Source organism: Ruegeria sp. CDSA246 (assembly GCF_059611225.1).
Genome location: NZ_JBXWPD010000019.1, coordinates 1 through 54,128, shown reverse-complemented (window position 1 = coordinate 54,128; position 54,128 = coordinate 1). Strand labels below are relative to the sequence as shown.

The 54,128-nt window shown below is 57.0% G+C and carries 66 protein-coding genes and 1 tRNA gene (1 of these 67 running past the window's edge); 46 read left to right on the top strand and 21 right to left on the bottom strand.

Annotated features, from left to right (window positions below; translation table 11 throughout):
- The 16 genes from rplP to rpmD all read left to right on the top strand — a co-directional run.
- Positions 1-238, top strand: partial view of a 50S ribosomal protein L16 gene (rplP, locus tag AC2FI9_RS20295; protein WP_058272368.1) — the 3' portion only. It extends 176 nt beyond the left edge of the window; only the last 238 of its 414 coding nucleotides appear in the window; the start codon falls outside the window, past its left edge; its stop codon occupies positions 236-238.
- Positions 239-401: 163 nt separating this feature from the next.
- Positions 402-950 carry an amino acid synthesis family protein gene (locus AC2FI9_RS20290; RefSeq protein ID WP_282120538.1) on the top strand — a complete coding sequence of 183 codons (549 nt, stop codon included), beginning with the start codon at positions 402-404 and terminating at the stop codon, positions 948-950.
- Between the two features lie 49 nt (positions 951-999).
- Positions 1,000-1,620 (top strand): 2OG-Fe(II) oxygenase family protein, encoded by a 621-nt coding sequence (locus AC2FI9_RS20285; protein WP_496770197.1) that lies wholly within the window; start codon positions 1,000-1,002, stop codon positions 1,618-1,620.
- Positions 1,621-1,877: 257 nt separating this feature from the next.
- A complete protein-coding gene (locus tag AC2FI9_RS20280) occupies positions 1,878-2,084 on the top strand; it encodes a cold-shock protein (RefSeq protein ID WP_010437077.1) in 207 nt (68 codons plus the stop codon).
- Positions 2,085-2,283: 199 nt separating this feature from the next.
- Positions 2,284-2,709 carry an ester cyclase gene (locus AC2FI9_RS20275; RefSeq protein ID WP_298937828.1) on the top strand — a complete coding sequence of 142 codons (426 nt, stop codon included), beginning with the start codon at positions 2,284-2,286 and terminating at the stop codon, positions 2,707-2,709.
- Positions 2,710-2,905: 196 nt separating this feature from the next.
- The gene (gene rpmC, locus AC2FI9_RS20270; RefSeq protein ID WP_037311745.1) at positions 2,906-3,112 is read left to right on the top strand and encodes a 50S ribosomal protein L29; all 207 of its coding nucleotides are present in this window, start codon (positions 2,906-2,908) and stop codon (positions 3,110-3,112) included.
- Positions 3,113-3,116: 4 nt separating this feature from the next.
- Complete coding sequence (gene rpsQ / locus AC2FI9_RS20265; protein ID WP_058272371.1) at positions 3,117-3,347, top strand: 30S ribosomal protein S17; 231 nt, start codon at positions 3,117-3,119, stop codon at positions 3,345-3,347.
- 76 nt (positions 3,348-3,423) lie between these two features.
- Positions 3,424-3,792: a 50S ribosomal protein L14 gene (gene rplN / locus AC2FI9_RS20260; RefSeq protein ID WP_008757934.1), complete on the top strand. Its 369-nt coding sequence runs from the start codon at positions 3,424-3,426 to the stop codon at positions 3,790-3,792.
- A 2-nt stretch (positions 3,793-3,794) separates the two neighbouring features.
- Positions 3,795-4,106: a 50S ribosomal protein L24 gene (rplX, locus tag AC2FI9_RS20255; RefSeq protein ID WP_170440482.1), complete on the top strand. Its 312-nt coding sequence runs from the start codon at positions 3,795-3,797 to the stop codon at positions 4,104-4,106.
- Positions 4,099-4,659: a 50S ribosomal protein L5 gene (gene rplE / locus AC2FI9_RS20250; RefSeq protein ID WP_058272373.1), complete on the top strand. Its 561-nt coding sequence runs from the start codon at positions 4,099-4,101 to the stop codon at positions 4,657-4,659. Before rplX ends, rplE begins: the two co-directional genes overlap by 8 nt.
- A gap of 19 nt (positions 4,660-4,678) precedes the next feature.
- Positions 4,679-4,984: a 30S ribosomal protein S14 gene (gene rpsN / locus AC2FI9_RS20245; RefSeq protein WP_010437098.1), complete on the top strand. Its 306-nt coding sequence runs from the start codon at positions 4,679-4,681 to the stop codon at positions 4,982-4,984.
- A gap of 13 nt (positions 4,985-4,997) precedes the next feature.
- Positions 4,998-5,390 carry a 30S ribosomal protein S8 gene (gene rpsH / locus AC2FI9_RS20240; RefSeq protein ID WP_008757119.1) on the top strand — a complete coding sequence of 131 codons (393 nt, stop codon included), beginning with the start codon at positions 4,998-5,000 and terminating at the stop codon, positions 5,388-5,390.
- Positions 5,391-5,402: 12 nt separating this feature from the next.
- Positions 5,403-5,936 carry a 50S ribosomal protein L6 gene (gene rplF, locus AC2FI9_RS20235; RefSeq protein WP_058272374.1) on the top strand — a complete coding sequence of 178 codons (534 nt, stop codon included), beginning with the start codon at positions 5,403-5,405 and terminating at the stop codon, positions 5,934-5,936.
- A gap of 11 nt (positions 5,937-5,947) precedes the next feature.
- Positions 5,948-6,307, top strand: coding sequence for a 50S ribosomal protein L18 (rplR, locus tag AC2FI9_RS20230; RefSeq protein ID WP_010437103.1), 360 nt, complete (start codon positions 5,948-5,950; stop codon positions 6,305-6,307).
- 114 nt (positions 6,308-6,421) lie between these two features.
- Positions 6,422-6,991, top strand: a complete 570-nt coding sequence (gene rpsE / locus AC2FI9_RS20225; RefSeq protein ID WP_058272455.1) for a 30S ribosomal protein S5 — start codon at positions 6,422-6,424, stop codon at positions 6,989-6,991.
- Positions 6,992-7,003: 12 nt separating this feature from the next.
- Positions 7,004-7,192: a 50S ribosomal protein L30 gene (rpmD, locus tag AC2FI9_RS20220; protein ID WP_008757946.1), complete on the top strand. Its 189-nt coding sequence runs from the start codon at positions 7,004-7,006 to the stop codon at positions 7,190-7,192.
- A 101-nt stretch (positions 7,193-7,293) separates the two neighbouring features.
- Here rpmD and AC2FI9_RS20215 read toward each other — a convergent pair whose 3' ends face one another.
- Entirely contained in the window at positions 7,294-7,725 is a 432-nt protein-coding gene (locus AC2FI9_RS20215; RefSeq protein ID WP_496725250.1) for a MarR family winged helix-turn-helix transcriptional regulator, read from the bottom strand.
- Between the two features lie 77 nt (positions 7,726-7,802).
- Here AC2FI9_RS20215 and AC2FI9_RS20210 point away from each other — a divergent pair, with 77 nt between their 5' ends.
- The 21 genes from AC2FI9_RS20210 to AC2FI9_RS20110 all read left to right on the top strand — a co-directional run bounded on the left by AC2FI9_RS20210 (position 7,803) and on the right by AC2FI9_RS20110 (position 26,770).
- On the top strand, positions 7,803-8,171 hold the full coding sequence (locus AC2FI9_RS20210) for an antibiotic biosynthesis monooxygenase family protein (protein WP_496725252.1): 369 nt from the start codon (positions 7,803-7,805) through the stop codon (positions 8,169-8,171).
- A gap of 75 nt (positions 8,172-8,246) precedes the next feature.
- On the top strand, positions 8,247-8,639 hold the full coding sequence (locus tag AC2FI9_RS20205; protein ID WP_496770180.1) for a hypothetical protein: 393 nt from the start codon (positions 8,247-8,249) through the stop codon (positions 8,637-8,639).
- A 213-nt stretch (positions 8,640-8,852) separates the two neighbouring features.
- On the top strand, positions 8,853-9,068 hold the full coding sequence (locus AC2FI9_RS20200; protein WP_496725256.1) for a DUF1127 domain-containing protein: 216 nt from the start codon (positions 8,853-8,855) through the stop codon (positions 9,066-9,068).
- 178 nt (positions 9,069-9,246) lie between these two features.
- Positions 9,247-10,107, top strand: a complete 861-nt coding sequence (locus AC2FI9_RS20195; RefSeq protein ID WP_496770178.1) for a hypothetical protein — start codon at positions 9,247-9,249, stop codon at positions 10,105-10,107.
- Positions 10,108-10,249: 142 nt separating this feature from the next.
- Positions 10,250-10,723: a 50S ribosomal protein L15 gene (gene rplO, locus AC2FI9_RS20190; protein ID WP_496770176.1), complete on the top strand. Its 474-nt coding sequence runs from the start codon at positions 10,250-10,252 to the stop codon at positions 10,721-10,723.
- A gap of 109 nt (positions 10,724-10,832) precedes the next feature.
- On the top strand, positions 10,833-12,197 hold the full coding sequence (gene secY, locus AC2FI9_RS20185; protein ID WP_058276180.1) for a preprotein translocase subunit SecY: 1,365 nt from the start codon (positions 10,833-10,835) through the stop codon (positions 12,195-12,197).
- Positions 12,194-12,862 (top strand): adenylate kinase, encoded by a 669-nt coding sequence (locus tag AC2FI9_RS20180; protein WP_496770172.1) that lies wholly within the window; start codon positions 12,194-12,196, stop codon positions 12,860-12,862. The genes secY and AC2FI9_RS20180 overlap by 4 nt, the downstream gene beginning before the upstream one ends.
- Positions 12,863-13,063: 201 nt before the next feature.
- Positions 13,064-13,432 (top strand): 30S ribosomal protein S13, encoded by a 369-nt coding sequence (gene rpsM, locus AC2FI9_RS20175; RefSeq protein ID WP_058272383.1) that lies wholly within the window; start codon positions 13,064-13,066, stop codon positions 13,430-13,432.
- A 14-nt stretch (positions 13,433-13,446) separates the two neighbouring features.
- Positions 13,447-13,836, top strand: a complete 390-nt coding sequence (rpsK, locus tag AC2FI9_RS20170; RefSeq protein ID WP_037311698.1) for a 30S ribosomal protein S11 — start codon at positions 13,447-13,449, stop codon at positions 13,834-13,836.
- A gap of 114 nt (positions 13,837-13,950) precedes the next feature.
- Positions 13,951-14,967 (top strand): DNA-directed RNA polymerase subunit alpha, encoded by a 1,017-nt coding sequence (locus AC2FI9_RS20165; RefSeq protein WP_113791474.1) that lies wholly within the window; start codon positions 13,951-13,953, stop codon positions 14,965-14,967.
- A gap of 119 nt (positions 14,968-15,086) precedes the next feature.
- Complete coding sequence (gene rplQ / locus AC2FI9_RS20160; protein ID WP_058272384.1) at positions 15,087-15,509, top strand: 50S ribosomal protein L17; 423 nt, start codon at positions 15,087-15,089, stop codon at positions 15,507-15,509.
- 159 nt (positions 15,510-15,668) lie between these two features.
- Positions 15,669-16,724 (top strand): TauD/TfdA family dioxygenase, encoded by a 1,056-nt coding sequence (locus AC2FI9_RS20155; protein WP_496770169.1) that lies wholly within the window; start codon positions 15,669-15,671, stop codon positions 16,722-16,724.
- A 79-nt stretch (positions 16,725-16,803) separates the two neighbouring features.
- The gene (locus AC2FI9_RS20150; RefSeq protein ID WP_496770194.1) at positions 16,804-18,192 is read left to right on the top strand and encodes a trypsin-like peptidase domain-containing protein; all 1,389 of its coding nucleotides are present in this window, start codon (positions 16,804-16,806) and stop codon (positions 18,190-18,192) included.
- A gap of 4 nt (positions 18,193-18,196) precedes the next feature.
- Positions 18,197-19,510: a replication-associated recombination protein A gene (locus AC2FI9_RS20145; protein ID WP_496770166.1), complete on the top strand. Its 1,314-nt coding sequence runs from the start codon at positions 18,197-18,199 to the stop codon at positions 19,508-19,510.
- A 106-nt stretch (positions 19,511-19,616) separates the two neighbouring features.
- Positions 19,617-20,660: an RluA family pseudouridine synthase gene (locus tag AC2FI9_RS20140; protein WP_496770164.1), complete on the top strand. Its 1,044-nt coding sequence runs from the start codon at positions 19,617-19,619 to the stop codon at positions 20,658-20,660.
- Positions 20,657-21,328: an HAD-IA family hydrolase gene (locus tag AC2FI9_RS20135; RefSeq protein ID WP_496770160.1), complete on the top strand. Its 672-nt coding sequence runs from the start codon at positions 20,657-20,659 to the stop codon at positions 21,326-21,328. Before AC2FI9_RS20140 ends, AC2FI9_RS20135 begins: the two co-directional genes overlap by 4 nt.
- A gap of 4 nt (positions 21,329-21,332) precedes the next feature.
- A complete protein-coding gene (locus AC2FI9_RS20130; protein ID WP_496770158.1) occupies positions 21,333-22,040 on the top strand; it encodes an ATP12 family chaperone protein in 708 nt (235 codons plus the stop codon).
- Between the two features lie 208 nt (positions 22,041-22,248).
- Positions 22,249-23,265 carry an amino acid ABC transporter substrate-binding protein gene (locus AC2FI9_RS20125; RefSeq protein ID WP_496770155.1) on the top strand — a complete coding sequence of 339 codons (1,017 nt, stop codon included), beginning with the start codon at positions 22,249-22,251 and terminating at the stop codon, positions 23,263-23,265.
- A 126-nt stretch (positions 23,266-23,391) separates the two neighbouring features.
- The gene (locus tag AC2FI9_RS20120; protein ID WP_282153885.1) at positions 23,392-24,660 is read left to right on the top strand and encodes an amino acid ABC transporter permease; all 1,269 of its coding nucleotides are present in this window, start codon (positions 23,392-23,394) and stop codon (positions 24,658-24,660) included.
- Between the two features lies 1 nt (position 24,661).
- A complete protein-coding gene (locus AC2FI9_RS20115; protein WP_282153886.1) occupies positions 24,662-25,966 on the top strand; it encodes an amino acid ABC transporter permease in 1,305 nt (434 codons plus the stop codon).
- A gap of 12 nt (positions 25,967-25,978) precedes the next feature.
- Positions 25,979-26,770, top strand: coding sequence for an amino acid ABC transporter ATP-binding protein (locus AC2FI9_RS20110; protein ID WP_058272392.1), 792 nt, complete (start codon positions 25,979-25,981; stop codon positions 26,768-26,770).
- A 48-nt stretch (positions 26,771-26,818) separates the two neighbouring features.
- Here AC2FI9_RS20110 and AC2FI9_RS20105 read toward each other — a convergent pair whose 3' ends face one another.
- From AC2FI9_RS20105 to rpmH, 14 genes are all read right to left on the bottom strand, one after another.
- Positions 26,819-27,316 (bottom strand): SixA phosphatase family protein, encoded by a 498-nt coding sequence (locus tag AC2FI9_RS20105; protein WP_496725278.1) that lies wholly within the window; start codon positions 27,314-27,316, stop codon positions 26,819-26,821.
- Positions 27,316-27,999, bottom strand: a complete 684-nt coding sequence (locus AC2FI9_RS20100) for a ferredoxin (RefSeq protein ID WP_496770151.1) — start codon at positions 27,997-27,999, stop codon at positions 27,316-27,318. The genes AC2FI9_RS20105 and AC2FI9_RS20100 overlap by 1 nt, the downstream gene beginning before the upstream one ends.
- Before the next feature lie 18 nt (positions 28,000-28,017).
- Positions 28,018-28,881, bottom strand: a complete 864-nt coding sequence (gene argB / locus AC2FI9_RS20095; protein WP_496770148.1) for an acetylglutamate kinase — start codon at positions 28,879-28,881, stop codon at positions 28,018-28,020.
- A 105-nt stretch (positions 28,882-28,986) separates the two neighbouring features.
- Positions 28,987-30,390, bottom strand: coding sequence for a PepSY-associated TM helix domain-containing protein (locus AC2FI9_RS20090; RefSeq protein WP_496770146.1), 1,404 nt, complete (start codon positions 30,388-30,390; stop codon positions 28,987-28,989).
- Between the two features lie 67 nt (positions 30,391-30,457).
- Positions 30,458-30,826 (bottom strand): DUF2946 domain-containing protein, encoded by a 369-nt coding sequence (locus AC2FI9_RS20085; RefSeq protein WP_496770144.1) that lies wholly within the window; start codon positions 30,824-30,826, stop codon positions 30,458-30,460.
- Positions 30,823-31,476 (bottom strand): ribosome biogenesis GTP-binding protein YihA/YsxC, encoded by a 654-nt coding sequence (yihA, locus tag AC2FI9_RS20080; protein ID WP_496770139.1) that lies wholly within the window; start codon positions 31,474-31,476, stop codon positions 30,823-30,825. The genes AC2FI9_RS20085 and yihA overlap by 4 nt, the downstream gene beginning before the upstream one ends.
- Positions 31,473-32,210, bottom strand: a complete 738-nt coding sequence (locus tag AC2FI9_RS20075) for an MOSC domain-containing protein (RefSeq protein ID WP_496770137.1) — start codon at positions 32,208-32,210, stop codon at positions 31,473-31,475. The genes yihA and AC2FI9_RS20075 overlap by 4 nt, the downstream gene beginning before the upstream one ends.
- Positions 32,207-34,036 (bottom strand): membrane protein insertase YidC, encoded by a 1,830-nt coding sequence (yidC, locus tag AC2FI9_RS20070; protein ID WP_496770135.1) that lies wholly within the window; start codon positions 34,034-34,036, stop codon positions 32,207-32,209. Before yidC ends, AC2FI9_RS20075 begins: the two co-directional genes overlap by 4 nt.
- Positions 34,037-34,159: 123 nt before the next feature.
- Positions 34,160-35,692 (bottom strand): putative bifunctional diguanylate cyclase/phosphodiesterase, encoded by a 1,533-nt coding sequence (locus tag AC2FI9_RS20065; protein ID WP_496770133.1) that lies wholly within the window; start codon positions 35,690-35,692, stop codon positions 34,160-34,162.
- A 71-nt stretch (positions 35,693-35,763) separates the two neighbouring features.
- The gene (gene ttcA / locus AC2FI9_RS20060) at positions 35,764-36,657 is read right to left on the bottom strand and encodes a tRNA 2-thiocytidine(32) synthetase TtcA (RefSeq protein ID WP_496770130.1); all 894 of its coding nucleotides are present in this window, start codon (positions 36,655-36,657) and stop codon (positions 35,764-35,766) included.
- A 44-nt stretch (positions 36,658-36,701) separates the two neighbouring features.
- The gene (locus AC2FI9_RS20055) at positions 36,702-38,318 is read right to left on the bottom strand and encodes an acyl-CoA dehydrogenase family protein (protein ID WP_496770128.1); all 1,617 of its coding nucleotides are present in this window, start codon (positions 38,316-38,318) and stop codon (positions 36,702-36,704) included.
- A 76-nt stretch (positions 38,319-38,394) separates the two neighbouring features.
- Complete coding sequence (yidD, locus tag AC2FI9_RS20050) at positions 38,395-38,634, bottom strand: membrane protein insertion efficiency factor YidD (RefSeq protein ID WP_058272404.1); 240 nt, start codon at positions 38,632-38,634, stop codon at positions 38,395-38,397.
- Positions 38,631-39,056, bottom strand: a complete 426-nt coding sequence (gene rnpA, locus AC2FI9_RS20045) for a ribonuclease P protein component (RefSeq protein ID WP_496770126.1) — start codon at positions 39,054-39,056, stop codon at positions 38,631-38,633. The genes yidD and rnpA overlap by 4 nt, the downstream gene beginning before the upstream one ends.
- 25 nt (positions 39,057-39,081) lie before the next feature.
- The gene (gene rpmH, locus AC2FI9_RS20040; protein WP_005632162.1) at positions 39,082-39,216 is read right to left on the bottom strand and encodes a 50S ribosomal protein L34; all 135 of its coding nucleotides are present in this window, start codon (positions 39,214-39,216) and stop codon (positions 39,082-39,084) included.
- Positions 39,217-39,512: 296 nt separating this feature from the next.
- On the opposite strand from rpmH, the gene AC2FI9_RS20035 reads away from it, so the two are divergent.
- The 9 genes from AC2FI9_RS20035 (at position 39,513) to AC2FI9_RS19995 (ending at position 50,275) form a co-directional block, all read left to right on the top strand.
- Entirely contained in the window at positions 39,513-40,244 is a 732-nt protein-coding gene (locus AC2FI9_RS20035) for a TVP38/TMEM64 family protein (protein WP_496770124.1), read from the top strand.
- A gap of 4 nt (positions 40,245-40,248) precedes the next feature.
- The gene (locus AC2FI9_RS20030; protein WP_496770123.1) at positions 40,249-41,667 is read left to right on the top strand and encodes a dihydrolipoyl dehydrogenase family protein; all 1,419 of its coding nucleotides are present in this window, start codon (positions 40,249-40,251) and stop codon (positions 41,665-41,667) included.
- An 18-nt stretch (positions 41,668-41,685) separates the two neighbouring features.
- The gene (locus tag AC2FI9_RS20025; RefSeq protein WP_496770121.1) at positions 41,686-43,068 is read left to right on the top strand and encodes an ATP-binding protein; all 1,383 of its coding nucleotides are present in this window, start codon (positions 41,686-41,688) and stop codon (positions 43,066-43,068) included.
- 64 nt (positions 43,069-43,132) lie between these two features.
- Positions 43,133-43,209: transfer RNA gene (locus tag AC2FI9_RS20020), tRNA-Arg, on the top strand.
- Between the two features lie 701 nt (positions 43,210-43,910).
- On the top strand, positions 43,911-45,248 hold the full coding sequence (locus tag AC2FI9_RS20015) for a metal-dependent hydrolase family protein (protein WP_496770119.1): 1,338 nt from the start codon (positions 43,911-43,913) through the stop codon (positions 45,246-45,248).
- Between the two features lie 300 nt (positions 45,249-45,548).
- Complete coding sequence (locus AC2FI9_RS20010) at positions 45,549-46,076, top strand: GNAT family N-acetyltransferase (protein WP_496737850.1); 528 nt, start codon at positions 45,549-45,551, stop codon at positions 46,074-46,076.
- A gap of 491 nt (positions 46,077-46,567) precedes the next feature.
- Positions 46,568-46,807, top strand: coding sequence for a hypothetical protein (locus AC2FI9_RS20005; protein ID WP_496770117.1), 240 nt, complete (start codon positions 46,568-46,570; stop codon positions 46,805-46,807).
- Entirely contained in the window at positions 46,804-48,273 is a 1,470-nt protein-coding gene (locus tag AC2FI9_RS20000) for a flavin-containing monooxygenase (RefSeq protein WP_496770115.1), read from the top strand. Before AC2FI9_RS20005 ends, AC2FI9_RS20000 begins: the two co-directional genes overlap by 4 nt.
- A gap of 349 nt (positions 48,274-48,622) precedes the next feature.
- Complete coding sequence (locus AC2FI9_RS19995; RefSeq protein ID WP_496770113.1) at positions 48,623-50,275, top strand: hypothetical protein; 1,653 nt, start codon at positions 48,623-48,625, stop codon at positions 50,273-50,275.
- A gap of 193 nt (positions 50,276-50,468) precedes the next feature.
- Here AC2FI9_RS19995 and AC2FI9_RS19990 read toward each other — a convergent pair whose 3' ends face one another.
- The 6 genes from AC2FI9_RS19990 to AC2FI9_RS19965 all read right to left on the bottom strand — a co-directional run bounded on the left by AC2FI9_RS19990 (position 50,469) and on the right by AC2FI9_RS19965 (position 53,973).
- Entirely contained in the window at positions 50,469-51,128 is a 660-nt protein-coding gene (locus tag AC2FI9_RS19990) for a DUF2461 domain-containing protein (RefSeq protein ID WP_496737851.1), read from the bottom strand.
- Between the two features lie 12 nt (positions 51,129-51,140).
- Positions 51,141-51,479: a TfoX/Sxy family protein gene (locus AC2FI9_RS19985; protein WP_496737852.1), complete on the bottom strand. Its 339-nt coding sequence runs from the start codon at positions 51,477-51,479 to the stop codon at positions 51,141-51,143.
- 5 nt (positions 51,480-51,484) lie between these two features.
- The gene (locus tag AC2FI9_RS19980) at positions 51,485-51,883 is read right to left on the bottom strand and encodes an MAPEG family protein (protein ID WP_496737853.1); all 399 of its coding nucleotides are present in this window, start codon (positions 51,881-51,883) and stop codon (positions 51,485-51,487) included.
- A 24-nt stretch (positions 51,884-51,907) separates the two neighbouring features.
- Positions 51,908-52,294, bottom strand: coding sequence for a VOC family protein (locus AC2FI9_RS19975; RefSeq protein WP_496737854.1), 387 nt, complete (start codon positions 52,292-52,294; stop codon positions 51,908-51,910).
- 68 nt (positions 52,295-52,362) lie between these two features.
- On the bottom strand, positions 52,363-53,598 hold the full coding sequence (locus AC2FI9_RS19970; RefSeq protein WP_496737855.1) for an RNA polymerase sigma factor: 1,236 nt from the start codon (positions 53,596-53,598) through the stop codon (positions 52,363-52,365).
- Positions 53,599-53,601: 3 nt separating this feature from the next.
- The gene (locus AC2FI9_RS19965) at positions 53,602-53,973 is read right to left on the bottom strand and encodes a YciI family protein (RefSeq protein ID WP_496737856.1); all 372 of its coding nucleotides are present in this window, start codon (positions 53,971-53,973) and stop codon (positions 53,602-53,604) included.
- Positions 53,974-54,128: the final 155 nt, after the last annotated feature.

Here is a 54,128-nt window from a genome sequence, read left to right as displayed (position 1 = left end):
GCGTCAGGGCCGTGTCTGGATCCGCATCTTCCCCGACACTCCGGTCACTGCAAAGCCGATCGAAGTTCGTATGGGTAAAGGTAAAGGTTCGGTCGACCGCTGGGCATGCAAAGTCAAGCCTGGCCGCGTGATGTTCGAGATCGACGGCGTCAATGACGACATCGCCCGTGAGGCCCTGCGCCTGGCCGCGATGAAGCTGCCGATCAAGACCCGCGTAGTGATCCGCGAAGACTGGTAAGCGATTGGGCGAAAGCCCTTCGTAACAAGATTAACCCCCGTCGGGACACCGGCGGGGGTTTTCTTTTTCGTCAGCCTATTGTGATCCATCCCATCGTTTCGTGAAAGAAGTCGACGATTGTCCATGGCCCCCATAGGCTGACAATTGTGAATGGGAGGATCATATGTTTCAGCTGCGCAAGAAGGTATTCATCAAAGAGGTCATAACCACCGATCAATTGGGGCAACTATGTGCTCCGGTCTGCCGGGTTGCAGCTTTGGCAGTAATACAGAACCCACTCGCCGGTAAATTTTCGGAAGACTTGTCCGAGCTGTTTGAAATAGGTGGTGCGCTCGGCGCTGACCTCGCGGCCGAGGCTGTTTCTCAACTCGACGGTTCTCCGATTTCGTATGGTAAAGCAGCGATTGTTGGCGCGAATGGCGATCTCGAACAAGGCGGCGCACTGATCCACCCGAAACTTGGCGCTCCTATGCGTGCTACAGCGGGTGGGGGCGAAGCTGTCATTCCGTCTAATGCCAAGCTCGGGGCACCGGGATGTTCAATCGATCTGCCGCTTGGGCACAAGGACAACCCGTGGTCCTTTGACCATTTCGATACCATGACTTTGAATATTCCGGATGCGCCGAAACCGGACGAGATCGTCATGTGTCTGGCCTACGCAGATGGCGGACGCCCGATCCCGCGCTGCGGTTCGGGACCGGTCAAAAACTGAAGGCTGGTCGGGGCTGGTCTTGGGTCAGGGCTTGGGCTATGCCCGGCCCATGGCACAGATTGAATCACTCTTCGTTACTCGTCTTTATCGCGCAGCACTTTCCGAATTCGATCCCAAGATCGATCCCGAGGAAATGGAAAACTCTTGTCTTGTCATCGCCGAGGATGATGAGGCCGGGCAGGAATGGTGCGAAGAAAACGGCTATCCCGGCTACACCAGCTATGCCTCGCTGACCGATCTGCCCTGGCGGTTCCCGATCTTTGCCGATCTGGTCAAGGCGTTGGATCAGCATGTGGCAGCCTTGGCCAAGGATCTGGAGTTCGATCTGGGCGAGGGTGAATTAAAGCTCGAAGACCTGTGGATCAACATTCTCCCTGAAGGCGGAATGCACTCCAGCCACCTGCACCCGCACAGCGTGATTTCCGGCACGACCTATGTGGCGATGCCCGAAGGGGCGAGCGCGCTGAAACTGGAGGACCCCCGCTCGGCCCGCATGATGGCGGCACCGACGCGGCTAAAGGGCGGGCGGCGGGATTTGCAGCCGTTCATCTATATGAAGCCGCAGGTGGGGGATGTCCTGCTGTGGGAAAGCTGGCTGCGCCATGAGGTGCCGATGAATATGGCCGAGGATGAGCGGATCAGTGTCAGCTTTAACTATAAGTGGGAGTGAACCCCGGGTCACGACACAGCAATTGTACTAATGTAGCGATTGCGGGACGAATGGGCGGCGCCCCCGCCAATCACTTTTCACTTCGAGTTGTCGAAAAACCTTGCAATATGTGTCGTCATGAACCATGTGAGGCACGCTTACGTTTTTCTTTTTCGACCACTGTCTCCCGAATCTTCGGCGTTCAGTCTCTCGATCCAGACCTACAACGCCGCGCTGTCGCAATTCCGCGGACAGCAATTTAATAGGAGACTACGGATATGGCCAATGGCACCGTAAAATGGTTCAACACAACTAAAGGTTTTGGCTTCATCGCACCGGAGACCGGTGGCAAAGACGTGTTTGTACACATCTCTGCTGTTGAGCGCTCGGGTCTGACCGGCCTGGCTGACGACCAGAAAGTAACATTCGACATCGAGCCCGGCCGTGACGGTCGCGAGTCGGCTGTGAACATCGCTCTGGCGTAAGTCACTTAGACTTAGACAGTTGAAGACGCGGTCTCGTGCAAACGAGGCCGCGTTTTTCGTTTCAATTTAGACCTAGCTAGATTTTTGACTGAGTTGCCACACACCTTCGATTGGAATGGTCAGTAACACAATCTGAGAAAATCTGGAGCCAGCTCATATAGTATCTTGTATGCTCCTTGGATCATGGGGGGTGTTTGCTGTGAAAGAAGCTGAACGAGTGGTTCGCCAATTCCACGAGAGTTGGGGTATGCGCGATCCTGATCGCGGAGCCGAGGTAATTGCCGAAGATTGCCAGTTTGAGGATGTTGCTCGTGAAGAAAAACAACTTGGCAAGTTAGCATACAAAGAGGACTACGAGCGCTGGCGACTGGCATTCCCAGATGGAGAATGCATCGTTGACAATGTGATCGTCAGCGATTGCGGTGAATGGGCTATCGTCGAGTTCCACAACACCGGCACTCATACAGGTGTGCTGCATTCAAGCCTTGGTGAATTCGAACCGACCGGAAAGCGATACGAAGTGCGTTATTGCTCGGTGATGCGGGTGAAAGGTGGCATGGTTGTTGAGGGAAGAGACTATTACGACAGCGCCACCATCGCACGACATTTGGGCTTAGTTAAGTAAGCAAGGAATAGCGTGCTTAGAGTAGCTGCTTGTGTCTTCCCAAAGTTTCCCTTGCCACCCACCAGCGACTCCCCTATAGAGCGGCATCTTGCGTTCCCCCGGCCGAGTCGGGGGATTCGTATGTCTATCATTCATCCACCAGGTCAAAGGTGACCCTGTAAGGGGCCTTCTGGTGTTTTGAGCAAAGGAAAAGGCGATGAACGCCCAAGAACTGCGTGACAAGACCCCGGACCAGCTCCGCGAGGAACTGGCCAACCTGAAGAAAGAAAGCTTTAACCTGCGCTTTCAACAGGCAACCGGTCAGCTGGAAAGCACCGCCGGCATCAAAGCGGCCCGCCGCAACGCTGCCCGCGTCAAAACCATCCTGAACGAAAAGGCCGCTGCTGCGGCATCGGAGGAGTAATCCTATGCCCAAGCGTATCCTGTCCGGCACCGTAACCAGCGATGCCAACGCACAAACCGTAACCGTGTCCGTCGAGCGCCGCTTTACGCATCCGGTTCTGAAGAAAACCATCCGTAAGTCCAAGAAATACCGGGCTCACGATGAAAAGAACGCCTTCAAGGTCGGTGACTCTGTTCGCATCATCGAATGCGCGCCGAAATCGAAGACGAAACGTTGGGAAGTTCTGGAAGCGTAAGCTTTCAGGATTTTTCCATTTGTCGAAACCCTGGGGGATCTAACCAGACCAGCCCCCACAGGTCGGGAGAAACCACATGATCCAGATGCAGACCAATCTGGATGTCGCTGACAACTCCGGCGCACGCCGAGTTCAGTGCATCAAGGTCCTGGGTGGTTCCAAGCGTAAATACGCCTCCGTCGGCGACATCATTGTCGTCTCGGTGAAGGAAGCCATCCCGCGCGGCCGCGTAAAGAAAGGTGACGTCCGTAAGGCCGTCGTCGTACGCACCGCCAAAGAAGTCCGTCGCGAAGACGGCACCGCGATCCGTTTCGATCGCAACGCCGCCGTCATCCTGAACAACAACAACGAGCCGGTAGGTACCCGTATCTTTGGCCCCGTTGTTCGTGAACTGCGTGGCAAGAACTTCATGAAAATCATCTCGCTGGCTCCGGAGGTGCTGTAATCATGGCTGCTAAACTCCGCAAAGGCGACAAGGTCGTCGTGCTAGCCGGCAAGGACAAGGGCAAAGAGGGTACTATCACCTCGGTTGACCCTAAAGCCGGTAAAGCTGTTGTCGATGGCATCAACATCGCCATCCGTCACACCCGCCAGACCCAGAACAGCCAGGGTGGTCGCCTGCCTCAGGCAAACCCGATTGAGCTGTCGAACCTGGCTCTGTTGGACAAAAACGGTAAAGCAACCCGCGTTGGCTTCCGCATGGAAGGTGACAAGAAAGTGCGCTTCGCCAAGACCACGGGGGACGTGATCGATGCTTGATAACGCAACCTACACCCCGCGTCTGAAAGCTCAGTACGCTGAAACCATCCGTGCCGCTCTGAAAGAAGAGTTCGGCTACAAGAACGACATGCAGCTGCCCAAGCTGGACAAAATCGTTCTGAACATCGGTTGTGGTGCCGAAGCGGTCAAAGATTCGAAGAAAGCAAAAGCTGCTGTCGAGGATCTGACTGCGATTGCTGGTCAACAGGCTGTTTCGACCAAGGCGAAGAAGTCGATCGCTGGCTTCCGCGTCCGTGAAGACATGCCGCTGGGCGCGAAAGTGACCCTTCGCGGTGACCGGATGTACGAATTCCTGGATCGTCTGATCACCATCGCGATGCCACGGATCCGTGACTTCCGCGGCGTGAAGCCGTCTTTCGATGGTCAGGGCAACTTTGCCATGGGCATGAAAGAGCACATCGTGTTCCCGGAAATCGACTTCGACAAAGTTGACGAAGTCTGGGGCATGGACATCGTAATTGCCACCACAGCGAAAACCGACGCTGAAGCAAAGGCACTGTTGAAAGCTTTCAACATGCCGTTCAACGCGTAAGCGCCGGGAGGATTGAGACATGGCTAAAAAAGCAATGATCGAACGCGAGAAGAAGCGCGAACGCCTGGTGGCCAAATATGCCGCAAAGCGTGCCGAGCTGAAAGAAATCGCGAATGACGAGAGCAAGCCGATGGAAGAGCGCTTCAAAGCGCGTCTGAAACTGGCGAAACTGCCGCGCAACAGCTCGGCTACTCGTCTGCACAACCGCTGTCAGCTGACCGGTCGTCCCCACGCTTACTACCGTAAGCTGAAGGTCAGCCGTATCGCGCTGCGCGAGCTGGGTTCTGCTGGTCAGATCCCCGGCATGGTGAAATCGAGCTGGTAAGGGAGAGAATGATATGAACGATCCTATCGGCGATATGCTCACCCGTATCCGCAACGCGCAAATGCGTGGCAAGTCCACCGTTTCCACCCCGGCTTCCAAGCTGCGCGGTTGGGTTCTGGACGTGCTGGCGGACGAAGGTTACATCCGTGGCTACGAAGCGACGACCGGTGAAAACGGTCATCCGGCCATCGAAATCAGCCTGAAATACTACGAAGGCACCCCTGTCATTCGCGAACTGAAGCGGGTCTCGAAGCCCGGTCGTCGCGTATACATGGGCGTCAATGACATCCCGCAGGTCCGTCAGGGTCTGGGTGTGTCGATTGTCAGCACTCCGAAAGGTGTGATGTCGGACCAGAACGCACGCTCCAACAATGTTGGTGGCGAAGTGCTCTGCACCGTCTTCTAAGGAGGTCTGTCAATGTCTCGTATTGGTAAACGTCCGGTCGAATTGCCCAGCGGCGTAACTGCCTCGGTTTCCGGCCAGACCATCGAAGTCAAAGGCCCGAAAGGCGCCCGCAGCTTCACTGCGACCGACGACGTTACGCTGTCGGTCGAAGATAACGTGGTTCAGATCAACCCTCGCGGTATGTCCAAGCGCGCGCGCCAGCAGTGGGGCATGAGCCGCACAATGGTCGCAAACTTGGTGACCGGTGTGACCGAAGGCTTCAAGAAAGAGCTGGAGATCCAGGGTGTTGGTTACCGGGCTCAGATGCAGGGCAACACCCTGAAGCTGAACCTGGGCTACAGCCATGACGTTGATTTCGTCGCTCCGGAAGGTGTCACCATCACCGCGCCGAAGCAGACCGTGATCATTGTGGAAGGTAACGACCAGCAGCAGGTGGGCGAAGTCGCGGCGAAAATCCGCGAATGGCGCCGTCCCGAGCCCTATAAGGGCAAAGGCATCCGCTATAAGGGCGAGTTCATCTTCCGCAAAGAAGGCAAGAAGAAGTAAGGACGCAAACAATGGCAAACAGCAAAAGAACCCTGTTTCTGAAGCGCCGCCTGCGCGTTCGGAACAAACTTCGCAAGGTCAACGCGGGTCGTCCGCGTTTGTCCGTACACCGTTCGAACAAGAACATCTCTGTTCAGCTGATCGACGACGTACGTGGCGTGACCCTGGCCTCGGCCTCGACCCTAGAAAAAGATCTGGGTGTTGTTGGCAAGAACAACGTCGAAGCGGCCACCAAAGTGGGCGCGGCCATCGCCGAGCGTGCCAAGAAGGCAGGCGTCGAAGAGGCCTATTTCGATCGTGGCGGCTTCCTGTTCCACGGCAAAGTGAAGGCTGTCGCCGACGCTGCGCGTGAAGGTGGTCTGAAGATCTAAGACTTGCGGGCGGGTTTCGATCCGCCCCGATGATCCGGGGGCCTTGGCAATGCCGAGGCCCACTTGGATTGAACAAACGACGCCGCAAGCGTCACCAAAAAAAGGGATGCCAAAATGGCAGAACGTGATAACCGCCGGGGCCGTGGACGTGACCGCGACGAAACTCCGGAATTCGCAGATCGTCTGGTAGCGATCAACCGCGTATCGAAAACCGTAAAAGGTGGTAAGCGCTTTGGCTTCGCCGCTCTGGTGGTCGTAGGCGATCAGAAAGGCCGCGTCGGCTTTGGCAAAGGTAAAGCGAAAGAAGTACCTGAAGCCATCCGCAAAGCGACTGAACAAGCCAAGCGTCAGATGATCCGCGTGCAACTGCGCGAAGGTCGTACCCTGCACCACGACATCGAAGGCCGTCATGGCGCCGGTAAAGTGGTTATGCGCAGCGCACCTGAAGGTACCGGTATCATCGCCGGTGGTCCGATGCGTGCCGTGTTCGAAATGCTGGGCGTAAAGGACGTTGTGTCCAAGTCGTTGGGCTCGCAGAACCCGTACAACATGATCCGCGCCACCATCAACGGCCTGCAGAAAGAGCAGAGCCCGCGTTCGGTTGCCCAGCGTCGTGGCAAAAAGGTTGCTGACATCCTGCCCAAGCGGGACGAAGCACCAGCTGCTGCTGAAGCAGAAGCATAAGGAGAGCGACCCATGGCAAAAACCATCGTCGTCAAGCAAATCGGTTCCCCGATCCGTCGCCCCGCTGAACAGCGCGCAACTCTGATCGGCCTGGGCCTGAACAAGATGCACAAAACCCGCGAGCTTGAGGATACCCCCTCGGTGCGCGGCATGGTCAACAAGATCCCGCATCTGGTTGAGATCATCGAAGAGCGCGGCTAAGCGCCTTGCTTCTAAGAGCTAGAAACGCCTCCGATCAGTTCGGGGGCGTTTTTTTGTCTAAGGGCAGTGTTGACTGTCGCCTCACCCGATGTGGTTTTAGTTCAACTTGTACGTATTCCGCTTATTACCCGCCGCATATAATCCATGAACTGCGCCCGCTCAGGCTCAGTCAGAACTTGCAAGGCTTGGGAATTCACGTTCTGGGCCGACTCATAGGCGCTGTTTCTAAGCGCGACGGCCTTTTCGGTTAACCAGATCAACTGAGCCCTGGCGTCAGCGGGGTTTTTCGTTCTTTTGATCAAGCCGTCGCGCTCCATACGGTTGAGCGTGTTGGCCAGGGTCGCCTGTTCGACGTCAATCTTGGCCAGCAGATCCTTTTGGGTGACTCCGTCTTTGAGCCAAAGCTCCAGTAAGACTGGGAACTGTCCAACAACGATGCCCAAAGGCGCAATGTGGTGTTGCAGCTCTTTCGCGAACAATCGCGCCATGTGATTGACCAGATATCCGGCCGAGTTCTCTTTTTCGAAATCCATGCTTGAGATTTACACTTGAATAGCAAGCTATGCAATAATATATAGCAAGCTATACAAGTGAATGAAGAGGAATCGAAATGGCTCATATCGAAGAGATGGATAAGGTCGTCACACTGGCTGATCAGATGCAGGCCGAGGAAGGCCCCGTGGTGCTGATCAACGTTTTTACGGTGGACGCGAAAGACGAAGAGGCGCTGTTGAAGGCCTGGGCACACGATGCGGACTTCATGAAGTTCCAGCCGGGATACATCTCGACCCAGCTTCATCAGGGGATCGCTGGCAGCTCGACCTTCGTGAATTATGCGATCTGGCAGGACGTCAAAAGCTTTCGCGACGCCTTCACCCACCCAGAGTTCCAGCGTCGAATTGCAGACTATCCCGAAAGCGCCGTGGCACGTCCACATCTTCTAAGAAAACTCACAGTCGAAAACCACTGCGTCGCCTGATGCCAAAAGCGGAGTAGGCACATGATAAAATCAATTCACCCCATCGCCGGTATAATAGGATTCCTGACAATATTCATGTTCTGGACATCCACTTTGTACAGCGAGTTCTTTGCGACCCATGCCACTGTCGCGGCCGTAAAGTCCATGATCGTCAGTGGGCTGTTTATCCTAGTGCCCGCGATGGTGATCGTGGGTGCATCCGGCATGTCCCTTGGGCGTCGACGCAAGGACGCGCGGGCGCTTGCCAAGAAGAAGCGAATGCCGATCATCGCGATGAACGGCCTGTTGATCCTTGTTCCCGCCGCAATCTATCTCAGCTCAAAAGCAAACGCAGGGGACTTCGATGCCAGTTTTTACTCTGTGCAGGTCGTTGAGTTGCTCGCGGGGGCAGCCAACCTGACGCTGATGGGGCTGAGTATACGCGACGGCCGGGCGATGACTGCCCGCAGAAGACGTGCGGGAAAGTAGCTGGACCAGGCTTTGACCGTAGCCGCCGTTTCATCGCATGCTATCGGTCTCGCAGCATCGATCCCTGCTGCTCAGCTATTCAATAGATGCATAACGGCTAGACCGAAACTTCGGTTGTTAGCGATATCGCCTGGACCTATCTCAGGCCTGTCCAAACAAGGAACGCAAACAGTTTCCGGGGAATTCGCCCCGGGCAGAGAAAGGAAATACACCATGGCTCACACAGCTACATATTCCCGCGACGGCTTTGGCCTGAGCGCCCGCATCGCGAACTTTTTCCAGCGCGTCAAAGAGGCAAATGCCCTGCGTGCTCAGTATGATCAGACTTATTCGGAATTGCAGAGTCTGACAGATCGTGAACTGGACGACATCGGTGTTCGCCGCTGCGATATTAAGGACATCGCTCGGGACCACGTTTACTGTTCGTGACCTTACCGACAACCTGACCAAGAGACGCCTGAGGGCGTCTCTTTTGATTCCGGGGTGCTCTTGGCACAGTCGACAGGAAATTAGCTCCAACCGTTGCGACCCTGCGGGAAATGGGCCAAACACGCAGTTGGGCGCCTGTCGGAGCCGCAACCAAGAACAACATGAAGGGTCGGATCCGGTGAAAGAGTATCAGGTTGGCATGCTTTGGATTGAAGGCCCTCTCAGCTTTCTCGAGCAGTTGTGCATCAAATCATTCCTGGATGTCGGTCAACATGTTCGCCTCTATACTTACGGGCCGGTCACAAACATCCCCGAGGGTGTCGAAGTGCGTGACGCGCGGGAGGTACTGGCGGATGATGAGGTGATCCTACACAAGCGCACGGGCAGTCCCGCGCTGCATTCCGACAAGTTTCGCGTGCAGATGCTGGCGAAAGTGCCGGACATAATCTGGGCCGATACCGACGCGTATTGCGTCAAACCCTTTACAACTGAAAACGGTCATTTGCATGGTTGGCTAGCCGCGCACGAAATCAACGGTGGGGTGTTGGCTTTGCCTGCGGACAGCGCAACGCTGTATGATTTGATCGATTACACCAATCACCCTTGTCGCATTCCGCATTGGCTGTCGCCCAAGCAACGGCGGCCGCTTATTGACATGGCCTTGGCTGGTGAAACGCCGCACGCAAGCGATATGCCGTGGGGCATTTGGGGCCCACGCGCCCTGACCTGGCTTTTGCGGGACAATAATGAGGCGCGATTTTCCCAACCCCAGGACGTTTTGTACCCTGTAACATACAAGGATCGGCGGGCAATGATGCGGCCCAACGGAAATGCCGAGCGGTTCCTTACTGAGAACACCATGTCGATCCATTTCTACGGACGGCGCATGCGTTCGTTCATACGCAATAGGTTCAATGGAATCCCGCATCCGGAAAGTATGGTTGGCCGGTTGGTCGAAAAGCATGGGATCGACCCGCACGCAGCGCCCCTGCAGACAAAAGCCGCAACAAACGACCTTGTCGACGTGTCTGACGAATGACGTCTAGGGGCTGTGGGCTTGCCAACTTGTCCCAACAGTCCTATACGCCTGCGGTGGCTTTGCGCCATACGAATCAAAACCAAGAAATGCCGTGTCTGACCCATCACGCTTCGCGGGTCATTTCCGGCTAAGGAGAAGCGAAATGAAACTGCACGAACTGCGCGACAATCCTGGCGCCACACCGAAACGCACTCGCGTTGGCCGTGGTCCGGGTTCCGGCAAAGGTAAAATGGGTGGCCGTGGTATCAAAGGCCAGAAATCCCGTTCGGGTGTGGCCATCAACGGTTACGAAGGCGGCCAGATGCCTTTGTATCAGCGTCTGCCCAAGCGCGGCTTCAACAAGCCGAACCGCAAGGCATTCGCCGTTATCAACCTGGGCCTGATCCAGAAATTCGTCGACGCCGGCAAGCTGGACGCCAAAGCTGCGATCACCGAAGATGCACTGGTTGCATCCGGTCTGGTCCGTCGCAAACTGGACGGTATCCGCGTTCTGGCAAAGGGCGAAATCAGCGCGAAAGTGAACCTGGAAGTCACCGGTGCTTCGAAAGCTGCTGTTGAAGCAGTTGAGAAAGCGGGCGGCTCACTTACGGTCACAAAAGCTGCTGCGGCAGAGTAAGCGCTTGTGAGCGGGCGAAGACCCGCTTACATAGACCTCAGAGTTTTCCAAGACGCCGCCCGAGCCGGAAAACGGTTCCGGGCGGTGTTTTCATAAGAGAGACCGATTTATGGTATCAGCAGCAGAACAAATGGCAGCCAACACAAGCTGGTCTGCCCTTGGTAAAGCCACCGATCTGCGCAACCGCATCCTGTTCACGCTTGCATTGCTGATCGTCTATCGTCTGGGCACCTTCATTCCGGTGCCGGGGATCGACGGACAAGCACTGCGCGAGTTCATGGAACAAGCGGGGCAGGGCATCGGCGGCATGGTTTCGATGTTCACCGGCGGGGCGCTGGGGCGGATGGGTATCTTTGCCCTCGGCATCATGCCTTACATTTCAGCCTCGATCATCGTGCAACTGCTGACATCCATGGTTCCCGCGCTCGAACAGCTCAAGAAAGAGGGCGAGCAGGGGCGCAAGAAAATCAACCAGTACACCCGTTTCGGCACCGTGGCCTTGGCCACTGTTCAGGCCTATGGTCTGGCGGTTTCGCTGGAATCGGGCGATCTGGCCACCGACCCTGGGCTTTTCTTCCGCATGTCGACCATGATCACTCTGGTTGGCGGTACGATGTTCCTGATGTGGCTGGGTGAACAGATCACCGCGCGCGGCATCGGCAACGGTATCTCTCTGATCATCTTCGTCGGCATTATTGCCGAGGTTCCGGCCGCTCTGGCGCAGTTCTTTGCGTCGGGTCGCTCGGGTGCAATCAGCCCCGCCGTGATCATCGGTGTGATTGTCATGGTTATCGTGGTCATCACCTTCGTGGTGTTCATGGAACGCGCGCTGCGCAAGATCCACATTCAATACCCGCGCCGCCAGGCCGGCATGAAGGTATACGAGGGCGGCTCCAGCCACCTGCCAGTCAAGGTGAACCCGGCGGGCGTTATCCCGGCGATCTTTGCCAGCTCGTTGCTGTTGCTGCCGGTGACGATCTCGACCTTCTCGTCGGGTGCCACAAACGGGCCGGTCATGTCTTGGCTGCTGGCCAACTTTGGCCCCGGTCAGCCGCTGTATCTGCTGTTCTTCGCGTCGATGATCGTATTCTTCGCCTATTTCTACACGTTCAACGTCTCGTTCAAACCGGATGATGTTGCGGACAACCTGAAAAAGCAGAATGGTTTTGTGCCTGGCATTCGCCCCGGCAAGAAAACCGCCGAGTATCTGGAATACGTGGTCAACCGCGTGCTGGTTCTGGGTTCGGCCTATCTGGCGCTGGTATGTTTGCTGCCTGAAATTCTGCGGAACCAATTCGCCATCCCGTTCTACTTCGGCGGCACCTCGGTTCTGATTATCGTCTCTGTGACCATGGACACGATCCAGCAAGTCCAGAGCCATTTGCTGGCGCATCAATACGAAGGGCTTATCGAAAAGTCCCAGCTGCGCGGAAAAAGCAAGAAACGCGGCAGGAAGGGACCCGCTCGTCGATGAACATCATTTTGTTGGGCCCGCCGGGTGCGGGCAAAGGAACGCAAGCGCGTCACCTGGTAGAAACGCGCGGCATGGTGCAACTGAGCACCGGTGACATGCTACGAGAAGCCAAGGACAGCGGGACCGAAATGGGCAACCGCGTGGCTGAAGTGATGGCCAAGGGTGAGCTGGTAACCGACGAGATTGTCATCGGCCTGATCCGTGAAAAGCTGGAACAGGGTGCCAAGGGCGGTTTCATCTTCGACGGTTTCCCTCGCACGCTGGCACAGGCTGACGCGTTGGGAGATCTGCTGAACAGCACCGGCGAAACGCTGGACGCGGTCATCGCGATGGAAGTCAACGATGACGCGCTGGTCGAACGGATCACCGCACGCTCGACCTGTGGTGGCTGCGGCGAGGTCTACAATGACGTCACCAAGCCGATCCCGGCGGACAGAAAATGCACCAACTGCGGCAAAGAGAACGACTTCAAACGTCGCGCAGACGATAATGAGGAGAGCCTCAAGACCCGTCTGATGGAGTACTACAAAAAGACCTCGATGCTGATCGGCTATTACTATGCCAAGGGCAACCTGTCCTGGGTTGACGGCCTGGGTGAAATTGACGCCGTTCAAAACGAGATTTCGCAGGTTTTGGATGGTGGCGTCGACGTCGGAAACGGCTGATCCATTTCTGCCCTTGACCTGAGCGGGAAAAGCCCATATCGACCCCCATCCCTAACGGGAATCACGACCGCATGCGGGATTCGTTCCGGATGCCCCGACCACCTCGAATAATACTGGATCCTCTGGCGTCACTGCCAAGATCGAGTGTTGTGAAAAAAGGTTCCGGAGCTACGGAACCGCAACAAAAAAGGAAAGTGACACGTGGCACGTATTGCCGGCGTAAACATCCCGACTGCAAAGCGGGTACCTATCGCCCTCACATATATCACCGGTATCGGAAACACTTCGGCCAAAGCGATCTGCGAAGCCGTAGGCATCGACGCGACCCGTCGCGTCAATGAACTGTCCGACGCCGAAGTTCTGGCCATCCGCGAGCATATCGACGCAAACTTCACCGTTGAAGGTGACCTGCGCCGCGAAGTTCAGATGAACGTCAAGCGCCTGATGGACCTGGGCTGCTACCGCGGTCTGCGTCACCGTCGTAACCTGCCCGTTCGCGGTCAGCGTACCCATACCAATGCTCGTACCCGCAAAGGCCCCGCAAAGGCCATTGCCGGTAAGAAGAAATAAGGAGGGTCTGACTGATGGCACGCGAAAAGACTCGTACCAAGAAAAAAGAGCGCAAGAATATCGCATCAGGCGTCGCCCATGTGAATTCGACCTTCAACAACACCAAGATCCTGATCTCGGACGTGCAAGGCAACGCCATTGCATGGTCTTCGGCAGGAACCATGGGTTTCAAAGGGTCGCGTAAATCGACACCCTACGCCGCTCAGATGGCTGCAGAAGATGCAGGCAAGAAGGCGCAGGATCACGGTGTCAAGACGCTGGAAGTCGAAGTTCAGGGCCCCGGTTCGGGTCGTGAATCGGCTCTGCGCGCGCTGGCTGCTGTGGGCTTCAACATCACGTCGATCCGTGACGTGACACCGATTGCTCACAACGGTTGCCGCCCGCCGAAGCGCCGCCGCGTCTAAGCGATTTTGAATTGAGCTGGGGCTGTGTTTTCGCACGGCCCCAGCACGTCATTTTGAACCTCGGGCGTCTGCACCTTGTTGGTCATGGGGCGCGGACAGGAATGGAGGGATTACATGATCCATAAGAATTGGGCTGAATTGATCAAGCCGACACAGCTGGAAGGCAAGCCGGGCAACGACCCTGCGCGTCAGGCAACCCTGGTTGCTGAACCGCTGGAGCGTGGCTTTGGTCTGACGCTGGGCAACGCGCTGCGTCGCGTCCTGATGAGCTCGCTTCAAGGTGCGGCCATCACTAGCGTCCAGATCGACAACGTATTGCACGAATTCTCGAGCGTCGCTGGCGTTCGTGAAGACGTCACTGACATCATCCTGAACCTCAAGCAGGTTGCCCTGCGGATGGAAGTCGAAGGCCCCAAGCGCCTGTCGATCAATGCCAAAGGTCCCGCCGTTGTTACCGCAGGTGACATCAGCGAAAGCGCCGGTATCGAGGTTCTGAACCGCGATCACGTCATCTGTCACTTGGACGATGGCGCCGACCTGTTCATGGAACTGACCGTCAACACCGGTAAGGGCTATGTTTCGGCTGAGAAGAACAAGCCGGAAGATGCGCCTATCGGTCTGATCCCGATTGACGCGATCTATTCGCCGGTCAAAAAGGTTGCCTACGACGTTCAGCCAACTCGTGAAGGTCAGGTTCTGGACTATGACAAACTGACCCTGAAGATCGAAACTGATGGTTCGATCACCCCGGAAGACGCGCTGGCCTTTGCCGCCCGTATTCTGCAGGATCAGCTGTCGATCTTCGTCAACTTCGACGAGCCCGAAGCGGCTGGTCGTCAGGACGAAGACGATGGTCTAGAGTTCAATCCGCTTCTGCTGAAGAAAGTAGACGAGCTGGAATTGTCGGTGCGTTCGGCAAACTGCCTGAAGAACGACAACATCGTTTACATCGGCGATCTGATCCAGAAGACCGAAGCCGAGATGCTGCGCACCCCGAACTTCGGCCGCAAGTCGCTGAACGAGATCAAGGAAGTGCTGTCCGGCATGGGTCTGCACCTCGGCATGGATGTCGAGGATTGGCCGCCCGACAACATCGAGGATCTGGCGAAGAAATTCGAAGACGCGTTCTAAGCGCGTCTTCCCCAATGCCCGGGCTTTCCGGGGACAATACGGGCACTTCCGCCCCAAGGAGAGCCGGTGACACGCATCGCCGGCCAGACAAAGCAAAACGCTGAAGAAGGAACTAGAAAATGCGTCACGCACGTGGTTACCGCCGCCTGAACCGTACTCATGAGCACCGCAAGGCTCTGTTTGCGAACATGGCTGGCTCGCTTATCGAACATGAGCAGATCAAAACAACTCTGCCCAAGGCAAAAGAACTGCGCCCGATCATCGAAAAGCTGGTCACTCTGGGCAAGCGCGGCGACCTGCACGCCCGCCGTCAGGCCGCATCGCAGCTGAAAGAAGACAAAGACGTCGCAAAGCTGTTCGAAATCCTGGGCCCCCGCTACGCCGAGCGTCAGGGCGGATACGTCCGTATCCTGAAAGCAGGCTTCCGCTATGGCGACATGGCACCGATGGCGATCATCGAATTCGTTGATCGTGATCTGGACGCCAAAGGCGCGGCTGACAAAGCCCGCGTTGCCGCCGAAGAGGCCGCAGACGAAGAATAAGAAAGCCCGGCTTTCTGAATTCAAACCCCCGCGTTTCGGACGCGGGGGTTTTTTCTTTTTGGCCCCTTGGCGTCGCGGGTAGAGCATTTTCGGCGATATCCGTTGATGAATCCCCGAACCTCACAGATCATGCTGCATGATGAGCGTGGAGGACGGATGATGGCAATCCCAACTAAATTACCGAACGAACTCACGGGACCGTCTGTCTGGACCGGTCAGGACATGCGTACGCGTCGGAGTGAATGGATCATTGATCTGACGGCGGACGACGTCGAGGATCTTGAGCGAGCTGCCCGTCACTACCTGAGCCTCGAAAGAGATATCGGTGAGATCACAAAACCCGCTTTTCCCCTAAAAAGGTTTGACCGGCATCTGGCAAGCCTGCGAGAGAAGCTGATCAACGGGATCGGTTTCGAAGTGATCCGTGGCCTTCCGGTGCAGAATTATACGCAACAGGTCGCGGCCACGATTTTCTGCGGCGTCGGTGCTCATCTAGGCTCGGCCCGGTCACAGAACGCGCAGGGACACATTTTGGGGCATGTGCGCGACATCGGGGCAGATGCGAACGATCCGAAAACTCGGATCTATCAAACGCATGAGCGCCAGACATTTCACACCGACAGCGCCGATATCGTCGGTCTGCTGTGCCTGCGCGAGGCTAAGGAGGGCGGAGATTCGCTGCTGGTCAGTGCCGAGACGATCTTTAATAGGATGCGGTCAGAATGCCCGGAAATGCTGGAACGGTTGTTTGACCCAATAGCGACCGACCGACGAGGGGAAGTGCCGGACGGCATGGAACCTTTTATGTCGATCCCGCCGTTCTCCTGGCACGATGGTAAGCTGACGGTGTTCTACCAAAGGCAGTATATCGACAGTGCGCAACGATTTCCTGAAGCGATGCGGCTGACACCGGATCACATTGAGGCGCTGGATCGGTTTGATGCGCTGGCGAATGATCCCGACCTCTGTCTTTCCATGCGGCTGCAACCGGGTGACATGCAGTTCGTGTACAACCATTCGCAACTGCACGACCGGACCGGGTTCGTGGACTGGCCTGACCCGGCAGAGCGACGCCATTTGCTGAGGCTTTGGCTGTCGCCGAAAGGAGACCGCGAATTGCCCGAAGTTTTCAGGCAACGTTATGGCACGATTGAGGTGGGCCAGCGTGGCGGGATCATCACGGAAGGCACGCGGCTGCACGCTCCGTTGGATTGACGCCTCCAACGCGCTGAACGGATGCTTGCATTACGGCCCATGTAGACGCATATCCGATAGGCGATTAACCGACGGATGGATCATGCGGAAAGTTCTCTGTTCTCTGATGCTGGCGACGCTTGCAGTGTCAGCAAATGCTGAAACAAAGGTGCCAACATCGCAGGCCGAAATCAGCCTTGGTTTCGCGCCGGTGGTGAAACAGGCCTCACCCGCAGTCGTCAATATCTATGCCAAGATCGTAAGGCAGGGCCGGGCCAATCCGTTTTTCTCGGACCCGTTTTTTGAGGAGTTCTTTGGCAGGGGATTTGCCGAACCGCGCCCAAGGGTTCAGAACTCGCTGGGCTCTGGCGTCATTCTGTCTGCGGACGGCTATGTGGTGTCGAACTACCACGTTGTTGGAACTGCCACCGAAATCCGCGTCGTGACAACCGATCGGCGTGAGTATTCGGCACAAGTGGTGTTGGGGGACAAGGAAAGCGACATTGCGATACTGCGGTTGGAAGAGGCCAAAGACCTGCCGCATCTGAACTTTCGCGATTCCGACCATGTCGAGGTGGGAGAACTGACACTGGCGATTGGCAACCCGTTTGGTGTCGGCCAAACCGTGTCTTCCGGGATCATCTCAGGTCTGGCGCGGACTGGGACGGCAACGGGTAATGCACGTGGGTACTTCATTCAGACCGACGCCGCGATCAATCCTGGCAATTCCGGCGGGGCGCTGATCGACGTGAATGGCGATCTGATCGGGATTAACACCTCGATCCTGACGCGATCAGGCGGCTCCAACGGTATCGGGTTTGCGATCCCGGCAAATCTGGTGGCCGAATTTTTGCGCCAGGCCAAGGCCGGGAACGACAGCTTTGTCAGTCCGTGGGCCGGGGTCGCTGGTCAGCACATGAGTGCGGATATCGCCGAATCTCTGGGGTTGGTATTCCCTATGGGTGTTGTGATCTCGGACCTGCACGCCCTGAGTCCACTGGGTGAGGCAGGGCTGCGCGTGGGGGATGTGGTGACCCATGTGGATGGGGATGAGGTGAATTCCCCAGCCGAGATGAAGTTCCGCATGTCCGTCGCCGGCGTCGGTGGCACTTCGGTGCTGACCCGGCTGCGGGGTCACGACAGTGCGGATATCGAGGTTGCCCTGATCAAGGTCCCGGAAACTCCACCGGCTGATGAAACCGTTCTGAACGATAGCACCGTGATGCCGGGCCTGAAGGTGTCGCGCATCAACCCTGCGATCATTACCCAGATGGGGCTTTTGCTGTCGCAAACTGGCGTGGTGATTGTGGACGCAGACCGGTACGGTGGACGATCCGGATTGCGCGCTGGTGACGTGGTCCTAAGTATCAACGGAACGGAAGTCCAACATCCTAAAGACGTGGTGGATGCGATGACCGATCCGGGGCGCAGATTGAATTTGGATGTTCTGCGGGGTGGACAGGCCGTATCTCTGCGGTTCCGGCTGTAACTCAATGAGCGATCTGTTCGATTCCGGGGCGACCGCGCCCGCGCCAAACCCGCACCGCCCTTTAGCGGACCGACTGCGCCCGCAGTCGTTGGCCGAGGTCATCGGACAGCAGCAGGTACTGGGCCCGGACGCCCCGCTGGGGGTCATGTTAGCCTCGGGTAGCCTGTCCAGTTTGGTTTTCTGGGGCCCGCCGGGCGTTGGTAAAACCACCATTGCACGTTTGCTGGCGCAGGAAACCGACCTGCATTTCGTTCAGATCAGCGCGATTTTCACCGGTGTGCCGGACCTGAAGAAAGTGTTTGAGGCGGCAAAGATCCGTCGGCAGAACGGGCAGGGCACGTTGCTGTTTGTCGACGAGATTCACCGCTTCAACAAAGCGCAACAGGACGGGTTCCTGCCGCATATGGAGGATGGGACTATCCTGCTGGTCGGGGCCACGACCGAGAACCCGTCCTTTGAACTGAACGCCGCTGTGCTTAGTCGAGCACAGGTTCTTGTCCTTGAGCGGCTTAGCCTTGCGGATCTGGAACGTCTGACCCAGCGCGCAGAGATGGAACTCGACCGCGCCCTGCCACTGACAGGCGCGGCTCGAGAAGGTTTGCAAGAGATGGCGGATGGTGACGGTCGCGCGCTGTTGAACCTGATCGAACAGGTGGCGGCTTGGGCAGTGGATCCACCTCTGGACCTCGACGCGCTGTCCACGCGGCTGATGCGCCGTGCGGCCAAATACGACAAGTCGGGGGACGAGCATTATAATCTGATCTCGGCCCTGCATAAGTCCGTACGCGGATCTGACCCGGATGCGGCGCTTTACTGGTTTGCGCGGATGCTGACAGGTGGAGAAGATCCACGATATCTTGCACGGCGGATCACGCGGATGGCGGTCGAAGACATCGGTCTCGCCGATCCGCAGGCGCAGTCGATCTGCTTGCACGCGTGGGAAACCTACGAACGCCTGGGCAGCCCCGAAGGTGAGCTGGCCATCGCGCAGGCGCTGGTCTATCTGGCTTTGGCTCCTAAATCGAACGGCGCTTATGTGGGCTACAAAGCCGCCATGAGGCTGGCTAAGCAATCGGGCAGCGAACCGCCACCAAAGCATATCCTGAACGCGCCGACGTCGATGATGAAAGATCAGGGCTATGGCGCCGGCTATGCCTATGATCATGATGCAGAGGATGGGTTTTCGGGTCAGAACTATTTTCCCGATGGAATGGAACGGCCCGAGCTGTATCAACCCGTGGAACGTGGTTTTGAGCGGGAACTAAAAAAGCGGCTGGACTACTTTGCCAAGCTTCGGTCGCAGCGGAACAGATCCTAGCGCTGGCTTGACTCTTGCCGTGCGGCACGCCACAGACGCGCATGTTTTCTAAGGCACCTGAGGGTACACAATCCGCGCGGAACCGCCGCGTGAAGGGGATATCGGTATGAGTGGCGTACAATTGATCACCGTGGCAGAGGGGGATGGCGACCAGCGGCTGGATCGGTGGCTGCGCCGCCTGTTCCCGCATGTCAGCCAGGGCCGCATCGAAAAGATGTGCCGCAAAGGTGAGGTGCGCGTGGAAGGCGGGCGGGTCAAAGCCTCGACTCGGCTTGAGGTCGGGCAGGTCGTACGCGTGCCACCCTTGCCGGATGCTGATCACAAGCCGGTTGCAGTCAAACGAGGCATCTCGGATGCCGATGCCAAGATGATCCAGTCTTGCGTGATCTATCGCGACGAACATGTTCTGGCCCTGAACAAGCCACAAGGTCTTCCAGTGCAGGGCGGCAGCGGCCAGACCCGCCACGTGGACGGTCTGTCCGAGGCTCTGCGCTTTGGCTATGACGAAAATCCGCGCCTCGTGCACCGCTTGGACAAGGACACATCGGGTGTATTGCTGATGGCCCGCACCCGCGAGGCCGCCAAGGGGCTGACAGCTGCCTTCCGGCATCGCGATACACGCAAGATCTATTGGGCGCTGGTTGCTGGCGTGCCGACCCCGTATCTGGGCGAGATCAAGACCGGACTGGTCAAGGCATCCGGTCACGGTAAACAGGGTGAGGGCGAGAAGATGATCGCCGTACATCTGAACGAAATCAACGACACGCCGGGCGCGAAACGGGCGCATACGCTGTATGCAACGCTGTATCGCGTGGCCGGGCGCGCCTCGTGGGTGGCGATGGAGCCGATCACCGGACGTACGCACCAGCTGAGGGTGCATATGGCGGCGATCGGTCACCCAATCGTTGGCGATGGCAAATACGGTGGCTCGGGGCAAGAAAACCTGGGCGATGGCTGGGGCGCGCAACTGGGCGGGGTCATCAGCAAGAAGCTGCACCTGCACGCGCGGCAGGCCTCATTCCAGCATCCGGTCACGCGCAAGACCATAACCGTCAAAGCTCCGCTGCCTGAGCATATGAAACACAGCTGGGACACGTTCGGCTGGACCGAAGATCTGGCCGCGGAAGATCCGTTCGAGGAACTGCAATGAGCGCACCCTTGCGTTTGGTGCTTTTTGATGTGGACGGAACCCTTGTCGACAGCCAGGGCAGCATTGTCGCGGCGATGACCGCCAGTTTTGGGGCCCTGTCCCTGACGGTCCCTGACCGCAAGGCGATTTTGTCCATCGTCGGTCTGTCCTTGCCCAATGCCATGGCTCGGCTTGCGCCCGAGCAGAGCGAAACGGTTCAACACAATCTGGTTGAGGGCTACAAACAGGCCTATCACGCAAATCGTTTGGAGCAGGGGGCCGCAAGCTCACCGCTCTATCCCGGTGCGCGGGACGCAATCGAAACCCTGCATGACATCCCCGAGGTGCTGCTGGGTGTGGCCACCGGAAAATCCCAACGCGGTCTGGATGCCTTGATCGAAGCACATGACCTGGAGCGCTATTTCGTTACCCGGCAGGTTGCGGACCATCACCCCTCGAAACCGCATCCGTCGATGATCGACATGGCCCGTTCTGAAACGGGCGTTGATGCGGCGGATACGGTGATGATTGGCGATACCCGGTTCGACATGGATATGGCACGGGCTGCCGGAGTAACAGGGATCGGCGTATCCTGGGGATATCATGACCGATCAGCCTTGAATGGCGCGGCCTGTATAATTGAAACTTTCGACCAGTTGCCCCGTGCGCTGGATGATATCTGGACTTGAAAACATGAGCGACTGGAAGCCCAAGCGATTTTGGACCGCAAGCGTGGTTGTCCAAGCGGAAGACGGATACACGGTCGAATTGGACGGTCGCCGGGTCAAGACACCGGCCAAGGCCGCATTGATCTTGCCGACGCAGGCGATGGCCGACGCGGTCGCGGCAGAATGGGACGCGCAGGAAAAAGAGGTCGATCCGACCCTGATGCCGTTTACCCGGTCTGCAAATGCGGCCATCGACAAAGTGCGTCATCAGCACGCCGAGGTTGCGGACATGCTGGCCGATTACGGCGATTCGGATTTGTTGTGTTACCGGGCGACACACCCGCAAACGTTGCAGCAGCGACAGGCAGATCAGTGGGACCCGGCCCTGGATTGGGCAGCTGAAACCCTGGCCGCGCGATTGGTTCCTGTGGTTGGTGTGCTGCATCAGCCACAGTCTGCAGAAGCGCTCAGCACACTTCGAGGCCGCGTACACGAATTCAACGACTTCCAGCTTGCCGCCTTTCACGATCTGGTCAGCCTGTCCGGCTCACTGGTGCTGGGATTTGCCGCCGCCATGGACTGGCGCGCGGCGGACGAAATCTGGGACATCTCAAGGCTCGACGAGGCCTGGCAAACCGAACAATGGGGCCACGATGACGAGGCGCACGCGGTTGCCGAGATCAAAAAAGCTGCGTTTCTACACGCTAAACGGTTCATCGAAATCTCTATCTGAGCCTATTGGGCATTAATTTTTGACACAGATCCGGTCATCGCTGAATTGACTCATCGTTTTCCCTGATCCGACCCTTGACGTTTGTTTATGAATGCGAGCAAACTCATGCCCACTAAAGGGGAGACACCTTTGGAGTAACCTTTCTGGTGCCAGAGGTGCCGGACAGAGCCGTCCCGGAATAGGGGCGGGTAAACAGGAAGAGGTAAAAATGAAAAAATCCGTAATTTTGGGCGTGGCCACAGTCGCCGGTCTGGCTGCTGCGGCAGCGACAGCGGGCACTGTTGACGACGTCAAAGCGCGCGGCAAGCTGAACTGTGGCGTGTCCTCCGGACTGGCCGGCTTTTCGCTGCCTGACGCGAATGGCGAATGGCAAGGTTTTGACGTCGCAGTCTGCCGTGCCGTCGCTGCGGCCGTTCTGGGCGATTCCAGCGCTGTCGAGTTTGTGCCGACCACTGGTAAGACGCGCTTTACTGCGCTGGCTTCGGGTGAGATCGACATGCTTGCACGTAACACCACATGGACCTTCAGCCGCGATGTCGACCTGAAGTTCGAATTTGTGGGCGTCAACTATTATGACGGTCAGGGCTTCATGGTTCCAAAAGCACTGGGCGTAAGCTCGGCCAAAGAACTGGACGGCGCGACCGTCTGCATCCAAACCGGCACCACCACCGAGCTGAACCTGGCCGATTTCTTCCGTGCCAACAACATCAGCTACGAGCCGGTTCCGATCGAAACCAACGCCGAAGCGCAACAGCAGTATCTGGCTGGCGCATGTGACGTTTACACCACCGACGCATCGGGCCTGGCTGCAACCCGCGCCACGTTTGAAAACCCCGGTGATCACGTCCTGCTGCCTGAAATCATCTCGAAAGAGCCGCTGGGCCCGCTGGTCCGTCATGGCGATCACGAGTGGGGCGACGTTGTCCGCTGGACTCTGAACGCACTGGTTTCGGCTGAAGAGCTGGGCGTGACCTCGGCAAACATCGACGAGCTGAGCGCTGGCACCGACAACCCGGAAGTAAACCGTCTGCTGGGTACCGAAGGTACTCTGGGCGAGATGCTGGGTCTGAACGCAGATTGGGCAGCAAACGCCATCAAAGCGGGTGGTAACTACGGCGAAGTGTTTGCCAAGAACATCGGTGAAGAAACTCCGATTGGTCTTGCGCGCGGCCTGAATGCCCAGTGGACCGATGGTGGTCTGCTGTATTCGCCGCCGTTCCGCTAAAATCCACGGGAAAGGGCGCGGGGCAACCTGCGCCCTTTTTCCATAAATAAGAAACACTCCCGGATGGATTGAGCGAAGATCAACTTCGCCGGCAAAAAACGGGATGCACGGGGAAATACATAGGTCATGACGACTCTCACTGACCCGCCGAAGGAGCAGTTCCGGCTGTCCATGCTCCTTTACGATACGCGGTACCGATCAGCGACCATTCAGGTCATTGCATTGATTGGTTTCATGCTTCTGGCAGCCTGGATCATCTCAAATACCATTCAAAACCTTGAAGGGTTGGGAAAACCGGTCGAATTCGGTTTTTTTGCAGAATCCGCAAGTTATGACATTAACCAGCGATTGCTGGAATACACCTCACAGGACAGCCATCTTCGCGCCGCCTTCATCGGTTTGCTGAACACGCTGGTTGTTGCGGTTCTCGGGTGTATCACGGCGACGATAGTCGGCGTTTTTGTCGGCGTGCTGCGTCTGTCGAACAACTGGTTGGTCGCGCGTATCATGACCTTCTATGTCGAGATTTTCCGTAACGTGCCTGTCCTGCTGTGGATCGTTCTGGCCATGGCCATTTTGATCGAAGGCTTGCCCGCACCTAATGCGTTCCGAGGTGATAACCCCACGGCAACGATGGATCTGTTCAACACCGTCGCCGTTACCAATCGGGGTGTGTATATCCCGGAGTTCCTGTTCTCGCGTAGTTTGGGCGATATCCACTTGTTCGGAACATCAAGCCTTCGGTTTGATATTTCGCTGGATCTTGTCGCGTTTCTGGTCGTTTTGGGTGGCAGCATCTTTACCATGCGCAAAGTGTCCGCCTGGGCCGCCGCCACACAGGAATCAACCGGCGATCGTCCTAAGATCTGGCATATCCAGCTGGGCATTCTGTTCGTCCCGATGATCATCCTGATGACTGCACTGGGCTTACACCTTGGATACCCGGAATTGAAAGGATTCAATTTCAAAGGCGGCACGCATATGCGCAACTCTCTGATCGCGCTATGGCTGGCTTTGTCGCTATATACGGCGGCCTTCATTGCCGAGATCGTACGCGCCGGCATTCTGGCTATTTCCAAGGGTCAGACCGAAGCTGCGTCTGCGCTGGGCTTGCGTCCGGGTCGTACCATGCGGCTGGTTATCCTGCCTCAGGCGCTGCGGGTGATCATCCCGCCGATGATCTCGAACTATCTGAACCTGACCAAGAACTCATCGCTGGCGATTGCGGTCGGATACATGGACATCACGGGGACTCTGGGTGGCATCACCATGAACCAGACCGGCCGCGAGCTGGAATGCGTTCTGCTGCTGATGCTGGTCTATCTGGCCATCTCGCTGAGTATTTCGGCGGTGATGAACTGGTACAACAACCGTGTCAAACTGGTGGAGCGGTAATATGAGTGATGTTTCATTTGTCCGCACGGAAATGTTGCCGGAACAAGCCCCGCCAGCGTCCGAAGTCGGAGCAATAGGGTGGATCAGGCACAATCTCTTCTCAGGCTGGTTTAACTCGATCCTGACGTTGGTTTCGCTTTACGCGATCTGGTACGTGTTGTCGGGCGTTCTGCCTTGGATCTTTCAGTCTGTCTGGAACGCCAACTCGCTGAACGAATGCCGCGAGATCATGATTGCCACCTGGGGTTCAACCCATGGCCATGCCTGCTGGGCGGTGATCAATGACCGCTGGTTGCAGTTGCTGTTCGGGTTCTACCCGAGCCACCTGTACTGGCGTCCGATTGTATCGCTGATCCTGCTGTTGGTCGCATTGGCGCCGGTCCTGTACTCGGATCGTGTGCCGTCCAAGATGCTGATCGTCACTGCGATCTATCCATTCTTGATGCCTTTCCTGATGTGGGGCGGCACCATTTGGGGACCGATCGCGGCAGCGTTGGGATTTGTTGTCGGCTGGGGTGCTTACACACTTGTCAGCAAACAACTGAGCGGTCTGTTTGGCATGATTGCGGGTGTCGCAGCGTCGGTTATCTGGTGGCTGGTTCTGTCCAGCTATTTCGTCGGTGCCCTGGACTCGATCCTGCCAATCGGTATCGAAGCCGTACAAAGCCGCCAGTTCGGTGGCTTCATGCTGGCGATCCTGCTGGGTGTCGTGGCCATTGGTGTCTCGTTGCCGATCGGAATTGTACTGGCGCTGGGCCGTCAGTCCGACCTGATGATCGTCAAGTACCTGTGCGTGGGCTTTATCGAGTTCATCCGCGGTGTGCCGCTGATCACGCTGTTGTTCGTGGCCTCGCTGCTGCTGAACCTGTTCCTGCCGCCGGGCACCAACTTTGACATCATCCTGCGGGTGATGATCATGATGACCCTGTTCTCAGCCGCCTATATGGCCGAGGTGATCCGGGGTGGTTTGGCTGCCCTGCCACGCGGTCAGTATGAAGGTGCCGACAGTCTCGGCCTGAACTACTGGCAAGCACAGCGACTGATCATCATGCCGCAAGCCCTGAAAATCTCAATTCCGGGCATCGTGAGCACATTCATCGGGATCTTCAAAGATACGACACTGGTGTCGATCATCGGATTGTTCGACGTGATCGGACTGGCATCTGCCATCCGCGCCGACACCGCCTGGAACGGCATCTACTGGGAACTGTTCGCGTTTATCGCTGCGCTGTTCTTCGTCGTCTGCTTCTCCATGTCCCGTTACTCCATGTATCTGGAGCGCAAGCTTCAGACTGGCCACCATTAAGGAGTTCAACATATGTCTGAACTTGCAATTGACCGTCAAATCGATCGCTCGAAGATGCAGGTGAGCGACGAGGTCGCCATCGAAATCAACAACATGAACAAGTGGTACGGATCTTTCCACGTGCTGCGCGACATCAATCTGACCGTCAATCAGGGCGAGCGGATCGTGATCGCGGGGCCTTCCGGTTCCGGAAAGTCCACACTGATCCGTTGCTTGAACGCGCTGGAGGAACACCAGCAGGGCACGATCATGGTGGATGGGACCGAGCTGTCGAATGACCTCAAGAACATCGACAAGATCCGGTCCGAGGTTGGCATGGTGTTCCAGCACTTCAACCTGTTCCCGCATCTGACCATTCTGGAGAACTGCACGCTGGCCCCGATCTGGGTGCGCAAGACGCCCAAGAAAGAGGCGGAAGAGCGCGCGATGCACTTCCTGGAGAAGGTGAAAATCCCCGAGCAGGCGGATAAGTATCCCGGTCAGCTTTCGGGTGGTCAGCAGCAACGTGTGGCGATTGCCCGCTCGCTCTGCATGATGCCGCGGATCATGTTGTTCGATGAACCGACATCGGCGCTGGACCCCGAGATGATCAAAGAGGTGCTCGACACCATGATCGAGCTGGCCGAGGAAGGCATGACCATGCTGTGCGTCACGCACGAGATGGGCTTTGCCCGTCAGGTTGCCAACCGAGTGATCTTTATGGATGCCGGTCAGATCGTGGAGCAGAACGAACCGGAAGAGTTCTTCAACAACCCGCAGAGCGAGCGGACCAAGCTGTTCCTCAGCCAGATTCTGGGTCACTGAACCCGGTTACCAATTCAGGAAAAGGCGGGGCTTTGGCCTCGCCTTTTTCTATTCCAGCAACTCGCGTGGAATAACAAACCCCTGCACATCGCCGCTGTGCCACCGGACGTCGGACCAATCCCCGATGTCAAAGCGGATCACAGTCGTTGCACAGGTCGGGTAGTCGTAGAAACGGGCGTGATCCGGCGGGTGCTTAACGATTTGGTTTGCAAAACCGGCAATGCCGGGATTGTGGCCCAGCATCAAAACGGTCTGTTTCGTCGCGTCCGATAATTCAAGCAGCATATCTGCGGGGTCCGCATGGTAAAGCGTTCGGTGAAAGCAAACGCTATCTGCCTTCAGGCCCATCCTTTCCCACGTCTCGCGGGTTCTGGCCGAGCTTGAGCTGAGAACTTCATCCGGCAACCAGTCGTTTTCACGCAGCCACGTCGCAATCGCCGGGGCCGACCTGCGCCCGCGCTTGTTCAGCGGGCGATCATGATCTTCAAGGGCCGGGCTGTCCCAACTGGATTTCGCGTGGCGTGTCAGGATCAGTGTGCGTGTCATTATGGGTGAAAGGCACTCATGTGATGCGCGGATTGTTCGGGATCACGCGCGGCACCCGAGCTGAGAGGACAGGATAGCCGCACAAGACAACCGCCGGTCATGCAGGTTTGCCCTTCAGGAGTGGACAGGTGTCCATGGCAGGTCGACACATCATAAAAGTCCCGACTGTTCAAAGCGCCCACGGGACATGTCTGGGCGCAGGGGGCGGCGCAGGTGGTGCAGGGGGACGCGTCAGGTGGTGCGGGTATGGGAAATTCGTTGGTGAAATGCAGCGCGCCCCGGAATGAGATCATCATGCCGACCTCATCGTGCACCAAAGCGCCCACCGGGCTGCTGAACGTGCGTCCCGATTTCAATGCCCAGTCGATAAAGGGCGTGTAGGGCGGGCCGCCAAACGGAAAATGGGCTGTGGCGGACAAGTCCTGTGCCATCTGCCCCACCACACGCAGCGACCAGCGGTCAACCGGGTCATTACCTTGCCATTCAGGCGAGGACTTCAGGGCGGGCCAGAAAGCCCCCCCTGCACCCAACAGGATCAGCGTGCCGCCTTCCAACTGCTTGGCGTCTGCAACGCGAGGGTGCAGCGCGCCCATGATGATCAGGCCAACGTCCTGTGCAGCCTTTTCGATATCAGCATAGCTAAGCGCTGCCGGGTCAGAGGAGGGGGGATGGCGTTCGGTCATGTCTCCTCCGCCAAAGGCTCAATCCGGTCGGATCAGCGACCCGGCGCCGTGTTCCGTATAAAGTTCAAGCAAGACGGCATTCGGCGCGCGTCCGTCAAGGATAACTACGGCACGGACCCCGCTGTGCAGCGCGTCCAGAGCCGTCTCGGTCTTGGGTATCATGCCGCCCGCAATGGTGCCGTCCAGCGTCATCTCTCGGATTTGACCCGCCTTCAGTTCGGTCACGACGTCCCCGGCGGCATTCTTAACACCCGAGACATCGGTCAACAGTAGCAGTCGATCGGCCTTTAGCGCGGATGCAATAGCACCAGCGGCAGTATCCCCATTGACGTTGAAGGTTTCCCCGTTCCGGCCCGCACCCAGCGGGGCGATGACAGGAATTACATCATGGGCAAACAGGTCATGCAGGATTTTCGGGTTCATCTCTGCCGGGCTTCCGACAAAACCCAGGGATTCATCAGTCTGATCACAAGTCATCAACTGCGCATCCTTGCCCGACAGGCCCACGGCCGAGCCGCCCTGGCCATTGATCGCCTGCACGATGCGCTTGTTCACGAGGCCGGACAGCACCATCTCAACCACTTCAACGGTTGCTTTGTCGGTGACACGCTTGCCGTTCACGAAATCGGACTGGATATCCAGCTTATCCAGCATCGCGTTGATCATTGGACCGCCGCCGTGCACGACAACCGGGTTCACCCCGACCTGACGCATCAGGACGACATCGCGTGCGAAGCTTTCCATGGCTTCGTCACTGCCCATGGCGTGGCCGCCAAGTTTAATGACGACAATAGCGCCGTCGTAGCGTTGCAGGTATGGCAGTGCGCTGTTCAGCGTTGCGGCGGTGGCGATCCAGTCCCGGTTCATGTCTCTTGTCTTCATGGCTGCAGTCCCTCTGGGAACCCGTGTTAGGGCCTTTGCGCAGTTCTGCCAAGACCGGATCGCGCATAGGGCCGCGCCGGTTGCCCGGATGCGGCTGTCTGTGTGTCAGCTTATCGCGCGTTTCATCGCCGGGATGTTGCTGATCAGCAGCAAATCGACGGCCAGTACAGCCAGCAAGGTCAGGCCCACTAGAGGGAAGGCCATCGCGGTGAACAAGCCGATCAAGACAGCCCCTTTCCACAATGGCAGCTCGGCAGGCATTGGCGGTGCAGCCAGACGCCCGGCTCGTTGAGGCCGGCGTTTAACCCACATCACAACGCCTGAGACGCAGACAAAGATGACGGACAGGCAGAACACCAGGTTCAGGACAAAGTTCCACATGCCCATCAAGCCCATGTGAAACGGGATCCCAATGGCCATGGATTTTCCCATCACCGAGTAATCCCGATACCGGACATCCGCTAGAATCTTGCCGGTAAATTGATCCACGTGGACAGTGCGGTCATTCACCGGATCGGTCGAGTCGCTGCTCATGCTGTCGCGGTTCAGGGTCCAGACACCATCCTCACCGCTGGGATAAGCCACACGGAACCGGCTTGTTATGTCCAAAGCGGTGCCAAGGGCCACAAGCGCGTCGATATCGACCGGCGTGCCTTGTGGGACACCGTCGATCCCGGCCTCGGACCCAGAGGCGGGCATGGGCGTTTGCTCCAACGCCCATGGGACGTCATTCTGGTGGCCGTGGTTCATGCTGGCGTGGACGTCATCTGACAGGGGCACATTGTCCCATTTCTCGGCCGGAAAGCTGCTCCAGGGTTGGACGATCATGCCGCCCCAGACGCCGGCCCAGGAGAGGCCCGAGATCAGGAAGACCACCAACAGCCCGGACATCCAGAACCCAATCACAGCGTGCAGCGACCGCCACAATGCGCGGCCGCGGGCGCGCAGATTGGGCACAAAAGCGGCCAAGGTGTTTCCACGCGGCCACCACATGTAAATACCGGTAAAGACCAAAAGCAGGCTCAGCCCCGCTGCGATTTCAATAATGCGGTCTCCGGTTGTGCCAATCAGAAGGGTCGAGTGGATGTTGTCGGCCAGATCATACCATCCGGCGCGGCGATCCCAGACCTGCAGAACCTCTCCGGCATAAGGATCGACGGCGACAAGACGCTGACCTTCTTCGGTTTTGATGCGAAACACAGTGGCCAGATTATCGGCTTTGGGGCCGATCCATTCGACGACCGTGCCGGGCACCTCATCAAGCGCGATAAGGGCCTGTTGTGAGGCCGGTAGCGCTTGCCCGTGGACGTCCACAGCGATTTTTTCGCCGTCGCGACCGTCCAACTGGGTGATGAACATCATCATTAGTCCGGTTATTGCCAGAATGATCAGGAACGGGATGACGAAGATCCCGGCATAAAAGTGCCACCGCCAGGCGGCGAAATAGAATTTTTGCGCAGCAGCGTTCTGCGCCGGGGTGTCCCCCAGGTTTTGGCTGTCCAGTGCCATTTTTGTTCTCCGGATTCGACTACTGCCCCGCGCAGCGCGCGCACGGGTTCAAAAGTGTTGAGGTGAATCAGGAGAAGAAGGGTGGCCCCCGCGCATCATAGCGGGCGTAGAACCCGGCACTGCGATGGGTGAAATCACGATGGATCCAGCGTGGCTGGATTTTCACCGCAAAAGGGACAATCTCACCGACTGACGGCAGGTGTGTATCCGCCGTTAGACCCGCGAATGGGCACATTGCGCGCGAATCCGTGTCGTCGTGCACAGGATCGCCGGGGTTCAGGTCAACCCATTGTTCGACTGTTCCATCGCCAGTACAGATCACCAGCAGCACTTTCCCATCATTACCCATCGCGGGCATCCAGCCCTGCGGGATCATGCCGGTCAGCACAACTGCCAGCAATGTAAGGATTGGGAAAGTGCGGCCGATCCGGATCATTCCAGATGTGCGATGATCGAACGAAGGGTTGGAATACCGTCACCCTTTTCGGCCGACGTCAGCACGATTTCCGGATATGCCGCCGGGTGCTTGGACAATGCGCCGCGTACCTGATCCAACACCTTCTGCCGGTCATTGGCCTTGACCTTGTCCGCCTTGGTCATCACGCATTGAAAAGTAACAGCGCTGGAATCCAGCAGCTTCATGATTTCGGCGTCGACCGGCTTCACACCATGACGCGAGTCAATCAGGACAAAGGCCCGGCGCAGAGTCTGGCGGCCGCTTAGATACTGTTTCAGCAGCCGTTGCCATTTTTCAACGACCTTCACCGGGGCGTTGGCGTAGCCGTATCCGGGCAGGTCAACCAGATAAAGCTCGGGACCTTGTGTGAAAAAGTTGATCTCTTGCGTGCGGCCCGGAGTGTTGGACGCGCGTGCCAGACCCTTGGAGCCGGTCAGCGCATTGATCAGGCTGGACTTTCCTACGTTTGAACGTCCGGCAAAGCAGACTTCAAGCCGGTCAGGGGTCGGCAGGCCGTTCATGGCGACCACGCCTTTGACAAACTCGGATTGTCCCGCGAACAATTTTCGACCACGTTCCAGCGCGAACTTGTCCGGGTCTTCGACCAGTGGGAAGGGTAGGGTGCTCATAACGGATGAACCTTATCGCCAACTGAAATTGCGCCGCCTCGGACAACCTCGGCGTAAACGCCGAAATCTTGATGGCCCCAGCTGTTCAATGTGCCCAGCGTATCCGCATCGCGCACGCCGGTTTTCGGATTTGCCGTTGTCGCCAAACAGCGTCTGATGCGTTCTTTGACATGGAACACGGCCTCACCGATTTGTACTTCGCGATCCAGCCAGTCGAATTCTTCCCACAGGGGCAGACCGTCGAACCAGATGTTGCCACGCCAGCGCTGGATCGACAGATCGCTGCCAAGCTTTTGCCCGACCGCGCGGTGCGATGCCATGTTGCACAGGCTGATCGAAGGGTAATCGCTGTCAGTCATGCCGCGACCCGGCACTCGGATGATCCGGGCTGACGCCGCCCGATCCGCAGGCATCAACGGCTGGACCCAGTCCAAAAAGACCTGCTGTTCCCCATCCGGATCAAAGGTCAGATCCGGACGATCCGGATGTGTCAGAGTTATCGTGTCGTTATTCAGCCGGGCCGAGATAGCCATAAGTTGCGGTGCTTTCGCCCCACGACTGAAATTGGCACAAGGCACCCATTGAGAGCCATCCGCTTTCGACGCCTCATGCGCGACCGCCCAAACGCGATCCCCGGGCATGGTCTGCCCGGGGGTCACTAAAACGGTCTGGAGGGCCTCGCGACCATGACTTTTGATCGGATGCCGCCAGATATGGGTTACCTCTGCATTCATTTGTCGTCCGTTTTGGGCGTCCGCTTGAAGCCGGATTTGATGTTGCCGAACACGTCAGGCTTATAACCCTGACTGCGCATGATCAGATATTGCTGCGTGAACGTGATCGTGTTGTTCGCGATCCAGTAAACGACCAGCCCGCTTGCAAAGCTGCCCAACATGAACATGAACACCCAAGGCATCCAGGCAAAGATCATCGCCTGAGTCGGGTCAGTTGGTGCCGGGTTCAGCTTTTGCTGCAACCACATCGAGATCCCCAACAGCAACGGCAGGATACCGATGAAGATCAGCGCCATGAAGGTTTCGGGCTGCGGACCGGCAAAGGGCAGCAATCCAAACAGGTTCATGATCGAGGTCGGATCAGGTGCGCTGAGGTCCTGGAACGGGCCAAACCAAGGGGCCTGACGCAGTTCGATGGTGACGAAGATCACCTTGTACAGTGAGAAGAAGATCGGGATCTGCAAAAGGATCGGCAAACAGCCCGCAGCCGGGTTTACCTTTTCCTTCTTGTACAGCTCCATCATGCCCTGCTGCATCTTTTGGCGATCGTCGCCTGCGGCTTCTTTCATAGCCTCCATCTGCGGCTGAAGCTCTTTCATCTTCGCCATCGAGACGTAGGACTTGTACGCCAGCGGGAACAGGATCGCCTTGATGATCAGCGTCAGGCCAATGATCGACCAACCCATGTTTCCGATCAGGGCGTTGATGTTGTGCAGCAGCCAGAAGATCGGTTTTGTCAGGAAATAGAACCAACCCCAGTCGATGCTGTCGACGAACTTCTGTACACCGTCAGCCTGATACTCGCGGATGGTTTCCCATTCTTTGGCACCCGCGAACAGTTGGGTGGTGACTTCTTCAGTTGCTCCGGGCGCAACAGTCAGCGTCGGCAGAACCGTTTCGGTCTGATAGATCTTGCGGCGCGCGTCGTATTTTGCTGCAGCCTTGAAAGCAGATCCCTCTGCAGGGATCAGAGTGGTCATCCAGTAGTGATCGGTAAAGCCGACCCAGCCGCCTTCCTTGATCTGGAAAACTTCGGCCTGCGCACGTTCATTCGGGTCAATGTCAAAGTCGCGCACATCGCCATAGTCGATCTCGTCTAGAACGCCGTCAGCCATGACCATAACGCCTTCATGCAGGATGAAGAAGTTCTTCAGATCGGGCAGGTCGCCGTCTTCACCCATGCCGTGACGGGCCAGGATGCCGTATGGGGCCATACCGACCTCGGCCTGGGTATTGTTCTCAACCGACTGGGTGACGGTGAACATATAGTCCTGGTCCACTGCAATGTTGCGACGGAATGTCAAGCCCTTGCCGTTGTCCCATTTCAGAGTGACCGGAGTATCGACCCCCAGGGTTTCGCCGTCTTCGACGGTCCACAGCGTATTAGGGCCGGGGACGTCAGCGCCAGCAACACCTGCGCCCGGTGCCCATCCGTACAAGGCATAGTAAGCCGATTCTGAACCAACGGGCGACAGCAGCTCAACAATGGGTGCGCCTTCTTCTATCGAAACTTTGTAGTCTTTCAGGAACAACTCATCGATGCGACCGCCGGACAGGGATAGGCTGCCTTTCAGGCGCGGTGTTTCAATCTCGACCCGAGGTGCTTGGGCATCGGGCTCAATCTCGGTGGCGTCTGCGGTTGCTTCACCAACTGTGTTGGTGCCAGCAGCGCTTGGGGTCTGAACGTCTGTACCATCAGTTGCGCTGATCTCGGCAGATTCCGGTGCGGTCGTCGGCTCGGGAGGTGGAAACAGCACGAACCAAACCAGGATCACGAGAAAGCTGAGCGCGGTTGCGAGGATGAGGTTCTTGTTCTGATCGTCCATCGGGGACAGCCACCTTAAGCAGTGAAAGACACCCGCTGGGTTCAACAGAGTGCGGGCCCAAAGGTCAAGCGGAATCGCCCTGTAATTCATCACCGATTGGGGTTCTGTGGCGTTAATTCGCGCCTAAGGACGTGCCTGACGCCCGATTTTTGGCATTCCGTTGAGTTTGTTTTGATGTGCGGCCATCCAGTCCAACGTCTTTTCAAAGGGCATGGGTCTGCCAATTCCAAACCCCTGCACGTGGTCGCAGCCCAGTTGCGCCATGAGGGCATGTTCGCCTTGTGTCTCGACCCCCTCGGCCAGAGTTTCGACATTCAGCCGTTCCGCCATGGTCAAAATCGCGCTGACCAACTGCTGCTGGCTTGCGTCCCGATCCGCCTTTGCCACGAAGGACCGATCGATTTTAATGCGTGAGACGTCAAAGCGTTTGATCGACGCAATGGAGGCGTGGCCGGTGCCAAAATCATCGAGGTCAATGTAGCAGCCGAGCTCGGACATGCTTATCACGTTGCGGGTGATCACGTCATCGGGCCGCCTGGAAAACACTGTTTCAAGAATCTCGACGGTCAATCTGTCGGGCGTCAGGTCATTTTGATCCAGCTCCCATTTCAGACGGTCGATCAACGCCGGGTCGCGCAATTCCTCTGATGAGAAATTTACGCCAATCCGGGGCACGATGACACCGGCACGGTTCCACTGGTGCATGGCGGCGAAAGCGTGATGGCGCATCACCTGGCCCAAGCGTTCCATCAGATCGGCTTGTTCGGCAAAAGGCAGGAAAACCAGCGGTCCCAACACGCCTTTCTGCGGGTGTTCCCAACGGGCAAGCGCCTCGAACCCGGTAACGTGGCCGGTGTCTGTGGAAATCTGCGGCTGAAACCATGGGCGGATTTCGCCACTATCCAAGGCCGCAATAAATTCATTGCGCAGGTTGGCGCGCACGCGTGCCCGCCGCTGCGTTTCAGATGAAAAGGCGCGGATGGTTGCAGGACCGTTTCTTTGCGCTTCGGCCAAGGCCGCGTTGGCAGCATCGATCCATTCGGCAAAGGTGATGTCGGGCACCGTGGATTGCAGGCAAAACCCGATAGAGCATGACATGTAAACGCTGGTTCCATTCAGTATGATCGGCTCATCAACGGCGGCCTGAATGCGCCCGGACATCTGAATGCAAGCCTCCAGATCCAGATTCTGTGCGGCGCGCAGGCCGATTGCAATCTTGCCTTGGTCCAGACCTGCGGCAATGTCATGTGAGCGGATGACAGAGAGAACGCGGTCGCGGAACTGCTCCGCCATCAGGTTTCCTGCCGCATTGCCGTGCAGATCAAGACACTCAGAAAAGCCGTCCAATTCGACAACCATGCAGGCAGCCTCGTGACCGGTGCGTTGGTTTTCCGCGAACAGCGTTTCCATCTCGGCGGCAAACCTGTCGAGAGACATGAGGCCGTTATCGTCTTTTTCCCGGTTGCTGGCCTTGTGCGCGGTTGAAACCGCGGCAAACACAAGCGGCAGGGCAAGTGCCACGACAACCAATGCCTGCTCTCCACCAATCCAATACGCGGCCAGACTGATCGCAGGCGCGAAGGCTAAGGCGGGCGGGCCGCTTAGCACCATGGCAAGAGAGTCAAAAATTCTGCTGACTGAGATATGTTTCCACATCGGATCTTCGGGCCTCTACCTTGCGTTTGAAACGCTCAGGTCGACCCTAGGAAACCAATCTGAGTCACTCGTTAACGGAGCTGAGGAATTTCGCCCGAATTTTCGTCATTTTCATTTGGACTGAGTGCAAGATTTTGAAAATCAAACAATTTTGGGTCCAAAAGATGCGACGGACGCGCATTTGTCAGAGCCCGGAACATCACTTGACGGCGTCCGGGGCTGTTCTTTTCCCACTGATCCAAAATCTGTTTGACCTGCTGACGTTGCAACCCATCCTGACTGCCGCAGAGGTCGCAGGGGATGATCGGATAGTTCATCGAGGTCGCGAATTTCTCGCAATCGGCCTCTGCCACATGGGCGAGGGGGCGGAAGACGAACAAATCGCCTTCTTCGTTCACCAGCTTGGGCGGCATGGTGGCCAAGCGCCCGCCGTGGAACAGGTTCATGAAGAAAGTCTCGAGGATATCGTCGCGGTGATGGCCCAGTACGACGGCCGAACATCCCTCTTCCCGCGCAATGCGGTACAGGTTGCCTCGGCGCAGGCGCGAACACAGGGCGCAAAAGGTGCGGCCCTGCGGAACCTTGTCCATGACGATGGAATAGGTGTCCTGATATTCGATGCGATGCGTAACACCCATGCGTTCCAAAAACTCGGGCAGAACGGTAGCCGGAAATCCGGGTTGACCCTGATCCAGATTGCAAGCCAGCAAATCAACGGGCAGCAGACCGCGCCATTTCAGTTCGTACAGAATCGCCAGCAGGGTATAGCTGTCCTTGCCTCCCGAAAGGCAGACCAGCCAGCGGGGTGGTTTTCCGTCCTTGTTATGCGCTGCAGCGTCCACCATCCCGTACTGCTCAATGGCCTCACGGGTCTGGCGCACGATGCGTTTGCGCAGCTTTTTGAACTCGGTGGTCGAGGGCGCGCCGGCAAAGAGCGGGTGGATATCGTCAGCTTCGTCAAACATGCGCAGCCCCTACAGCAGTTGAGGCAACCGGGCAAGTGGCCGGGTCAGCCCAGGCGTGCCAGCAAGGCGTCCGTATCCAGCCTGGACACGGATCCGGGGATACGGCCGCTGTGGCCTGACAGGCGCGTTGCAATGAAGCCGTCCGCAACTGCCGGGGGCGCGTGGCGCAGCAGTTGAGAGGCCGTTAGCAATTGTGCTGTGTTCTCAGCAAACCAGCGGGCCTCGCCTTCCGGGGGAATTCCGGGCCACCGGTCGCGATGTGCCTTGAGAGCGACGTCGTAACCTCGGTCGCTGCCCGCGGCTGAATCCAGTTCAGCCTGCAGAACCTCAGCGGCTAGCGGGTCGCGGGACAACGTTCGCAAAATATCGAGGCAGATCACGTTTCCCGACCCCTCCCAAATGCCGTTCAGAGGGGCTTCGCGATAAAGCATGGGCATGGGCGTGTCTTCGACATAGCCCATGCCGCCCAACACCTCCATCGCCTCGACCACAACGACAGGGCACCGCTTGTTGTTCAGGAACTTGGCCAAGGCGACACTGATGCGGGCAAAAGCCCTATCCTCGGGGGATTGGCTGTCGAACGCTTGCGCGACGTGCATCCCCAAAGTCAGGGCACCTTCCCAATCCAACACGAGATCAGCCAGCACAGCGCGCATCAAGGGCTGATCAATCAACCGGCGCTGAAAGGCGCTGCGATGGGTGACCCAATCATGCGCCTCGATGAGTGCTGCGCGCATCAGGCCTGCCGGGGCCACGGCCGTATCCAGCCGGGTGTGATGGACCATCTCGATAATTGTCCGAACACCCGCGCCTTCGTCGCCTAATTGGTAAGCCAGTGCATCGTGATATTCGATCTCGGACGAGGCATTGGATCTGTTGCCCAGCTTGTCCTTGAGCCGCATCAGGTGAATGGCGTTGCGTTCACCGTCCAGCCAGCGTGGGACGAGAAAACAGGTCAGCCCGCCCGGCGCTTGCGCAAGGGTCAGAAATCCGTCCGACATGGGGGCCGAGCAGAACCACTTGTGCCCGCGCAGACGCCAGTGCTCGCCGTCTCGAGTAGCGATGGTGGTATTGGCGCGCACGTCCGAACCGCCCTGTTTTTCGGTCATTGCCATGCCCAATGTGGCGCTGGCCTTTTGTTCGATCGGTTTCGTCGCCGGATCATAGCTGCGCGCCATGAGCTTGGGTCGCCACACGGAGGCGATCTGTTCATTTGCGGCAAGCGCCGGGATGGCCGCGTAGGTCATGGTCAAAGGGCAGCAATGGCCGGGCTCGACCTGGCTGGCCAGATACATCATCGCGGCGTGGGTCGTGTGGCCGCCCGACTGACCGTCCCAGGCCAAGGCGGCATAGCCGGCAGATTGGCTGATCTGCATCATATCATGATAGGCGGGATGAAATCGTACCTCGTCCAGGCGCCTACCGCCCTGATCGAACAATCGAAGTTTGGGGAGGTGCCGATTGGCCTCACGCCCCAGCTCACGGGTTTTCACCCGACCCAAGGTATCCCCATATGCCGCCAGAGGCGCTTCGCGACCGCCCGTGAAATGCACGGCGTTTCGCAGGACGGGATCTGAAGACCAGAGGTTAGAATCCCCGCGCACAGGCGGCTGATTCAATACGTCATGTGTCGGCAGGGAATGGCGGGCGTCGGATGTCATCTGAACCTCGGGCAGTACGGGTTCAAGTGTTCAGCGCATGTCCGAATGGGTCAAGGCTGACGGAGGGTCATAAAGATCAGCTGTCGTCTTCCTTGTGGTTGGGTACGGGGTCATACCCATCACCGCCCCAGGGATGGCATCGGCCAATCCGCCGTGCCGCCAGCCAGCTTCCCTTGATGGCCCCATGCTTTTCCAGTGCTTCCAGCGCATAGGCCGAGCAGGTGGGCTGGTATCGGCAATTGAAGCCAACCCAAGGGCTGAATACAAGCCGATAGGCCCTGACGGGCATAGCCAGGATATGAGAGAAGAGAGTCATTTCCGCGAGTTGTGCACTTTGCGAAGCGCATAGCGCAGATCGTCCAGAAGTGCCTCATAGGGTCGCGCGGCTGTGGTTTCGGCCCGACCAATCAGGACGTAATCCCACCCGTCATTGCCATTGACGGGCAGAACAGCCCGGGCGGCCTCGCGCAACCTGCGTTTGGCGCGGTTGCGTGCTACGGCATTGCCAACCTTTTTGGAACAGGTAAAGCCAACCCGAATTCCTGCTGCTTCATCCGGGGTACGTTTGCGAGCCTGCACCATCATCGAGGATGTGCCCTGCCTGCGGGCACGCGCTGCCTTAAGGAAATCAGATCGTTTCCTGAGAACGGTCAAAGATTCAGGCGCGCAAACGGACGCCGCCGGGGGCGTTTCCCCGGGCTGGTTCTTACCATCCACGAGGGCCTCCGGCGGCGTCATGTTCAAAACCTGATCGGTGAGCGGTCTACGCGCTCAGCGACTTGCGACCGCGTGCGCGGCGCGAGTTCAGGATTTTGCGGCCGGCCTTAGTGGCCATGCGCGCGCGGAAACCGTGGCGGCGTTTGCGAACCAGGTTCGAAGGCTGATAGGTGCGTTTCATCGCTCCGTCTCCAATCTATGCGGTCGGGTGCAGCGCGGATTCGCCTGCCCGTGGTGTTCGAAGCCCGTCCTCTACTGGGTAGTGGGTGGTAAGTCAAACCCCTAGGTGGGGGTTTTCGCGGCTTTTGCAACAATTCTGTAATCGGGTCGGGCAAAAGGTTTCAAAACAGCGGGATTATCGCCCCAAACCCTCACATTCCCTACCAAAAACATCAAGGCAGCGTGAGCCCCCTGTTGCGTAGGGCGCAAGCAGCGCATGTTGGGGTCAGAATGAAACGTAACAAACCGGACAGCCTTATGAGCGAAACGACTCAGGCACCGCGCAACGGGTTGGCGCGGCATATTCCATTGCTGGTGATTCTCGCCGTCGCTGCGGTGGGATTCTTCACACTGGGCGACTACCTGACTTTTGAGACCCTGCGCGACAATCGTGAGGCGCTATTGGCCTGGCGCGACGCCAACTACTGGGCGATGGCGGCAGCTTTCGTTGGCATTTACATTGTCATCGTCGCGTTTTCGCTGCCAGGTGCCGCAGTGGCGTCAATGACCGGCGGGTTTCTTTTTGGCTTGTTCGCCGGAACCGTATTCAACGTGTTTGCGGCAACCATCGGAGCCTCTGCAATCTTTCTGGCGGCGCGCTGGGGGTTGGGCGAATCCTTGACCAAACGGCTTGAATCCTCGGAAGGGACGATCAAGAAACTGAAAGACGGGCTGCGGGAGAATGAGATCTCGGTGCTGTTTCTATTGCGTCTTGTTCCCGTTGTGCCGTTTTTTGTGGCCAACCTGGTGCCTGCGCTGGTTGGCGTGAGGTTCCGCAACTTCCTGATCACCACCGCGCTGGGCATTATCCCGGGCGGAATCGTCTACACATGGATCGGCGTCGGGCTGGGTGGTGTGTTCGATCGGGGCGAAACACCTGATGTATCGCTGTTATGGGAACCATTTGTGATTGGCCCGATCATCGGCTTGTGTGTGCTGGCCACGCTGCCAATTGTCATCAAATCCCTGCGTGGCCGAAAGGGCGGCTGAAATCATGCAAGAATTGAAAACCGATATCCTGGTGATTGGCGCCGGGTCTGGGGGGCTGTCAGTCGCTGCGGGCGCCAGCCAGATGGGGGCCGATGTGATCTTGCTGGAAGGTCACAAGATGGGTGGAGATTGCCTCAACTTCGGCTGTGTCCCTTCCAAGGCTCTGATTGCCAGCGGCAAGGCAGCTTACGGCCAGGCACATTCTGCCGCGCTGGGCGTGGCTGACGTGGTACCGCAGGTCGACTACGCCGCCGCCAAGGACCACGTTCACGATGTGATCGCTCAGATCGAGCCGATGGACAGCCAGGAACGGTTTGAAGGTTTTGGCGTGAATGTGATCCGGGAATTCGGCAGCTTCGTGTCTCCGACACAAGTGCAGGCGGGCGACAATCTGATCACCGCACGGCGCGTGGTGATCGCGACGGGCTCGTCACCGTTGGTACCGCCGATTCCGGGATTGGATCAGGTGCCATTCTATACCAATGAGACGATCTTTGACCTGCGCGACAGGCCCGAACATCTTTTGATTATTGGTGGCGGACCGATCGGGATGGAGATGGCGCAAGCGCATGTCCGGCTGGGCTGTAAGGTCACGATTGTCGAAGGCCTGAAGGCGCTAGGCAAGGATGACCCCGAGGCCGCCGCGGTCGTTTTGGACAGCTTGCGCGCCGAAGGGGTGGTTGTCCATGAAGAGGCTATGGTCGCCCAGATTCGCGACAACAAAGGGGCCATAGAAATTGTGACCGAGACGGGTGAGATCTATTCGGGGTCTCATCTGTTGCTGGCGGTTGGGCGTAAGGCCAACACAGACCGTTTGAACCTAAAGGCTGCCGGGATTGAACCAACCCGCAACGGGATCAAGGTCTATGACGCGCTGCGCACGACGAATCGCAGAGTTTACGCCATTGGCGACGTCGCTGGTGGTCTGCAATTCACTCATGTCGCTGGATATCACGCGGGCATTATCATCCGTTCCGCTTTGTTTGCTTTACCGTCAAAGGCAAAAACCGCACATATCCCTTGGGCGACCTACACCGACCCGGAATTGGCGCAGGTGGGCCTGACCGAGGCTCAGGCCCGCGAACACCATGGTGACAAGATCGAAATCGCGCGCTTTGACTATCACCATAACGACCGGGCAATCTCTGAGCGGAAAACCAAGGGGTTCATTAAAGTCATGGTCGTAAAGGGCCGGCCTGTTGGGGTCACGATCGTGGGGCATCAGGCCGGAGAGCTGATCAACTTGTGGTCGCTTGCGTTGGCCAATAACCTGAAGATGGGGCAGATCGCTGCGATGGTTTCGCCCTATCCGACGATTGGAGAGCTTAACAAACGGGTGGCGGGTGCCTATTTCTCGCCAAGGCTGTTTGAGAATCAAACGGTTAAACAAGTGGTCAGGTTCGTCCAGCGCTGGATGCCCTGACCAGGAAGGGAGAGCAGATTGAATTCGCTGTCGGGCCGATTTCTGATCCTGACGACGGTCTTCGTGATGTTGGCCGAGATTTTGATCTTTGTTCCTTCCATCGCGCGCTTTCGCGAAGACTTTCTGCTGAACCGGCTTGAGCGCGCGCAGATCGCGTCCTTGGCGCTGCTGGCTGACGATATGCTGGCCGAAGACCTCGAGACCGAGCTGCTGGCCAACGCTGGTGTCTATAACGTCGTGTTGCGTCGCGATGAGGTGCGCCAGCTTATGCTGTCTTCGCCGATTCCGGAACAGATCACCAAGACCTACGATCTGCGCGACGCAGGGCCTTGGGTGTTGATCCGCGACGCGCTGGCGCGACTGTTCACCACAGAGAACGAAGTCATCCGCGTTATTGGCGAGCCGGTCAAAGGGGCAGGACTGCTGATTGAAGTCACCATAGACAGCATGCCACTGCGAATGGCGATGACCGATTATGGCCTGCGCATTCTGGGGCTGTCTTTCGTAATTTCCATTATCACCGCGTTCTTTTTGTTCTTGGCCGTGCGCGTTGTTCTGGTGAAACCGATCAAAAGTGTTGTTGGTTATATGCAGCGCTATGCAGGGGCACCCGAAGACGCGAGGGGAATCATCTCCCCCAACTCCAAAGTGACAGAACTGCGCGAGGCTGAAGAAGCGTTGCAGCAGCTGCAGACCGAACTGACTCAGGCCCTGAAGCAACGTGAACGCCTGGCGCAACTGGGCGGCGCGGTGGCCAAGGTGAGCCACGATCTTCGGAACATACTGACTTCGGCACAACTGTTTACCGACCGGATCGAAACCAGCGATGATCCTCTGGTAAGGCGTATGGCGCCCAAGCTGGTGAATTCGATCACGCGGGCGGTGTCACTGTGCGAAAGCACGCTGGCCTTCGGGCGCGCGGAAGAGCCCGCGCCAACCCTGACAATGGTACCCTTGCACGATATCGCGGCCGACGTCGTGGCCAGCGAACAGCTGGCTGTTGCGGATGCCTGCGTCGAGATCGTGAACGATGTGCCCAAAGACCTTGTGGCCCGGGCAGACCCTGAGCAGATATTCCGTGTCATGATGAACCTTGTGCGCAATGCGCGGCAGGCCCTGGTGGCATCCGGGACGCCGGGAAACATCACGATCGCCGGCTGCGAGTATAAAGACGATTGGTGTGTTGAGATCAGGGATAACGGACCTGGATTGCCGCCCAAAGCACGCGAGAAGCTGTTTACGCCATTTCAGGGCGGGGTGCGTAAGGGAGGCTCTGGGCTGGGGCTTGCCATCTCGCAGGAACTGGTGCGTGGGCACGGCGGGGACCTGATATTGGCCCATAGCGGGCCCGAGGGGACGACCTTTGAAATCAGGCTTCCGCGGGGCGATGGGACTTTTTGAAAACTTTTTGAAGAATCGACTTGCGTGTCCCGAACACCGGGTCTAAATACCGCCTCACCAACGCGGACCGATAGCTCAGCTGGATAGAGTACTTGACTACGAATCAAGGGGTCGGGGGTTCGAATCCTCCTCGGTCCGCCACTGGTTTACTGTTGAACGTCACACGAACCTGACCCAACCGTCACAGTTGGACCAGAAACGGGTGAACGTTCGACACCGGAAGGCACCCCCCGATGTTGGCCATAAGTTGAATTTGGCCTTTGCGTCTAAACTGATCCAGAATCCCCATTTTAATACTCCCGCAATGACTTTGTTTGACCTGGCTTCCCTTTTTTGAAAATCAGGGCTGATTTGCAGATCAGACAGCGAAGCTGCCTGTTCCTGCTGATCTGCCACGTGGCGAACGCGGGAGGGGGCGAGGCAATGCTATTCACAGGGGTGGTGCGGACCGGAGGCGCAGCCGAGGACACGGCCCTGTCTAATAGGGTTGCCCGAGGGCGAGGGCTGCGCCCTCACCCTGACGGCCAGGGGTGTTTGGCTTGTCCAAATCCCGCTGACCTAGGAAAGGAAAGCGGCGGGGAGGATGACCCGCCACCATTGGCGATTGTTAAATTCTGTCAAACCGCAAAAGTGACAGCGGCCCATACCGGTCACTCGACACGGTACCGATATTCTGCATTTGCAGCCCGCATTCCGGTCATTCGCTGCGCCCGCAAAATCTGTGGTTGGACGAATTCACAGATTGCGGACAAAGCCGACCTTGCGGAAAAGTGACGGAATCCTTGAAAAAGCTTGCTTCCGCTGGGATGGTGTCTCCGACAGAATTTTCTGAGGAATTGAAAATGCATTTCCCCAAACTTGCGGCGGTTTCGTCGATTGTTCTTGCAATAACCAGTTCGCAAGCGCTCGCCCAGGATAGGGGCCCGATACTGTTCACAAACGTCAACGTGTTTGATGGTGTGAATGAGGAAATGATTGAAAATGCCAATGTCGTTGTAACCGACAATCTGATCACAGATGTGTCCTCAGAACCCCTCGCCGTCGCCAATGGTATCGTCATCGATGGCGGCGGGCGCACGTTGATGCCGGGCCTGATCGACGTACACTGGCACACGCTTTACTGTTGCAATCCGCAGAGTGTGGTTGTGACCGGCGATATTCTTGAGGTCGCGGTGCGTGGTGCCATCGGGTCCGAAGGCACGTTAATGCGCGGCTTTACAACGGTGCGCGACGTTGGCGGCAATTCATTTGCCATAAAACGGATGATTGACGCAGGCGAGATCAAAGGCCCCCGTATCCTGCCGTCCGGCCCACCCGTAACACAAACCGGCGGCCACTTTGACTATCGCCCCTACCAAGCGGTTCCGACGAACGGCGCGGATTCGCAATGGTACTGGTACAGCGTTGGTTTGATGGCGCAGGCTGATGGTGTTCCGGAAGTGGTCAAGCGCGCGCGTGAAATCATGCGCATGGGCGCAAGCCAGCTTAAGATTTCCACCGGTGGCGGGGTGTCATCCACTTATGACCCTCTGGATGTACGCCAATACACCAAGGCCGAAATCGAGGCTTTCGTAGAGGTGGCCGACACCTACAACACCTATGTTGCATCTCATGTCTTCACGGACGAGGCAGTGGAAATTGCCGTTGCCGCAGGCGTTAAGTCCATCGAGCATGGCTTTTTGATGAGCCGCGAAACGATGGAACTGATGCGCGACAATGAAGTTTGGTTGTCAGTGCAGCCCCTGCTGGATGACGAGGATGGCTTTTCTTTCGACGACCCTGTTAGCCAGCAGAAATGGATCGACGTCACCAACGGTACAGATTTCACTTACAAAACGGCGAAAGAAGTTGGCGTGAAAGTCGCTTTCGGCACCGACATCCTGTTCGATCCCAAACTGGCCGAACGTCAAGGCGCGTTCCTTGCCAAATTGCAGCGCTGGTACACGCCATACGAGGTGCTGAAAATGGCGACTTCAACCAATGCTGAACTGCTCAAACTCTCCGGCCCGCGCCACCCTTATCAACAAGGTGACTTGGGTGTGATCGCAAAGGGCGCTTATGCAGATTTGATCCTGGTGGACGGCAATCCGCTGCAAGATATCGACCTGATCGCAGACCCGCATGAGAATTTCGATCTGATCATGAAAGACGGCAAAGTCTACAAGAACACGCTGGACTAAGTTCCAGATGAAGTCCTTTGCTCAAAGCCAATTTTGTAACAACTGCTTTGGGCTCAGTGCAGTCGCCGGATGCGATGCAGCACTACCGAGGTAGCCTCACAAATCCTGTGGAGCTTGCGGCCCGTAGGAGACATCGGCCGATCCGCTGGACGCCGCGATGCAGCTTCCCCGAAGCGGACATCGGCTACCGAATGCAGAAACTGATCTGGAAAGAAAGCCGCACTGCGGACGAAGATGACGTCGCCTCTTTTCCGGCCTATCCTATTTGCATTGAGTTCTTTCGGGACAGGTGGATGACCCATGCAAGATGTAAGAATTGAGAACTGTGAGGAGCTGCCAGCTAAGGGCGAGCTCAATAAGATCCTATCGCAGTATTATGAACTCATCGTCCAAAGGATGCGGGCCATAGGCTTCGATATTGATCCTGCGGCACCCCAAAGTGCGCTCGCTGAATTCTGGGAAAACTCGGATGACTATCTGCCTCCGAAGGGATGTCTGGTTGTTGCAAGGTCTGAAGCCGGTGAGATTGTCGGCTGCGGAATGATGAAGTGTCTCGGGCCAGATACCGGCGAGCTCAAAAGAGTTTTTGTTACCGAACAAGCCAGAGGAATGGGCACTGGCCGTGCATTGATTGAGGCGCGTGAGAATGCTGCGCGCAATATGGGTCTCAAAAGGCTGATTGCGGACACGCTCACACCCAATATAGAAATGAGAAACTTGTATCCCAAGCTAGGATTTGTAGAGTTGGACGGTCCGATAGAAACGACAACGTACAAGGATCAACCCACGTTACGCCCACATCTGCACTATTTCGCCAAAGATATTTGAGACAAATGCAGCCGCAGTCAAATTTGGCTGGCATAGGTAACAGGCGCTCGCGGCCCAAAGCCGACATCCATCGGCTTGTCTCGATGCTGCAGTCGCAGCCCGCATAGCTGCCGTTCGTCGCGCGTGCAAAATCCTGTAGAACGGTAACTCACAGTCTGCGGACCTTTGAGACATTCGACACGATGAAGTTTTGGCGGCGTTTTTTGTCGCTGTGCGCAGAAAGCGGATTTTGCAAAGTTTGTCGACGTGCCCCTTCCCGACACTTATCTCGCTATCAGGTGCAGCGGTGCGGCTTCCTCCAATAGCCCATTGAAACAGGCTGTAGCGACAATCTTGGTATGAGCGGGCAAGCTTAGATTTTGAACGGATTCTCAGGGGCATGACGGCAGCGGCGACTCTGATGCCGTCTGTGATTTCCAAAGCGCTAATGGCCGCCTTGCTATCTAAAACTGTGATTTCGTGATATCCTGGTATCGCCTTGGGGGGATGTTATGGGCGATTTCTTTTGGATTGGAACAGCAATCGGCGCTGCCATTGGATTGCTCAATATGTTGTTCATTTTGCGTTCTCGCCTCGGTCAGACCGGGTTAAATCAAGCCAAGACAATTTGGCAAGGCCTGTGGGTATGGGCGCTTTGGACTGTGTTCGGAGCCTATGTTCTGGCGCTCTGGCTTCTGGGCGTTGTTCTCTTGGGCTTATCGCGAATTTTGCGACGGGGATCCGAGGCATGATAGTGGGGGAAGTCAAAACCGCCGCTATCATTGGTGCGGGGGTGTCTGGGCTTGCTACTGCAAAATGCCTGACGAAGGTCGGCGTCCACTGCAAGATTTTTGATCGCAACCCGTACCTAGGCGGTGTCTGGGCTGATGGCTACCACGATTTTGGCGTTCAGGTGCAAAAGGACCTGTACGAGTTCCCGGATTTTCCGCTTTCCGAAGAAGCGTCTCATTTCACTCCGGGGCCAGTCTTTCAGGAGTATCTGGAGGATTATTGCGATCATTTCGGAATACGAGAGTGCCTACGGTTAGGCACCCGCGTCACCATGATTGAGCGCAAAGGTGACCGGTGGTCACTTGAGGTTGATGGTTCCGGAAGTTCTGAAAGTATTGAGGCCGATCTCGTTGTCGTTGCAGCCGGGCTCTATTCAGAGACACCAAATGTCCCGAACATTCCCAAACGTGAAGATTTTGGAGGAGAAGTCCTTCACGCGAGCGAAATCAAAGACATATCGCAACTCAAAGACCATCGTGTCGCTGTAATCGGTTACGGAAAAAGTGCCACAGATATAGCGGGTTCGGCTGTGGGTGTCGCGGAAAAGGTTCACCTCGTTTTCCGAACCGCACACTGGCCTGTACCGCGCAAATTGCTGGGTGTTCTTCCCTTCAAATGGGGAATGCTTACACGCCTTGTTGCAGCCCTGATCCCTCCGTATGTCAGGCCCAGCCCAATCGTGCGCGCTATCCACTCAATAGGATATCCGTTGCCCTGGCTGTTCTGGCGTGTCGTAGAACTGCTGCTCAGTACCCAGCAACGATTGCGAATGCAAATCGCGCGTGGTGAGACCCTGATGCCTGAGACGCCTGTCGAATTCGACGCGTTTACGGAAGTGACCATGGTTCCACGTCCGGAGCTCATCAACTCTATCCGGTCAGGTAAGATTTCTGCGCATCGAACAGGTGTGAGTGCATTCTCTTCCAACGGGATCGACCTTGCGGACGGGGATTCTCTTGAGGTCGATTGCGTGGTCTTCGGCACGGGCTGGAAGACCGGCTACCCATATCTACCGAAGTCGATACTCAACTCTTTGGATGATGGGCCGGATGGGTTCTATTTATACCGCCATGTCCTGCACCCCTCGGTGTCAAACCTTGCATTCGTGGGTCGGGCGTCCTCCTTCATGAGTGTGACGACCTTCGCGCTTCAGGCCAAATGGCTTGCGGAAGTCGTTGCAGGTCGTGTGCTCCTACCGGATGCTGAGGTCATGCAAAGCGATATCGATGCGCTCAAGTCCTGGAAACAATCCTGGATGCCAGAAGGGCCAGCACGTTCCGCCACACTTCTGCTTCACATGTGCCACTATCACGATGAACTCCTACTCGACATGAGTGCGGACCCGTTTCGCAAACGCGGTTTCCTGGCGCCGATTTCTGAACTGATTGTTCCTTATCGTGCGGCCGACTTCCGAGACGTCGTCTGACCGTTTTGTACGCGAAGCCCCTGATATCCCTTAGACACTCCTTTACAATAGAACCGCGGGAGGATTTTTGTTTGGAACGACATCTGGCAGCCATACTTGCGGCTGATATTGTTGGTTAGCCGTTGTCTTTACGGATGCTTGCTCACACAGCATTTGCTCCCAGACGCAACGCGTTTACCGCTGCAAAGCAGAGGATTTCCCGTTTCGGGTTATTCATCCATCGACGTGAAAATGGACATAATCCGGGTGTGTCGCAAACCCTGTGCTCGGATTGGCGAGAGCGCGTTTGTCTGTGCCTCGGATGTTGACCAAGCATGACAACATCTATGCGACCGACTAAGTTGCCCTCATGAGACGCCGTCTTGCTGTAATCCTGATGGCCGATATGGTCGACTACACGGCTGCGATGGGATCTGACCAGGCGGGTGCTATCGAATTGATCCGTGAACTCAGACAAAAGTGGTTGGAACCTGAAGCCATAAAGCGTGGCGGCGAAGTTCTGAAGCGTCTGGGCGATGGTTGGATATTCGCGTTTCCCTCGGTAACGGATGCGGTCGAGACAGGTCAGTCGGTACAATCGGCGTTGGCCATTCACGAAAGTATCCAACTCAGGATCGCCGTTCATCTCGGCGAGATCGTCGAAGATGAAGCAGATATGTATGGCGCCGGCATAAACATTACCGCGCGCCTTCAGACCGAGGCACCGCCTGGCGGCATGATGATTTCGGAAGACCTACGCAGACAGTTGGATGAAAGACTTGCAATAGGCTTTAGTGACGCCGGTACATTTCAACTCAAAAATGTCGCGTTTCCGGTAACCGGATATCAATGGCGGCCATCCAATCAACAGACGAGACGCATCGATGCTGTGCCAGTCATTGCGGTCGAAGATGTGAAAGCGGCACCTGATATCCGCGAGACACGCGAAGCCGCAGCTGATTTACAAGATCAACTTGTCCACACCCTATCGCGACGTACCGGCGTCAGGGTTCTTGCTGCGGACGAAGCTGCCGAGTCTGATGCGACATATAGCCTTAGGTGTCGGCTCCGGTCCCGTGGAACGATTGCAAGGATCACCTGCAGCCTTGTTCGCCGCAGCGATGGGCAGGTTACATGGTCGCGGGTAATCGAAGGGGATGCGCAGGATCTGTTTGAGGTCTCGGACCGGGCCGCTGAACAGCTCTCGGACGCGTTGCGACTTCAGATCAATGCATTTGACGGCGAACGATTGGCCGATTTACCTGATGATCAGTTAAGCGCCAGCGAATTGAGGACTCGCGCGGCACTACTGATCTATCGCACCACGATTGCGGACTATCTTCGCGCGGTGAACCTTTTGGAGCGGGCACTACGCCTCGACCTGCAGAACGCATCCGGGCTAGCGATGTGGAGCGAAGCTCAGATGTGCATGCTGGATGCGCATTACAGGAATGCAGATACAGATCTGCTGAAACGTATTACGGAAAACTCTTACAAGGCCGTTCAGCTTTCACCGCGATCCGATTACCCTAGGTATGTTCGGGCGCTGATACGTGCACGCCTTAAAGGTGACGTTGAAGGGGCAAGGAAGGACATTGAACGGCTGACCCAGCTTAATCCTGGCTATGCGCTTGGAATAGAAGCTCGTGGGTACATCGAGCTCATCGCTGGCAATTGGGAAGCCGCTTGCAACTCATTGACAGAGGCAGCGGTCCGCTCCGAAGACGATCCCTATCTACCATACCGACTTTATCCGCTTGCAGTTTCGCGGATGATGGCAGGACAGGCTGATCTTGCGCTTTCAGCAATTACGGAAGCAACCGAACTGCGGCCAACTTGTCGGCACTTCTGGCTTGTCAAAGCCTGGATACTCAGGGAATCCGGAAACGACAGGGAAGCGGTTGAAGCTAATCAGTCGGCAGAAATCGCGTCGGGTAAGCCGGATGTGCTTGCACCGAACTTAAAGTTGCCCAAAGCTGTTCGAGAAGCGATTGGACTACCCGACAAGCCGATCGAAACTTAGCACTTCGAGATGCGCTTTCAGTACACCAAGAATCTGGATATACCCGCTTGGTGATCAGCCGATTGAGGCCGGGATTTATTTAAGCACCAGCTTGGCGCTGTGCCGAGCGGCCCGTTGCGGTCATTCATCCAATCGGAACCAAGTTGCGGTGCGCCCGTCAAAGCCGCCATTCGCTGCGTTCGCAATAGTGGGGTCACTTGATCCGAGAAAGCAGTTGAAACACCGGCCTCAGTTTGGCGAACTCGGCAGTTGTTCGTTCCGTCAGATTCGACTTTAAAACAAAGGCTGGGGTCTCGGTATCCATCCAAACTGCAAAGCCCTTGCGCCGCAACGCTTCCTCATGGGGGTGGTCTTTGTCAAAACCGGAGGGAACGCGCTTCAACTCCGGCTCACCGATCCTGTAACCCCGTTCTCGCAACTCTGTGGTGGTCTGCATTAACTCTGCCCCCAAGGGTCCCACCATGGCGTCGCGGAATGCGTCCAACGATCCTTTTTCATACTGAAAAACCCCACAGCCGAGGGAAAGCTTTTCTGGGGAAAGGCCAAAGAACCACATAGGCGGCTGTACCGCTTGCCCTGTCGGTATGAACGCGAGGTGCAGGTGCGCGTTATAGGGTGTCTTGTCTTTGGAAAACCGAACATCTCGGTGAATTCGAAAGATCTTGCTGCCGTGATCTTGCCCAGTAAGGTCACGTAGCGCCAACTCAATCTCTTCGGCGAACAGCTTGCTGCGTGACTTAATGTAGGTCTCATACGTCGACTTGTTCGCTGCAAACCAGTGCTTGGTATTGTTGGCCTTCAGTTCTTGCAGGAAGCCTACTGCCTCGGCAGCAAAGCAATCGAATTGGGCCATAAGATCCTCCATTCAGTCTTTCTTGGGCAGCGCCGCGGCATGCTCGAGGCACAGGTGCAGCCACCGCAACAAAGCAGCGTCATTGCAATCTGCTTCGTCCACACGGACAAAACCACCCAGCTTGCGGGTTCCGTGAACCACAGCGTGGGCCGTGGGGTCCTGCAATGCCGCAGGCTCGTTCACCTTTCCCACCCTGAACATGAACCGGCCCACGCCATCCTGATGTCTGCGTGCACCACAAAGCATGTTACCGTTCAAAAAAAAGCACAGGCCGCCCATCATCCGCTTTTCGGAAATGCCCACATGCGTGGCCAGAGCGTCTCGCATGCGGGTGTTAAGTGTTTCATCCACTGGCATCAGCTGCCGATCCAAAGCTGCCAAAGGATCGCCAGCGCAAGCACCAGCATTGCCATAGTCGTCAGCGCCGCCCCAACCGCGCGCCCCTTGCCATTCACCGAAGTGCTGAGGCTGAAATAGTGAATGAGGCGGGCAAGCAGCAGCACGCCACCGCAGGCAGCGACCAGCCAGGGTGCAGTTCCCGCGATCTCGGCCCCTGCTAAGGCCAACAATGCAAGTGGCACGTATTCGATGAAGTTCCCATGCGCCCGCATCAGCCGCAGTAAGCTTTCATCCTCACCATGCAGCAAAGAGATCCCGGTCTTGGTGCGACGAACACCAACGGCAATCGCCATCGGAATGCTCATCAAAACAAAAATGGCAGTGACAACCAGCGCGATCTGCGGAAACTGTTCCATGTGATGCCTCCTTTCTGATCTCGCTTAAGACGCCATGCTTTCGTAAGTGATCAGCGCGAACCGTGCCCCTTGTGGATCAGTCAGCGTGGCCATGCGACCGACTCCCGGCATATCCATAGCAGGCTGAACAATCGCGGCACCCTTGGCCTCAGCTTTGGCGACGCTGGCGTCCACGTCAGCCACGGTAAAAAAGATCGTCCAACTGCCATGATCTTCGGGCATTGGCGAAAAGCCACCAATTGCGGTTTCGCCAACAACGGCGGCTGAATAGCCTGATCCGTCCTGCATGGGCATGTCGTTGATCGTCCAGCCAAGCACCTCCTGATAAAACGATTTGGCTTTGCCCTGATCTGGGCCGGAATGTCCGATCCAGCCGGAGTTCCCGACGGTGGTCATCTCAAGAATACTCATGTGCTTCTCCCTTGGTTACGCCCGCCACATACGGGTCTGATACAAGGACGCGCGAAGCCCAGCGATCCCTACACGTCGCGTAAACTTTCTTGGCAGATCTCAATTTTTTCAGTGATCGCAACACGTTCGGGCGCAGTTGGTCTGAGCGTCATCACCGTTTCGAAAGCGGCAATCGCGGCATGATGCTCACCTGTTTCTTGTAAAAGCCCGCCGCGCATCGCGTGGTACCAGCGATAAGTGGACAACTCCTGTGCCAAAGGCTCCATCGCCTCTAGCGCATAATCCGGACCGTGCAGCTTGGCCTGTGCTGCAATCTGGTTAAGTCGGACAACAGGCGTTGGCTGCAATGCATAGAGAGCGGCGTAATGACTTTCGATCGATGCCCAGTCCGTGTGATCAACCGAGGCCGCATGGGCATGTGTCGCTGCGATTGCAGCCTGAATAATATAAACACCCTGATGTCCCGTCCGGTGGGCCTTTTGCAAAAGACCCGTCGCCTCGGCGATGTTCGCACGATCCCAAAGACTGCGATCCTGATCGTCCAGCGCGACAAGCTTGCCTTCTGGATCAATACGCGCACGCCGCCTTGCGTGTTGAAATAGCAATAGCGCCAGCAATGCGGCCTGTTCCCCCATCGCTGGAAATAGCGCCGCTAGTAGACGGGCCAGACGGATCGCCTCTTCACACAAGGTAAATTTGATTTGCTTTGGACCGGCCGAGGTTGACCACCCTTCGCTAAACATCAAGTAAACCATCAGAGAAACTTCACCCAAGCGCGCACCCCGCTCAGCCGGACTGGGTGTTTTGAAGGCAACCGGATTGCTCGCTATCTTCTTTTTGGCACGGGTGATCCGCTGTTCCATAGTCTTGGGCTTGATGAGAAATCCACTCGCAATTTCGTCTACGCTCAACCCTAGGACCACGCGCAGTGCAATGGCAATCTGATCCCGCCGCTCGAGTTCCGGATGGCAGCAGATGAACAGAAGCCGCAAAACATCATCGCGCATTTCGTCAGGATCCGGGGTTTCGGCAGGCACCGGTTTAAACTCCTCCATATGACGCGACAGGATTGCGGCGCGGCGTTGTGATTTGCGCACATGATCAAGGCCAGAGTTGCGTGCAGTCGTCAGCAACCATGCTAACGGGTCACGAGGTTCACCATCATTTGTCCAAACTGTCAGCGCCTTCAGGCAGGCATCGGCAAACGCCTCTTCCGCAATATCGATGTCCCGAAACATCCGGATCAGGGCAGCAAGCGCACGCGGTCGGTGCAGGGTGAAAGTGGCCTCGAGCCAGTCCGACATGTTCTATTCCGACGAGATCACGCCGCCAGCCCAGGCCACCGGTCGCACCTCAAGCCTTGCTACAGGGGATGAGATCATTTTCGCGTATTCCAATGCCTCATCAAGGTCTTCGAATTCAGCAGCATAAAATCCAAGGAAGTTCTCCTTGGTCTCGGCGAATGGACCGTCGGTGATCAAAGGCGCTGAGCCTTCGGTTGGAGCAGGCTCGACCATCACGGCAGAGGTCGGCGGCATCAATTTCATCGACACGAACTCCCCGCGCTCTGATAGCGCCGATTGCAATGCGCCATGGCCCGACATCACTTCGTTCTGGCGATCTTTGGGCAGCGCTTCGAATACGCCCGGCTCCCCATAAATCGTGATTGCGTATATCATTTTCGCCTCCATGCTTCATTCACATGGTGCAAGGACGCGCGAGGACATGCAAATCCTACAACCGGTCCACAATGCAACGTGTCTGACGTCAGCGCCAATGGGACAGTTTAGGTCGATTTGATAAGAGAGGGTTTCTGGCTCATCGTAACCGCCAA

Bases quoted from the DNA above. Each gene is read 5' to 3' on its own strand.
- AC2FI9_RS20290 (WP_282120538.1), top strand. From the start codon at position 402: ATGTTTCAGCTGCGCAAGAAGGTATTCATCAAAGAGGTCATAACCACC.
- AC2FI9_RS20285 (WP_496770197.1), top strand. From the start codon at position 1,000: ATGGCACAGATTGAATCACTCTTCGTTACTCGTCTTTATCGCGCAGCA.
- AC2FI9_RS20280 (WP_010437077.1), top strand. From the start codon at position 1,878: ATGGCCAATGGCACCGTAAAATGGTTCAACACAACTAAAGGTTTTGGC.
- rpmC (WP_037311745.1), top strand. From the start codon at position 2,906: ATGAACGCCCAAGAACTGCGTGACAAGACCCCGGACCAGCTCCGCGAG.
- rpsQ (WP_058272371.1), top strand. From the start codon at position 3,117: ATGCCCAAGCGTATCCTGTCCGGCACCGTAACCAGCGATGCCAACGCA.
- rplN (WP_008757934.1), top strand. From the start codon at position 3,424: ATGATCCAGATGCAGACCAATCTGGATGTCGCTGACAACTCCGGCGCA.
- rplX (WP_170440482.1), top strand. From the start codon at position 3,795: ATGGCTGCTAAACTCCGCAAAGGCGACAAGGTCGTCGTGCTAGCCGGC.
- rplE (WP_058272373.1), top strand. From the start codon at position 4,099: ATGCTTGATAACGCAACCTACACCCCGCGTCTGAAAGCTCAGTACGCT.
- rpsN (WP_010437098.1), top strand. From the start codon at position 4,679: ATGGCTAAAAAAGCAATGATCGAACGCGAGAAGAAGCGCGAACGCCTG.
- rpsH (WP_008757119.1), top strand. From the start codon at position 4,998: ATGAACGATCCTATCGGCGATATGCTCACCCGTATCCGCAACGCGCAA.
- rplF (WP_058272374.1), top strand. From the start codon at position 5,403: ATGTCTCGTATTGGTAAACGTCCGGTCGAATTGCCCAGCGGCGTAACT.
- rplR (WP_010437103.1), top strand. From the start codon at position 5,948: ATGGCAAACAGCAAAAGAACCCTGTTTCTGAAGCGCCGCCTGCGCGTT.
- rpsE (WP_058272455.1), top strand. From the start codon at position 6,422: ATGGCAGAACGTGATAACCGCCGGGGCCGTGGACGTGACCGCGACGAA.
- rpmD (WP_008757946.1), top strand. From the start codon at position 7,004: ATGGCAAAAACCATCGTCGTCAAGCAAATCGGTTCCCCGATCCGTCGC.
- AC2FI9_RS20215 (WP_496725250.1), bottom strand. From the start codon at position 7,725: ATGGATTTCGAAAAAGAGAACTCGGCCGGATATCTGGTCAATCACATG.
- AC2FI9_RS20210 (WP_496725252.1), top strand. From the start codon at position 7,803: ATGGCTCATATCGAAGAGATGGATAAGGTCGTCACACTGGCTGATCAG.
- AC2FI9_RS20205 (WP_496770180.1), top strand. From the start codon at position 8,247: ATGTTCTGGACATCCACTTTGTACAGCGAGTTCTTTGCGACCCATGCC.
- AC2FI9_RS20200 (WP_496725256.1), top strand. From the start codon at position 8,853: ATGGCTCACACAGCTACATATTCCCGCGACGGCTTTGGCCTGAGCGCC.
- rplO (WP_496770176.1), top strand. From the start codon at position 10,250: ATGAAACTGCACGAACTGCGCGACAATCCTGGCGCCACACCGAAACGC.
- secY (WP_058276180.1), top strand. From the start codon at position 10,833: ATGGTATCAGCAGCAGAACAAATGGCAGCCAACACAAGCTGGTCTGCC.
- AC2FI9_RS20180 (WP_496770172.1), top strand. From the start codon at position 12,194: ATGAACATCATTTTGTTGGGCCCGCCGGGTGCGGGCAAAGGAACGCAA.
- rpsK (WP_037311698.1), top strand. From the start codon at position 13,447: ATGGCACGCGAAAAGACTCGTACCAAGAAAAAAGAGCGCAAGAATATC.
- AC2FI9_RS20165 (WP_113791474.1), top strand. From the start codon at position 13,951: ATGATCCATAAGAATTGGGCTGAATTGATCAAGCCGACACAGCTGGAA.
- rplQ (WP_058272384.1), top strand. From the start codon at position 15,087: ATGCGTCACGCACGTGGTTACCGCCGCCTGAACCGTACTCATGAGCAC.
- AC2FI9_RS20155 (WP_496770169.1), top strand. From the start codon at position 15,669: ATGGCAATCCCAACTAAATTACCGAACGAACTCACGGGACCGTCTGTC.
- AC2FI9_RS20145 (WP_496770166.1), top strand. From the start codon at position 18,197: ATGAGCGATCTGTTCGATTCCGGGGCGACCGCGCCCGCGCCAAACCCG.
- AC2FI9_RS20140 (WP_496770164.1), top strand. From the start codon at position 19,617: ATGAGTGGCGTACAATTGATCACCGTGGCAGAGGGGGATGGCGACCAG.
- AC2FI9_RS20135 (WP_496770160.1), top strand. From the start codon at position 20,657: ATGAGCGCACCCTTGCGTTTGGTGCTTTTTGATGTGGACGGAACCCTT.
- AC2FI9_RS20130 (WP_496770158.1), top strand. From the start codon at position 21,333: ATGAGCGACTGGAAGCCCAAGCGATTTTGGACCGCAAGCGTGGTTGTC.
- AC2FI9_RS20125 (WP_496770155.1), top strand. From the start codon at position 22,249: ATGAAAAAATCCGTAATTTTGGGCGTGGCCACAGTCGCCGGTCTGGCT.
- AC2FI9_RS20120 (WP_282153885.1), top strand. From the start codon at position 23,392: ATGACGACTCTCACTGACCCGCCGAAGGAGCAGTTCCGGCTGTCCATG.
- AC2FI9_RS20115 (WP_282153886.1), top strand. From the start codon at position 24,662: ATGAGTGATGTTTCATTTGTCCGCACGGAAATGTTGCCGGAACAAGCC.
- AC2FI9_RS20110 (WP_058272392.1), top strand. From the start codon at position 25,979: ATGTCTGAACTTGCAATTGACCGTCAAATCGATCGCTCGAAGATGCAG.
- AC2FI9_RS20105 (WP_496725278.1), bottom strand. From the start codon at position 27,316: ATGACACGCACACTGATCCTGACACGCCACGCGAAATCCAGTTGGGAC.
- AC2FI9_RS20100 (WP_496770151.1), bottom strand. From the start codon at position 27,999: ATGACCGAACGCCATCCCCCCTCCTCTGACCCGGCAGCGCTTAGCTAT.
- argB (WP_496770148.1), bottom strand. From the start codon at position 28,881: ATGAAGACAAGAGACATGAACCGGGACTGGATCGCCACCGCCGCAACG.
- AC2FI9_RS20090 (WP_496770146.1), bottom strand. From the start codon at position 30,390: ATGGCACTGGACAGCCAAAACCTGGGGGACACCCCGGCGCAGAACGCT.
- AC2FI9_RS20085 (WP_496770144.1), bottom strand. From the start codon at position 30,826: ATGATCCGGATCGGCCGCACTTTCCCAATCCTTACATTGCTGGCAGTT.
- yihA (WP_496770139.1), bottom strand. From the start codon at position 31,476: ATGAGCACCCTACCCTTCCCACTGGTCGAAGACCCGGACAAGTTCGCG.
- AC2FI9_RS20075 (WP_496770137.1), bottom strand. From the start codon at position 32,210: ATGAATGCAGAGGTAACCCATATCTGGCGGCATCCGATCAAAAGTCAT.
- yidC (WP_496770135.1), bottom strand. From the start codon at position 34,036: ATGGACGATCAGAACAAGAACCTCATCCTCGCAACCGCGCTCAGCTTT.
- AC2FI9_RS20065 (WP_496770133.1), bottom strand. From the start codon at position 35,692: ATGTGGAAACATATCTCAGTCAGCAGAATTTTTGACTCTCTTGCCATG.
- ttcA (WP_496770130.1), bottom strand. From the start codon at position 36,657: ATGTTTGACGAAGCTGACGATATCCACCCGCTCTTTGCCGGCGCGCCC.
- AC2FI9_RS20055 (WP_496770128.1), bottom strand. From the start codon at position 38,318: ATGACATCCGACGCCCGCCATTCCCTGCCGACACATGACGTATTGAAT.
- yidD (WP_058272404.1), bottom strand. From the start codon at position 38,634: ATGACTCTCTTCTCTCATATCCTGGCTATGCCCGTCAGGGCCTATCGG.
- rnpA (WP_496770126.1), bottom strand. From the start codon at position 39,056: ATGACGCCGCCGGAGGCCCTCGTGGATGGTAAGAACCAGCCCGGGGAA.
- rpmH (WP_005632162.1), bottom strand. From the start codon at position 39,216: ATGAAACGCACCTATCAGCCTTCGAACCTGGTTCGCAAACGCCGCCAC.
- AC2FI9_RS20035 (WP_496770124.1), top strand. From the start codon at position 39,513: ATGAGCGAAACGACTCAGGCACCGCGCAACGGGTTGGCGCGGCATATT.
- AC2FI9_RS20030 (WP_496770123.1), top strand. From the start codon at position 40,249: ATGCAAGAATTGAAAACCGATATCCTGGTGATTGGCGCCGGGTCTGGG.
- AC2FI9_RS20015 (WP_496770119.1), top strand. From the start codon at position 43,911: ATGCATTTCCCCAAACTTGCGGCGGTTTCGTCGATTGTTCTTGCAATA.
- AC2FI9_RS20010 (WP_496737850.1), top strand. From the start codon at position 45,549: ATGCAAGATGTAAGAATTGAGAACTGTGAGGAGCTGCCAGCTAAGGGC.
- AC2FI9_RS20005 (WP_496770117.1), top strand. From the start codon at position 46,568: ATGGGCGATTTCTTTTGGATTGGAACAGCAATCGGCGCTGCCATTGGA.
- AC2FI9_RS20000 (WP_496770115.1), top strand. From the start codon at position 46,804: ATGATAGTGGGGGAAGTCAAAACCGCCGCTATCATTGGTGCGGGGGTG.
- AC2FI9_RS19995 (WP_496770113.1), top strand. From the start codon at position 48,623: ATGAGACGCCGTCTTGCTGTAATCCTGATGGCCGATATGGTCGACTAC.
- AC2FI9_RS19990 (WP_496737851.1), bottom strand. From the start codon at position 51,128: ATGGCCCAATTCGATTGCTTTGCTGCCGAGGCAGTAGGCTTCCTGCAA.
- AC2FI9_RS19980 (WP_496737853.1), bottom strand. From the start codon at position 51,883: ATGGAACAGTTTCCGCAGATCGCGCTGGTTGTCACTGCCATTTTTGTT.
- AC2FI9_RS19975 (WP_496737854.1), bottom strand. From the start codon at position 52,294: ATGAGTATTCTTGAGATGACCACCGTCGGGAACTCCGGCTGGATCGGA.
- AC2FI9_RS19970 (WP_496737855.1), bottom strand. From the start codon at position 53,598: ATGTCGGACTGGCTCGAGGCCACTTTCACCCTGCACCGACCGCGTGCG.
- AC2FI9_RS19965 (WP_496737856.1), bottom strand. From the start codon at position 53,973: ATGATATACGCAATCACGATTTATGGGGAGCCGGGCGTATTCGAAGCG.